Origin of the sequence: Salipiger bermudensis, assembly GCF_017309175.1 — a bacterium.
GTDB classification, from domain to species: Bacteria; Pseudomonadota; Alphaproteobacteria; order Rhodobacterales; family Rhodobacteraceae; genus Salipiger; species Salipiger bermudensis.
Genome location: NZ_JAEKJV010000002.1, coordinates 226410 through 280992, shown reverse-complemented (window position 1 = coordinate 280992; position 54583 = coordinate 226410). Strand labels below are relative to the sequence as shown.

The 54583-nt window shown below is 66.5% G+C and carries 55 protein-coding genes (2 of these 55 only partly in view); 19 read left to right on the top strand and 36 right to left on the bottom strand.

Annotated elements, in window-relative coordinates; translation table 11 throughout:
• Together JF542_RS04105 and JF542_RS04100 are read right to left on the bottom strand one after the other, a co-directional pair.
• Nucleotides 1-760 carry the start of an AAA family ATPase gene (locus JF542_RS04105; RefSeq protein ID WP_207074838.1) on the bottom strand. It extends 1838 nt beyond the left edge of the window, so only the first 760 of its 2598 coding nucleotides appear in the window; its start codon is at nt 758-760; the stop codon falls past the left edge of the window.
• Nucleotides 757-1890 carry a metallophosphoesterase family protein gene (locus JF542_RS04100; protein WP_207074837.1) on the bottom strand — a complete coding sequence of 378 codons (1134 nt, stop codon included), beginning with the start codon at nt 1888-1890 and terminating at the stop codon, nt 757-759. Before JF542_RS04100 ends, JF542_RS04105 begins: the two co-directional genes overlap by 4 nt.
• Nucleotides 1891-2855: 965 nt before the next feature.
• Between JF542_RS04100 and JF542_RS04095 the strand changes: the two genes are divergently transcribed.
• From JF542_RS04095 to JF542_RS04080, 4 genes are read left to right on the top strand one after another with little or no spacing between them, the layout of a single operon-like run.
• Entirely contained in the window at nt 2856-5672 is a 2817-nt protein-coding gene (locus JF542_RS04095; RefSeq protein ID WP_207074836.1) for a xanthine dehydrogenase family protein molybdopterin-binding subunit, read from the top strand.
• The gene (locus tag JF542_RS04090) at nt 5669-6190 is read left to right on the top strand and encodes a (2Fe-2S)-binding protein (RefSeq protein WP_207074835.1); all 522 of its coding nucleotides are present in this window, start codon (nt 5669-5671) and stop codon (nt 6188-6190) included. Before JF542_RS04095 ends, JF542_RS04090 begins: the two co-directional genes overlap by 4 nt.
• A complete protein-coding gene (locus JF542_RS04085; RefSeq protein ID WP_207074834.1) occupies nt 6187-7170 on the top strand; it encodes a hypothetical protein in 984 nt (327 codons plus the stop codon). Before JF542_RS04090 ends, JF542_RS04085 begins: the two co-directional genes overlap by 4 nt.
• Nucleotides 7167-7862, top strand: coding sequence for a Crp/Fnr family transcriptional regulator (locus JF542_RS04080; protein ID WP_207074833.1), 696 nt, complete (start codon nt 7167-7169; stop codon nt 7860-7862). The genes JF542_RS04085 and JF542_RS04080 overlap by 4 nt, the downstream gene beginning before the upstream one ends.
• A gap of 241 nt (nt 7863-8103) precedes the next feature.
• On the opposite strand, the gene JF542_RS04075 is transcribed toward JF542_RS04080, so the two are convergent.
• Entirely contained in the window at nt 8104-8466 is a 363-nt protein-coding gene (locus tag JF542_RS04075) for a rhodanese-like domain-containing protein (RefSeq protein ID WP_207074832.1), read from the bottom strand.
• 152 nt (nt 8467-8618) lie between these two features.
• Here JF542_RS04075 and uvrA point away from each other — a divergent pair, with 152 nt between their 5' ends.
• Nucleotides 8619-11495, top strand: a complete 2877-nt coding sequence (uvrA, locus tag JF542_RS04070; protein ID WP_207074831.1) for an excinuclease ABC subunit UvrA — start codon at nt 8619-8621, stop codon at nt 11493-11495.
• A gap of 132 nt (nt 11496-11627) precedes the next feature.
• Here uvrA and JF542_RS04065 read toward each other — a convergent pair whose 3' ends face one another.
• From JF542_RS04065 to JF542_RS04055, 3 genes are all read right to left on the bottom strand, one after another.
• The gene (locus JF542_RS04065; protein WP_207074830.1) at nt 11628-11984 is read right to left on the bottom strand and encodes an excinuclease ABC subunit A; all 357 of its coding nucleotides are present in this window, start codon (nt 11982-11984) and stop codon (nt 11628-11630) included.
• A gap of 97 nt (nt 11985-12081) precedes the next feature.
• The gene (locus JF542_RS04060; protein WP_007800769.1) at nt 12082-12282 is read right to left on the bottom strand and encodes a YgaP family membrane protein; all 201 of its coding nucleotides are present in this window, start codon (nt 12280-12282) and stop codon (nt 12082-12084) included.
• Between the two features lie 87 nt (nt 12283-12369).
• Nucleotides 12370-13215, bottom strand: a complete 846-nt coding sequence (locus tag JF542_RS04055; protein ID WP_277988573.1) for an enoyl-CoA hydratase — start codon at nt 13213-13215, stop codon at nt 12370-12372.
• On the opposite strand from JF542_RS04055, the gene JF542_RS04050 reads away from it, so the two are divergent.
• A complete protein-coding gene (locus JF542_RS04050; RefSeq protein WP_207074828.1) occupies nt 13214-13642 on the top strand; it encodes a PaaI family thioesterase in 429 nt (142 codons plus the stop codon). The genes JF542_RS04055 and JF542_RS04050 overlap by 2 nt on opposite strands.
• A 138-nt stretch (nt 13643-13780) precedes the next feature.
• Here the strand turns inward: JF542_RS04050 and JF542_RS04045 are convergent, their stop codons facing one another.
• Complete coding sequence (locus tag JF542_RS04045) at nt 13781-14008, bottom strand: DUF1127 domain-containing protein (RefSeq protein WP_207074827.1); 228 nt, start codon at nt 14006-14008, stop codon at nt 13781-13783.
• Between the two features lie 70 nt (nt 14009-14078).
• Here JF542_RS04045 and JF542_RS04040 point away from each other — a divergent pair, with 70 nt between their 5' ends.
• The 4 genes from JF542_RS04040 to JF542_RS04025 all read left to right on the top strand — a co-directional run bounded on the left by JF542_RS04040 (nt 14079) and on the right by JF542_RS04025 (nt 17489).
• Nucleotides 14079-15503 carry an aminotransferase-like domain-containing protein gene (locus JF542_RS04040; RefSeq protein ID WP_207074826.1) on the top strand — a complete coding sequence of 475 codons (1425 nt, stop codon included), beginning with the start codon at nt 14079-14081 and terminating at the stop codon, nt 15501-15503.
• 171 nt (nt 15504-15674) lie between these two features.
• Nucleotides 15675-16133, top strand: a complete 459-nt coding sequence (rplM, locus tag JF542_RS04035) for a 50S ribosomal protein L13 (RefSeq protein WP_007800759.1) — start codon at nt 15675-15677, stop codon at nt 16131-16133.
• A 2-nt stretch (nt 16134-16135) separates the two neighbouring features.
• A complete protein-coding gene (gene rpsI, locus JF542_RS04030) occupies nt 16136-16624 on the top strand; it encodes a 30S ribosomal protein S9 (protein WP_007800757.1) in 489 nt (162 codons plus the stop codon).
• A gap of 73 nt (nt 16625-16697) precedes the next feature.
• Nucleotides 16698-17489: a putative nucleotide-diphospho-sugar transferase gene (locus JF542_RS04025; protein WP_207074825.1), complete on the top strand. Its 792-nt coding sequence runs from the start codon at nt 16698-16700 to the stop codon at nt 17487-17489.
• Here JF542_RS04025 and JF542_RS04020 read toward each other — a convergent pair whose 3' ends face one another.
• Nucleotides 17490-18512 carry a glycosyltransferase family 2 protein gene (locus JF542_RS04020; RefSeq protein WP_207074824.1) on the bottom strand — a complete coding sequence of 341 codons (1023 nt, stop codon included), beginning with the start codon at nt 18510-18512 and terminating at the stop codon, nt 17490-17492.
• 117 nt (nt 18513-18629) lie between these two features.
• On the opposite strand from JF542_RS04020, the gene JF542_RS04015 reads away from it, so the two are divergent.
• Nucleotides 18630-19742 (top strand): glycosyltransferase family 4 protein, encoded by a 1113-nt coding sequence (locus tag JF542_RS04015; protein WP_207074823.1) that lies wholly within the window; start codon nt 18630-18632, stop codon nt 19740-19742.
• Nucleotides 19743-19745: 3 nt separating this feature from the next.
• On the opposite strand, the gene JF542_RS04010 is transcribed toward JF542_RS04015, so the two are convergent.
• From JF542_RS04010 to JF542_RS03955, 12 genes are all read right to left on the bottom strand, one after another.
• Nucleotides 19746-20360, bottom strand: coding sequence for a TetR/AcrR family transcriptional regulator (locus tag JF542_RS04010; RefSeq protein WP_007800748.1), 615 nt, complete (start codon nt 20358-20360; stop codon nt 19746-19748).
• A complete protein-coding gene (ppk2, locus tag JF542_RS04005; protein WP_007800746.1) occupies nt 20360-21229 on the bottom strand; it encodes a polyphosphate kinase 2 in 870 nt (289 codons plus the stop codon). Before ppk2 ends, JF542_RS04010 begins: the two co-directional genes overlap by 1 nt.
• 51 nt (nt 21230-21280) lie before the next feature.
• Nucleotides 21281-22231 carry an alpha/beta fold hydrolase gene (locus tag JF542_RS04000; protein WP_207074822.1) on the bottom strand — a complete coding sequence of 317 codons (951 nt, stop codon included), beginning with the start codon at nt 22229-22231 and terminating at the stop codon, nt 21281-21283.
• 1 nt (nt 22232) lies between these two features.
• Nucleotides 22233-23186, bottom strand: coding sequence for a homoserine O-succinyltransferase (locus JF542_RS03995; protein WP_207074821.1), 954 nt, complete (start codon nt 23184-23186; stop codon nt 22233-22235).
• 81 nt (nt 23187-23267) lie between these two features.
• Nucleotides 23268-24125: an ATPase gene (locus JF542_RS03990; RefSeq protein ID WP_207074820.1), complete on the bottom strand. Its 858-nt coding sequence runs from the start codon at nt 24123-24125 to the stop codon at nt 23268-23270.
• A gap of 147 nt (nt 24126-24272) precedes the next feature.
• Entirely contained in the window at nt 24273-25427 is a 1155-nt protein-coding gene (locus JF542_RS03985; protein WP_007800738.1) for an OmpP1/FadL family transporter, read from the bottom strand.
• Nucleotides 25428-25557: 130 nt separating this feature from the next.
• Nucleotides 25558-26412 (bottom strand): DMT family transporter, encoded by an 855-nt coding sequence (locus JF542_RS03980; RefSeq protein WP_007800736.1) that lies wholly within the window; start codon nt 26410-26412, stop codon nt 25558-25560.
• Nucleotides 26409-26681, bottom strand: a complete 273-nt coding sequence (locus tag JF542_RS03975; protein WP_207074819.1) for a putative quinol monooxygenase — start codon at nt 26679-26681, stop codon at nt 26409-26411. The genes JF542_RS03980 and JF542_RS03975 overlap by 4 nt, the downstream gene beginning before the upstream one ends.
• A 147-nt stretch (nt 26682-26828) precedes the next feature.
• Nucleotides 26829-28394: a glutamine-hydrolyzing GMP synthase gene (guaA, locus tag JF542_RS03970; protein ID WP_207074818.1), complete on the bottom strand. Its 1566-nt coding sequence runs from the start codon at nt 28392-28394 to the stop codon at nt 26829-26831.
• A 47-nt stretch (nt 28395-28441) separates the two neighbouring features.
• The gene (locus JF542_RS03965; RefSeq protein WP_007800730.1) at nt 28442-28621 is read right to left on the bottom strand and encodes a hypothetical protein; all 180 of its coding nucleotides are present in this window, start codon (nt 28619-28621) and stop codon (nt 28442-28444) included.
• Between the two features lie 137 nt (nt 28622-28758).
• A complete protein-coding gene (locus JF542_RS03960; RefSeq protein ID WP_207074936.1) occupies nt 28759-29394 on the bottom strand; it encodes a DUF2270 domain-containing protein in 636 nt (211 codons plus the stop codon).
• Between the two features lie 157 nt (nt 29395-29551).
• On the bottom strand, nt 29552-30295 hold the full coding sequence (locus JF542_RS03955; protein ID WP_207074817.1) for a DUF2270 domain-containing protein: 744 nt from the start codon (nt 30293-30295) through the stop codon (nt 29552-29554).
• A 255-nt stretch (nt 30296-30550) separates the two neighbouring features.
• Here JF542_RS03955 and JF542_RS03950 point away from each other — a divergent pair, with 255 nt between their 5' ends.
• Nucleotides 30551-32095: a trimethylamine methyltransferase family protein gene (locus JF542_RS03950; protein WP_007800721.1), complete on the top strand. Its 1545-nt coding sequence runs from the start codon at nt 30551-30553 to the stop codon at nt 32093-32095.
• On the opposite strand, the gene JF542_RS03945 is transcribed toward JF542_RS03950, so the two are convergent.
• Nucleotides 32088-32384: a DUF6477 family protein gene (locus JF542_RS03945; protein ID WP_207074816.1), complete on the bottom strand. Its 297-nt coding sequence runs from the start codon at nt 32382-32384 to the stop codon at nt 32088-32090. The two genes, JF542_RS03950 and JF542_RS03945, sit on opposite strands and share 8 nt — an antisense overlap.
• Nucleotides 32385-32607: 223 nt before the next feature.
• Between JF542_RS03945 and JF542_RS03940 the strand changes: the two genes are divergently transcribed.
• Nucleotides 32608-33726, top strand: coding sequence for a DUF6456 domain-containing protein (locus tag JF542_RS03940; protein WP_207074815.1), 1119 nt, complete (start codon nt 32608-32610; stop codon nt 33724-33726).
• 47 nt (nt 33727-33773) lie between these two features.
• Here JF542_RS03940 and JF542_RS03935 read toward each other — a convergent pair whose 3' ends face one another.
• From JF542_RS03935 to metF, 5 genes are all read right to left on the bottom strand, one after another.
• Complete coding sequence (locus JF542_RS03935; protein ID WP_207074814.1) at nt 33774-34421, bottom strand: bifunctional 4-hydroxy-2-oxoglutarate aldolase/2-dehydro-3-deoxy-phosphogluconate aldolase; 648 nt, start codon at nt 34419-34421, stop codon at nt 33774-33776.
• A gap of 84 nt (nt 34422-34505) precedes the next feature.
• Nucleotides 34506-35732, bottom strand: a complete 1227-nt coding sequence (locus JF542_RS03930; protein ID WP_007800713.1) for a glycosyltransferase family protein — start codon at nt 35730-35732, stop codon at nt 34506-34508.
• Nucleotides 35725-36516 (bottom strand): HAD-IIB family hydrolase, encoded by a 792-nt coding sequence (locus JF542_RS03925; protein WP_207074813.1) that lies wholly within the window; start codon nt 36514-36516, stop codon nt 35725-35727. The genes JF542_RS03930 and JF542_RS03925 overlap by 8 nt, the downstream gene beginning before the upstream one ends.
• Before the next feature lie 165 nt (nt 36517-36681).
• A complete protein-coding gene (locus JF542_RS03920) occupies nt 36682-37197 on the bottom strand; it encodes a hypothetical protein (protein ID WP_207074812.1) in 516 nt (171 codons plus the stop codon).
• Between the two features lie 147 nt (nt 37198-37344).
• Nucleotides 37345-38211 carry a methylenetetrahydrofolate reductase [NAD(P)H] gene (gene metF / locus JF542_RS03915; protein WP_007800706.1) on the bottom strand — a complete coding sequence of 289 codons (867 nt, stop codon included), beginning with the start codon at nt 38209-38211 and terminating at the stop codon, nt 37345-37347.
• Between the two features lie 94 nt (nt 38212-38305).
• Between metF and JF542_RS03910 the strand changes: the two genes are divergently transcribed.
• The gene (locus JF542_RS03910; RefSeq protein ID WP_207074811.1) at nt 38306-39211 is read left to right on the top strand and encodes a LysR family transcriptional regulator; all 906 of its coding nucleotides are present in this window, start codon (nt 38306-38308) and stop codon (nt 39209-39211) included.
• Between the two features lie 61 nt (nt 39212-39272).
• Here JF542_RS03910 and JF542_RS03905 read toward each other — a convergent pair whose 3' ends face one another.
• Nucleotides 39273-39479 (bottom strand): cold-shock protein, encoded by a 207-nt coding sequence (locus JF542_RS03905; protein ID WP_007800702.1) that lies wholly within the window; start codon nt 39477-39479, stop codon nt 39273-39275.
• A 229-nt stretch (nt 39480-39708) separates the two neighbouring features.
• Here JF542_RS03905 and JF542_RS03900 point away from each other — a divergent pair, with 229 nt between their 5' ends.
• Nucleotides 39709-40029: an ArsC/Spx/MgsR family protein gene (locus tag JF542_RS03900; RefSeq protein ID WP_207074810.1), complete on the top strand. Its 321-nt coding sequence runs from the start codon at nt 39709-39711 to the stop codon at nt 40027-40029.
• A 3-nt stretch (nt 40030-40032) separates the two neighbouring features.
• Here JF542_RS03900 and JF542_RS03895 read toward each other — a convergent pair whose 3' ends face one another.
• The 5 genes from JF542_RS03895 to thrS form a co-directional block, all read right to left on the bottom strand.
• The gene (locus tag JF542_RS03895) at nt 40033-40605 is read right to left on the bottom strand and encodes a DoxX family membrane protein (RefSeq protein WP_207074809.1); all 573 of its coding nucleotides are present in this window, start codon (nt 40603-40605) and stop codon (nt 40033-40035) included.
• Entirely contained in the window at nt 40602-41333 is a 732-nt protein-coding gene (locus tag JF542_RS03890; protein WP_207074808.1) for an HvfC/BufC N-terminal domain-containing protein, read from the bottom strand. The genes JF542_RS03895 and JF542_RS03890 overlap by 4 nt, the downstream gene beginning before the upstream one ends.
• Complete coding sequence (bufB, locus tag JF542_RS03885; RefSeq protein ID WP_207074807.1) at nt 41330-42181, bottom strand: MNIO family bufferin maturase; 852 nt, start codon at nt 42179-42181, stop codon at nt 41330-41332. Before bufB ends, JF542_RS03890 begins: the two co-directional genes overlap by 4 nt.
• Nucleotides 42182-42244: 63 nt before the next feature.
• A complete protein-coding gene (locus JF542_RS03880) occupies nt 42245-42550 on the bottom strand; it encodes a BufA1 family periplasmic bufferin-type metallophore (RefSeq protein ID WP_040545480.1) in 306 nt (101 codons plus the stop codon).
• Between the two features lie 329 nt (nt 42551-42879).
• On the bottom strand, nt 42880-44829 hold the full coding sequence (gene thrS / locus JF542_RS03875; protein WP_207074806.1) for a threonine--tRNA ligase: 1950 nt from the start codon (nt 44827-44829) through the stop codon (nt 42880-42882).
• 262 nt (nt 44830-45091) lie between these two features.
• Between thrS and JF542_RS03870 the strand changes: the two genes are divergently transcribed.
• On the top strand, nt 45092-45421 hold the full coding sequence (locus JF542_RS03870) for a hypothetical protein (RefSeq protein WP_207074805.1): 330 nt from the start codon (nt 45092-45094) through the stop codon (nt 45419-45421).
• A gap of 7 nt (nt 45422-45428) precedes the next feature.
• On the opposite strand, the gene JF542_RS03865 is transcribed toward JF542_RS03870, so the two are convergent.
• Both JF542_RS03865 and gyrA read right to left on the bottom strand, forming a co-directional pair.
• Nucleotides 45429-46121, bottom strand: a complete 693-nt coding sequence (locus tag JF542_RS03865) for a M48 family metalloprotease (RefSeq protein WP_007800687.1) — start codon at nt 46119-46121, stop codon at nt 45429-45431.
• A 288-nt stretch (nt 46122-46409) separates the two neighbouring features.
• A complete protein-coding gene (gene gyrA, locus JF542_RS03860; protein ID WP_224886231.1) occupies nt 46410-49133 on the bottom strand; it encodes a DNA gyrase subunit A in 2724 nt (907 codons plus the stop codon).
• Between the two features lie 230 nt (nt 49134-49363).
• Here gyrA and JF542_RS03855 point away from each other — a divergent pair, with 230 nt between their 5' ends.
• Entirely contained in the window at nt 49364-49633 is a 270-nt protein-coding gene (locus JF542_RS03855) for an usg protein (RefSeq protein WP_007800683.1), read from the top strand.
• A gap of 334 nt (nt 49634-49967) precedes the next feature.
• Here the strand turns inward: JF542_RS03855 and JF542_RS03850 are convergent, their stop codons facing one another.
• Together JF542_RS03850 and hemB are read right to left on the bottom strand one after the other, a co-directional pair.
• Nucleotides 49968-50522, bottom strand: coding sequence for a lipid-binding SYLF domain-containing protein (locus JF542_RS03850; RefSeq protein WP_007800680.1), 555 nt, complete (start codon nt 50520-50522; stop codon nt 49968-49970).
• A gap of 139 nt (nt 50523-50661) precedes the next feature.
• Nucleotides 50662-51660, bottom strand: a complete 999-nt coding sequence (hemB, locus tag JF542_RS03845; protein ID WP_207074803.1) for a porphobilinogen synthase — start codon at nt 51658-51660, stop codon at nt 50662-50664.
• A 232-nt stretch (nt 51661-51892) separates the two neighbouring features.
• Here hemB and JF542_RS03840 point away from each other — a divergent pair, with 232 nt between their 5' ends.
• Both JF542_RS03840 and mfd read left to right on the top strand, forming a co-directional pair.
• Complete coding sequence (locus JF542_RS03840) at nt 51893-52414, top strand: hypothetical protein (RefSeq protein ID WP_007800675.1); 522 nt, start codon at nt 51893-51895, stop codon at nt 52412-52414.
• Between the two features lie 146 nt (nt 52415-52560).
• On the top strand, nt 52561-54583 hold the 5' portion of the coding sequence (gene mfd / locus JF542_RS03835; RefSeq protein ID WP_207074802.1) for a transcription-repair coupling factor. The gene runs 1454 nt beyond the window's last position; only the first 2023 of its 3477 coding nucleotides appear in the window; the start codon lies at nt 52561-52563; the stop codon falls past the right edge of the window.

Below are 54583 nucleotides of genomic sequence, written 5' to 3'. Positions count from 1 at the left end.
GGCTGCGGCGGCTCTCGATTGCGTCGGTGGCGGTGAGCTCGGCCAGCGTGCGGCGGGCGCGGTTGCGCGCCGCCAGCGCGCCGTGCAGGTCCTGTGTCAGCCCCGACAGCCTGTCGCGTTCCAACGTCAGTGCTTCGACCCGGTCCTGCGCCGCCTTCCACGGCCCGCCGGTGCGCGGTCGGCCGGTGCCGGTGGCGTAAAGCCCCAGCTCCTCGCGGCAGCGCCGCAACGCCGCGTCCATGCGCCGCCCGCCGGTCATCGCCTCGACCTCCTCGCTGACCGAAGAGAGCAGGTCGCGCCGCGCCTCGAGCGCCGCGTCCTTCTCCTTTTTCGAACCATCTGTCAGCGCGGTGAGGCCCTGCCGCACCCAGATCAGCCCCGACGGCCCGCCGGCGTCCTGACCGAGGGCGCGGGCGATCCAGGCCTCGGCGGCATCGGCCTGCGCGATCAGGCGGCCGTCCTGATGCACCGTGGCGGAGGACTTCTGCAGCCAGCGCTTGGCGACGGTGAAGGTGCCCTCCGGGATCTCCAGATCGACGCGGATCTCGGGGGCGCCGCCGGCATGGGGGCGGAGCGCCTTGGTCTCCTTGTCGGCGCTGCCGTGGGGCTTGAAGAACAGCGCCTGCAGCGCGTCGAACAGCGTCGACTTGCCGGCCTCGTTGGGTTCGCTCAGCACGTTCAGACCGTCGCCGATGCCGTCGATGCGGACCGGCGAGGTAAACTGACGGACGTTGTGCAGCTCGATGGCGCGCAGCTTCATTCCGCACCCTCCCGCACATAGGCATAGAGCCGGGCCAGCGCATCGGCGGCGGCGGCGCGCTCCTCCGGGGAGAGTGTGTCGGCTTCGGCATCGGCCATCAGCGCCTCGGCGGCAATGCGCAGGGCGCCGCCGCCATGGTCGATCTGGTCGAGATCGGCGGCGTCGTACTGGGTGCCGAGCGCCTCGGCGCGCAGCTCGAAATGGGCGAATTCCGGTCCCAGACGGGCGATCGCCTCGTCAAGCTGCGCCCGGTCCGCGAGCCCGGCCCAGCCCGAAGCGTTGACGCGCACCAGCACGTCGCGCCGCCCCGAAGGCGGCAGCGCGGCGGCGAGGGCGGCGGCGGCGTCCTGACGGGGGTGCAGCTGCAGCGGGATCTCGGTCCAGAGGAACTGGCCGGTCTCGACCTCCTCGACCTGCGGCGGCGCACCGGGGGCGGTGAGGCTGACGCAGAGGCAGACGCCGCGGGCGCCGTGCTTGAAGCGGTCCTGTTCGGGGCTGCCGGGATAGTGCACGCGCGGCGAGACCGCCATGCGGCCGTGCCAGTCGCCGAGGGCCAAGTAGTCGAGCCGCGCGCTGCGGTCGCGGTCGGGCGCGATGACCTCGCCGCTCTCGGTGAAATCGGTGACGCCGCCATGGGCGAGCCCGATGCGCAGGTGGCCCTCGGGGCTGTCCATGCCCACCATCGCCTCGGTGGGATCGCTGCCGCCGGCCCGGTAGGCGACGGGACAGGGCAGGAGGGTGGCATGGTCGTCGAGGGCTGTGGGCGCGGCTTCGGTCACCGCTTTGACATTTGCGGGCGCTGTCTCGCGGATGCTGTCCCAGAGCGGCTCGGCGTCGCGCAGGTTGTCGTGGTTGCCCGGCAGCAGCCACCAGGTGACGCCCTCGGCCTCGCCCATGGCGGCGAGCGCCTGGCGCACCACCGCCGGAGAGGGCGTGGCGGTGTCGAACGTGTCGCCGGCGAGCAGGATATGCGCCGCGCCCTTGTCTTTGGCGACCTGCGCAAGGCGGGCAATGGCGCCGTGGCGGGCCTCCATCAGCCGGCCGCGGATGTTGCCATCGGCGGGCTGGGGGATGTTGGCGAACTTCCGGCCGATATGCAGGTCGGAGGCGTGCAGAAAGCGCAGGGTCATCGAGGCTCCCGGGGTCTTCGGATCGTTGGCGCCGCGTGGAAAAAGGGGGCGTTGCGGAGGCGGCGCGCTCTTGCCGAGACTGAAACGGGAACATCACCCGGTTGCAAGGGCTTTCCCGCCTGTCGCTCTCTTCTCTCCGCCGCGACGCGATGCGCGGTCCCGCTCAGGCGCTGTGCTAGCTCCCCAAGCAGCAGCTTGCCGATGGCGACGACCATGGTGTGAGACCTGCCAGCTGACCGCTCCGAAGTGCGCCAGAAGCAAAAGCCTCTTGACCAAAGGATGGAGCTGGAATCGAGCCGTCGGTGCGAGGCAAGGCTTCGGGTTCTCTTGCGTCGGCGGACCCGGTCAGGCGTGGTTGGGCTCGGGAGGGGGCATTCTTTTCGCTAACATCTTCGGATAGGCATATGTCAAGCCGCTGACATGTCCGGGACTTTCGGCGTTCTCGGATTGGCGCGGTCATGGCAATCTCAGGACGTTGATTGTCGAAATATGAAGGACTTTTTTCCCTTCGCTTTATTGCAGGTAGGTTTTCCTCGGTGGTGCTGCAGATTGTTCCCGCTTCGGGCTGCAGTGCCGCCATCATCCATCCCGACGTCCGGGGCTGGCGTCCGAACCGTATCGGGCACCTGTCATCCGGACAGCCTTCTTTCCTCGCGAGGGGAGGTGCGTGATCTATCGGCTCGCAAGTGCGTCCGGTGCAGGTGTGTGGGTGTGTGCTGGGCCGTCGTGGCCCGTTGGTTCGGGCGCAGGTCTTCGGGACTGCGTCCGGGCCGGTCCTGCTTCTTGAGCCAGTCCGGCGCCTCACGTCGATCTTTCAGAGAAAATCCTTGTGTCGTCCCGCCGCCGCACTTGACGGTTGTGCCGTGTGCCGTCACGCTCGCCTCAAAGTATCTAAACATAAATCAATTTTGATCGTCCACCCGGACGAGCTCCGACACGGAGCGTTGAGGGAGAGGGAGACGGGCATGGCACCCCCGCCAGTCAGCAATGCCGCGCCGATGACGCGCCGCGGCTTTCTGAAAACCGCATCCGGGATCATCGGGCTGAGCGTGCTGGGGCTGCCGGGTCGCGGGCAGGGCGCGGGTGCGGGTGTCTCCACACCGCTCGGCCCGGTGCCCGGGGTGGCCGCACAGCGCATTGAGGGGCTGGCCAAGGTCACCGGCCAGAAGATCTACGCCCGCGATTTTCGAGCCGGCGACATGGCGGGCTGGCCGGATCACCAGTGGCACGCGCTCTACCTGCGCGCCCGCACCACGCAGGAGGCCTTTCTCGGGCTGGACCTTGCGCCTCTGCCGCCAGAGGCCGCGCCGACGCGGGTGATCCTCGGCAGCGATCTCGACCCGAGGCTCTTCGACGCGCCGGTGCAGTTCGAGCGCGATCTGCACGTGGATGACCTCCTGTCGGCCAAGGCCGCAGAGCAGGAGAAGGCGGCCAAGGACGGCAGCTTCAACCTGCCGGATGGGCTGAGCTTCGACCTTCTGGTGATGCCGGGCACGACGCCGAACTTCCTCGGGCAGGCTGTGGCGCTTTTGCTTTTCGACAGCCTCGCAGCCTATCGCGCGGCGCGCCGCTTCCTCGCCGGGGATGACGGCATCGTGCAGCACTACGGGCCCGGCGAAGGCCCTGACGGCACGCCGCTGCCGGATCAGCCGTTCGATCCGCGCACGCTCTACGTCAAGGATCCGGGCTTCGATTATGCCGGTACCGATGCCGAAACCTATGCGCGCGAGGCGCCGGGCGTGCAGGCGCGCATCCGCAAGGCGCTGGACGAGGCGACCGGGCTGATCCGCCAGCCGATCCGCGCCGAGATGCGGGCGATGGACCCGATGTTCATGGAGCCCGAGGCTGGCCTTGCCTGGATCGACCCGGCACGCCGGGAGATGCAGCTGGTTCTCGGCACCCAGTCGCCCGATGGCGACCTGCGCAACATCGCCAGCATGTTCGGCAGCGCCGGCTCTCCGGTCCCGGAGTTGAGCCATGTGACGCTGCACAGCTGTTACCCGGGCGGGGGCTTTGGCGGGCGCGACAGTTCGCCGTTTTCGCTGATGCTGGCGCTGGCGGTGGCCTTTGCCGACGGCAACCCGGTCCGCCTCGCCTATGACCGGTTCGAGCAGTTCCGCGTCGGGCTCAAGCGCCACGCCACGACGGCAGAGGGCACGCTCTATGCCCATGACGACATGCGGCTCGAGGCGGTCCAGCTCTCGATGAGCTTCGATGGCGGCGGGCGGCGCAACCTGTCGCCCTACGTGGCCTCGCTGGGAGCGCTCTGCGCGGGGGGCAGCTATCGCCTGCCGGTGGCGGACATCCACGCCGAGGCCCTGCACACCGAGAACATCTCTGGCGGCTCGCAGCGCGGCTTCGGCGGCCCGCAGGCCTATTTCGCCATCGAGACGGCGCTAGACGATCTCGCGGCGGCGCAGGGCTGGGACCCGATGGCGCTGCGCCGGGCCAACCTGATCGCCGAGGGCGACACCACCGTCACCGGCGGCCCCATCGAGCAATCGCTGAGCCTGCCCGAAATGCTCGACATCGCCGCGGCGCACCCGCTCTGGGCCGAGCGCGCCGAGATCCGGGCCGCGCACGAGGCCGAGGGGCGGACCTACGGCACCGGGCTCGCCATGTCGTTACAGGCCTACGGTACCTCGGGCGACGGCATGGTTGCGGCGGTGCATCTCGAGCGCGACGGCACGTTGACGGTACAGTCCGACGCGGTGGACATGGGCAACGGCTCGGCCACGACGCTGGGGGTCACCATCGGGCCGATCCTCGGGGCCAATGCGACCCGCGTTGAGATGGGCGGCTACACGCTCTTCCCGCAGACCGGGCTGAGCGATGACAGCGACAACCCAGACCGCTGGGACGATCCGATGTGGACCCAGAAGGGCACCGGCTCGTCCTCGGCCTGCCTGACCGGGCTGCATCAGGTCAACACCGTGCAACAGACGGCGCAGGCCTTGCTGCGCGGCTCGCTGCTGGTCGCGGCGGCAAGGCTCTGGGATGGTGGTCCGCTGTCGGCCGAGGATGTGGTCTGGGACGCCGGCGCGCTGCGGCCCGCGGGCGGGATTGGCGCGCCGCTGACGCTGGCGGCGCTGGCCGAAGTGGTGCATGAAATGGGCCTGCCCACTGGCGCGCTGGGGCATGCCTATTTCCAGAACGTCTGGGTCGAGGCCGATTTCGACACGCCCGGCGGCGCGCTGCGCCTGCAGCTCGACGGGCTGGCCTATTACCACGGCAGCAAGACCGCGCCGCAGCCGATCCCGCGCAGCGACGGCAGCTACCCCGCGCCCGAGACCGCGCGCTATTCGCGCTATGTCTGGGCGCCTTGCGTCAACGTGGTCGGGCTGACGCTCGACCGTGCGAGCGGACAGGTGCAGGTGGAGAACGTGTTGAGCGTGCTCAATGCCGGGCACATCCACGTGCCCGAGCTGGTCTCGGGGCAGAGTCAGGGCGGCGTCGCGATGGCGATCAGTTACAGCCTGCTCGAGGACATGCCGCCGGGCATGGAGGGCCCCGCCGACGGGCGCTGGAACCTCAACCGCTACCATGTGGCGCGCGCCGGCGACGTGCCTCTGGGCGACCGCTACGTGCCGGGTGCGCGGGCGCAGGAGCTGATCACCCTGCCGCCGCCGCCGGACAGCCCGAGGGTCGGACGCGGCATCGCCGAGGCGGTGATGTGCTCGATCCCGCCGGCGATCTCCAACGCGCTGCGCGATGCCACCGGCATACGCTTCGCCTCGTTGCCGATCACACCGGACAAGATCCTCGGGGGGCTCGCGCCATGACCATCCGCTTTACAGTCAACGGCGTGGGCTTCGAGTTGCCCGACAGCCGCGGCCAGGAAACGCTGCTCGATTTCCTGCATGACGAGCTGAACCTCACCGGCACCAAGCTCTGCTGCGGTATCGGCGTCTGCCGTGCCTGCACCGTGCAGGTGGTCAAGCCGCCGAGCCCGGCGCTCTCGCCGACGATCAGTTGCTCCACCGCGCTGGCAACGCTCGACGGCACACAGGTCTCGACCATCGAGAGCGTCGCCCGCGGAGGCCGGCCCGATCCGGTGCAACAGGCCTTCCTCGACCAGTTCGCCTTCCAGTGCGGCTATTGCGCACCGGGCTTCGTGATGGCGGCGCGGATGTTCCTGAGCGGGCTGCAGGCGCAGCCGGTGCCGCCTGACCAGCTCGAGGCCGCGATGATGGAGGCCATCGGCAGCCATATATGCCGCTGCACCGGCTACGTGCGCTACTTCGAGGCGCTGCGCTCGCTGGCCGAGGCGGTCAATGCCGGCGAGGCGATTGAGCTATGAGAGCCAGCATTCTCGCCTCCGCCATAACGCTGGCTGTGCTCGCGCCGCCGGCAGACGCCCAATCGCCGCACGAGGTCTACGGCGCGGCCTGCGCGGCCGCCATCGCGCCGATCCCGGGCTTCGACTGCGCCGAGGGCGTCACCGTGCCGATCACCGTCGACGGCGCCCGGATCTCCGACCGCGCGCCCGAAACCTGTGACCGGCCGGGGCTGCTCGACAACGGGCCGGGTTCGGACGGGCAATGCGTGCCGTTCTCGCGCATCCTGAACCTCTCGACCGAGACCGCGCAGGTGTCGGTCATGTGCCGCCAGAAGCGCTTGCGCAGCGCCGACAGCACGGAGTTCGACGAGATCGACGTGATCGCGCACAACCCGGCCACCGGCGCGACCTGCTGGTTTCAGGCCAAGGGCCCCGGGGGCGCGCCGGTCAGCGGCGCGGCGGTGCCGTCGCCGACCGATCCGGGTGCCGAAGGCTTCTGGGCGCCGCCCGAGACCGTCGTCGCGGATGACTGCGGCAGTTGCCACGACAATGACCCGTTCATGTACTCGCCCTTCGTCGGGCAGGTCTGGGGCCACGTGCCGACCAATCCGCTCGGGCCCTATGCGCATGTCGATGCGGGCTTCGGCTTCGCCAACTGGCCGACCCACGAGATGCTGCCGCGCGACAACACCTGTCTCGGCTGCCACCGTATCGGCACCGGGCGCCTCAGCCCGCCGGACCCGTCGGCGGAAAAGCCCGGCTCCTGCGGTCAGCTGGCCTCCTGGATGACCGGCGCGCCGGTGCACGGCGCCGACGAGGCGGCGCAGAGCTATCCGCTCAGCCATGCCATGCCGCCCTATTTCGGGCTCTCGGAGGAGGCATGGGAAGAGATCTACGGCGCATCTGTCGCAGCGGTTCAGTCTTGTTGTGCCGACCCTACCCAGCCAGTCTGCAACATGCGCGAGATCCGCTCTTATCTGGAGGACCGGTCGAATCCATGAAGAATGCAGTGGCGTTTCCGCATTTGCTGAGAGCCAGGATTCTCTCGGACCTGCCGGCGGAGGACAAGGCGGACTTCCTGAACCGGTGCGAGGCGCGGACCTGCGAATTCCCCGAGCTGCTGCTCGAGCAGGACGTGGTGCCGCCGGGCCTGTTTCTAGTGGCGCATGGCCGCGTCGACGTGGTGCTGACCGGAGAGCGCGGCGAGCAGACGCTGCTGGCGCATATCGGCCCCGGCGAAACGGTGGGCGAGATCGAGTGCATCTCGCGCGAGACCTGCATCGCGTGGTGCCGCACCCAGCCGCTCACCACGCTGCTCTTCTGCCCGACGGCAGTGGTCTACGAGTTCCTGCGTACGCCGGTCTTCATCCGCAACGTCGCCTCGGTGTTCCGCAGCCGCATGGCACATGACAACGCGGTCAAGGCGCTCGATCAGCACGGCTCGCTCGAGCAGCGGCTTTTCCTGCGGCTGCTCACCATGTGCGACGGACGCGACCGGGTCCGCGCCAACCAGGCGGAGTTGGCCGAGATCCTCGGCTGCTCGCGGCAGAGCGTGAACAAGGCCCTGGGACGCTTGCGCTCGGAGGGGATCATCGACGTTTCCAAGGGGCAGGTTGTAATTCTCGATCCCGACCCGCCTCTAGACGAGCTGGGGGCCGGCTCTCGCGACGCCGCGCTGCTCAAGCGGGGCTGAAACGGTGCTGGCTGGCAAACGTGGCACCGGCCCGATCTTCGGCCCGATCTCCGACCCGAGATGGCTGTGCCGTAGGGGGCGCTGCCCCCGTCCGCGCAGGGCGCGCGGACTCCCCCGGGATATTTTCAGCCAGAAGAAGACAGAAGCGCTGCGCCCGCATCTTCTCTTCGTCGAAAATACTCCCGCCGGAGGCAGGCCGGCCCCTGCGGCCGGGCCCGGATACGGGACGATTTCGGAACGCTCAGGCGCGCTCGACGGGGCCACCGGCGCGCTGCCAGTGGGCCAGGCCCCCGATATTGTGCACGTCTTCGTAGCCGAAGCGTTTCAGCATGCCCTTGGCCATGCCGGAGCGGGCCCCGCTGGCGCAGTAGACCGCGATGGGCTTGCCGGATCCGAGTTCCGGCAGGCATTCCGGGCTGCGCGGGTCGCAGCGCATCCCGAAGGCAGCCATCGGAACGTGCAGTGCGCCCCGGGCCTTGCCGCTCGCCGCGAGCTCGGACCCATCGCGGATGTCGATCAGGACAAGCTCGCCCGTGGCGGTCTTCGCCACCGCCTCGGCGGCGGTCATCTCGGGGCTGCGAAAGGCATTGCGGAAGGCGAACATCGCGGATCTCCTGCTTTGGTTGCCCATGCTATATTAATTCATTTATGTGAATGTAAAGGTTGCGCGGTAACGTTCCTGAAATGTTCTCGCTTTGGGATTGGCCAAGCCGGCGCTTTCGCCTATGTAACGGGCAATCCCGTCCCGGAGGTCTCATGCCAGAGCTGAAGCAGATCGAGGTTCGCGGCGCGCGCGAACACAATCTGAAATCCATCGATGTCGACATTCCCCGCGACGAGCTGGTGGTGATCACCGGCCTGTCGGGCTCGGGCAAGTCCTCGCTTGCCTTCGACACCATCTATGCCGAAGGGCAGCGCCGCTATGTCGAGAGCCTCTCGGCCTATGCGCGGCAGTTCCTCGACATGATGGAAAAGCCCGATGTCGACCATATCGCGGGGCTGAGCCCGGCGATCTCCATCGAGCAGAAGACCACGTCGAAGAACCCGCGCTCCACCGTCGGCACGGTGACCGAGATCTACGACTATCTGCGTCTGCTCTTCGCCCGCGTCGGCACGCCTTATTCGCCCGCCACCGGCATGCCCATCGAGGCGCAGCAGGTGCAGGACATGGTCGACCGCGTGATGGCGATGGAGGAGGGCACCCGCGGCTACCTGCTGGCGCCGATCATCCGCGACCGCAAGGGCGAGTACCGCAAGGAATTCCTCGAACTGCGCAAGCAGGGCTTCCAGCGCGTCAAGGTCGACGGCCAGTTCTACGAGCTCGACGAGCCGCCGACGCTGGACAAGAAGTTCCGCCACGACATCGACGTGGTCGTCGACCGCATCGTGGTGCGCGAGGGGCTCGAGACCCGGCTGGCCGACAGCTTCCGCACCGCGCTCGATCTGGCCTCCGGCATCGCCATCCTCGAAACCGCGCCGAATGAGGGCGAGCCAGAGCGCATCACCTTCTCGGAGAACTTCGCCTGTCCGGTGAGCGGCTTCACCATCCCCGAGATTGAGCCGAGGCTGTTCTCGTTCAACGCGCCGTTCGGCGCCTGCCCGGAATGCGACGGGCTCGGGGTAGAGCTGTTCTTCGACGAGCGGCTGGTGGTGCCGGACGCGACGCTCAAGATCTCGGACGGGGCCATCGCGCCGTGGCGCAAGGGCAAGTCGCCCTATTTCCTGCAGACCATCGAGTCGATCGCCAAGCATTACGAGTTCAACAAGAACGAGCGCTGGAAGGACCTTCCGGCGCATGTGCAGCAGGTCTTCCTGCACGGCTCGGGCGACGAGGAAATCCAGTTCCGCTATGACGAGGGCGGCCGGGTTTACCAGGTCGCCCGCGTGTTCGAGGGCGTCATCCCCAACATGGAGCGACGCTACCGCGAGACCGACAGCAACTGGATCCGCGAGGAGTTCGAGCGCTACCAGAACAACCGCTCCTGCGGCACTTGCGGCGGCTACCGTCTGCGCGAAGAGGCGCTGGCGGTGAAGATCGGCAGCCCGGACAACCTTTTGCATATCGGCCACGTGGTCGAGATGTCGATCAAGGAGGCTTATGCCTGGATCGAGACGGTGCCGGGCAACCTCACCGGCCAGAAGAACGAGATCGCCCGCGCCATCCTCAAGGAGATCCGCGAGCGGCTCGGCTTCCTCAACAACGTGGGCCTCGAATACCTGACCATGAGCCGTGCCGCGGGCACGCTTTCGGGCGGTGAGAGTCAGCGCATCCGGCTCGCGAGCCAGATCGGCAGCGGGCTGACGGGGGTGCTCTACGTGCTCGACGAGCCGTCCATCGGTCTGCACCAGCGCGACAATGACCGGCTGATCGGCACCCTGAAATCGCTGCGCGATCAGGGCAACACTGTGATCGTGGTCGAGCATGACGAGGACATGATCCGTCAGGCCGATTACGTCTTCGACATCGGCCCCGGCGCAGGGGTGCATGGCGGGCAGGTGGTGAGCCACGGCAAGCCCGAGGAGATCGCCGCCGATGCTGGCAGCCTCACCGGCCAGTACCTTGCCGGCACGCGCGAGATCGCGGTGCCCAAGACGCGCCGCAAGGGCAACAAGAAGAAGCTCAAGGTGGTCAAGGCGACCGGCAACAACCTCAAGGAGGTCACCGCCGAGTTCCCGCTGGGCAAGTTCGTCTGCGTCACCGGCGTGTCCGGTGGCGGCAAGTCGACCCTGACCATCGAGACGCTCTACAAGAACGCCGCGATGAAGCTCAACGGCGCGCGCGAGACGCCGGCGCCTTGCGAGACCATCAAGGGGTTCGAGCATCTCGACAAGGTCATAGACATCGACCAGCGCCCGATCGGGCGCACGCCTCGCTCGAACCCGGCCACCTATACCGGTGCCTTCACCCCGATCCGAGACTGGTTCGCCGGGCTGCCCGAGGCCAAGGCGCGCGGCTACAAGCCGGGGCGCTTCTCGTTCAACGTCAAGGGCGGGCGTTGCGAGGCGTGTCAGGGCGACGGCGTCATCAAGATCGAGATGCACTTCCTGCCGGACGTCTATGTCGAGTGCGAGACCTGCAAGGGCAAGCGCTACAACCGCGAGACGCTGGAGATCAAGTTCAAGGGCAAGAGTATCGCCGATGTGCTTGATATGACTGTGGAAGAAGCGCAGGAGTTCTTCACCGCGGTACCGTCGATCCGCGAGAAGATGGATGCGCTGATGCGCGTGGGTCTGGGGTACGTCAAGGTCGGCCAGCAGGCGACGACGCTTTCGGGCGGCGAGGCGCAGCGGGTGAAGCTGTCGAAGGAGCTGGCGAAGCGCTCGACCGGGCGCACGCTCTACATCCTCGACGAGCCGACCACCGGCCTGCACTTCGAGGACGTTCGCAAGCTCTTGGAAGTGCTGCATGAACTGGTTGAAGCAGGGAATACGGTGGTGGTGATCGAGCACAATCTCGACGTCATCAAGACCGCCGATCACATCATCGATATCGGCCCCGAGGGTGGCGATGGCGGTGGCGAGATCGTCGCCACCGGCACGCCCGAGCAGGTGGCAGAGGTCGAGCGCTCGCACACGGGGCACTATCTCAAGCCGATGCTGAAGCCCGGCAAGGGGGCGGTGGCCGCCGAGTGAGTGCTTTGCGTGTGAGAATCGCGGCTTCTGTCTTGGTGTGGTACAGCAGCATTGGGTTGCAAATAGATGAATTAAAAAAAGAAAACCGCGCCATGACGGGCGCGGTTTTCTGCTGTTCAGGGCAGGGCGGTGTCAGTCGGCCAAGGCGGCGATCGCCCCGATGACGTTGAGCACCTTCCGGGTTTCGGGGTCGACGCGATAGACCACGTCGTCGTTGCGGTAATAGGTGCCGTTCGGCAGCCCGTAGCGATCCGGATTGCGCAGGATGATGACGTCGCCGCCTATGCGGTCGCCGGCGCGGTAACGATAGCGGTGATCATCGTCGCGGTCCCGGTCCCGGTCGCCATAGCCCTTCACCTGACCCGGCGGGTTGCAGCCGTTGTGCTTCTTGGCAAGGCCCGGCGGGCAGCCCTTCGGAGCCGCGCTGGCGGCGATGGGCAGGCTCAGGGCGCCGGCGGACATGGCGGCGAGGACGAGGGTGCGGAACATGGCGTATCTCCTTTTTCTTGAGGATATAACGCAAGTCGCAGCAGGATCCGTTCCCCCTCGCCGCAGCGTGAGCGGGGGACCGCTCACCGGCACGCCGTCACTTCTTCATCGGGCAGGTGTTCACCCCGATCAGCGAATAGATCGGGCAGGTCCCGAGCAATCCGGTCACCAGCGGGATGATGCCGAGCAGGTAGAGCGGGCTGTAGGGGCCATCGGTAAGGAAGAAGGCGAGCACCAGAAGCGCGCCGACGACGATGCGCAGGGTCTTGTCGAGTCCACCGACATTCTTGGCAAACATGGGTCATGTCCTTTCGTGACAGAGGCGTCCTGATCCGTCATCGCGCATCCGGCGGCCGCAGTCTGTGACATGGTCACCAAGCGCCGTCTATTGCGTCCAGTCCGGTGAGCGTTTCTCGAGAAAGGCCGCGATGCCTTCCTCGGTGTCGCGCCAGAGCATGTTTTCGACCATCACCTGCCCGGCATGGGCATAGGCCTCGTCGATCCCCATCTGCGCCTGCGCGTAGAACGCCTCCTTGCCGATCTTCACCGCCGCGCCGAGCTTGCCGGCGACGGTCTCGGCGAGCTCTGCCGTGGCGTCTGTCAGTTGCGCGCCCGGCACCACGCGGTTGATCAGCCCCATCTGCCGGGCCTCCTCGGCCTCGGCGAAACGCCCGGTCGAGAGCATTTCGAAGGCCTGCTTGCGGGGGATGTTGCGGGTCAGGGCCACCATCGGTGTGGAGCAGAACAGGCCGATATTCACGCCATTGACGCCAAACCGCGTGCCCTCGGCCGCCACCGCGAGATCGCAGGAGGCGACGAGCTGGCAGCCCGCGGCGGTGGCGATGCCGTGGACCTGCGCGATGACTGGCTGGGGCAGGCGCTGCAGCCCGGTCATCACCTCGGTGCAGCGGGCAAAGAGGTCGGCAAAGTAGGCCTTGCCGCCATCCTCGGCCTGCCGGCCCTGCTGCATCTGCTTGAGATCATGCCCGGCGCAGAACGCCTTGCCCTCGCCCGAGATCACCACCGCGCGGATCGTGCGATCCTCCTGCAGCGCGTCGATCTGCGCCTTGATCGCGGCGAGCATCTCGTCCGAAAGCGCGTTCAGCCGTTCGGGCGCGGTCATGCGCAGATGCGCGACCGCCCCGGTGTCGTGACGTTCCAGCAGAGCCATCTTGTCCTCTCCCTCTGTTTGCGCTGAGGTTAGCCTTGCTGCGAGAGGGAGGACAAGCATGGCGCTGGCAATGACGATTGAGGAGGTCGAGAGCTACCTCTCGGAGGTGTTTCCGCAGGTCGACGGGATGTTCGGCATCGACCGGCTGAACGAGGACCTCCTGGTGATGCGCCTGCATGTCTCCGACGCGCACCTGCGCCCGGGCGGGACGGTGTCGGGACCGTCGATGTTCTCGCTCGCCGATGTCGCGGCCTATGTGGCGACGCTGGCGCGGATCGGCCGGCAGGCGCTGACCGTGACGACCCATTGCTCGATCGATTTCATGCGCAAGCCGGAGGCGGGCAAGGATCTGCTGGCCGAGGCGCGGCTGCTGAAGCTCGGTCGGACCCTGAGCGTGACCGACGTGCTGTTGTTCTCGGAAGGCTCGGACAAGCCGGTGGCGCATGCCTCGCTGACCTATTCGATCCCGCCCGCACCCGTGGGGTAGGGCAAGAGGTCGGGCGCATGCGCGATCTGTGCGGCCTGATGGCGCGGCTGCGTCTTTGAACAGGGCCGCGATTGCGCAACAAAAAAGGCGCGAGGAATGCCTCGCGCCCAGGGGAAGAGGTTCCGGCAGGTCCGGGGATCAGCCCTGCCAGAACATGCGGCGTGCCTCCTTGTAGGCGACGTGCCGTTCCAGGCCGACATCCCGCAGCAAATGATCGTCGAGCTGGCGAAGCGCCTTTCGGGTGCGCTGGCGCTCGGACCATTTGGCCAGCACCACCGCGGTGCGCAGCGCGATTGCCGAGAGCAGCGGCAGCGGGCGCTGCGCGTCGAGATAGGCAAGGAGCGGGGCGTGGGCGATGTTGGTCATGGGATGTCTCCGTTAGTTGTATTGATACAATATCCTTGATTTCCGTGAATATTTGATACATTGTGCCAATATGGGCGTCGAGAAAAACATTGTGACCGATACAATATCCGGGCTGTTTGAAGCACAGTCGGGTGGACCGAAATATCGCGCGCTGTCTGCCGCGCTTCGGCAGGGCATTGCCGGCAAGCAGCTTGGCAATGGCACGCAGCTGCCGCCGGTGCGAGATCTCGCCTGGCGGCTTGGCATGACGCCGGGCACCGTGGCGCGGGCCTACACCATGCTCACCGATGAGGGGCTTCTGGTGGCCGAAGTGGGCCGCGGCACCTTTGTCAGCGGCGCGCCGGAACCGCGCCCGCCGCTCTATATCAGCCTGCCGAACGAGGCGACGCCCGAGGGCGCCGAGATGGTCAGCCTGTTCACCGCGCGGCTTCCAGATCTCGGGCAGCTTGCGCTGATCCGTGAGGGATTTCAGCGCATTGCCAGTCAGGATGGGCGGGAGCTCCTGGACTACCCCTCGGCGCTCTCCTTTGCCCCGGCGCGGCAGGCGGTGGTCGACTGGCTGGCCGGGGTTCCGCTGGGCGGGCTGCATCACGAGGACGTGGTGCTGTCGCATGGTGCCCAGAGCGGCATCTCTCTGGTGATGCAGGCGGTGCTGCGTGGACGGCGCCCGGTGGTGCTGGTCGAGGAGCTGGCCTATCCCGGCTTCCGGCGGGCCGCCGAGCTGATGCGGGCCGAGATTGTATCGGTCCCGATGGATGAGCACGGGATTGTACCATCCGCTCTCGCCGATCTGGCCCGACGGCACGAGGCACAGCTGCTTTGTACCTCTCCCGAACTGCACAATCCGACGGTCACGATCACCCCGCAGGAGCGCCGGCGCGAAATCGCCGCGGTGGCGCGAAGCTGCGGTTTCGACATCCTCGAGGATGACAGCACCTTCCTCGGCGAGAGCCGCGCCGAGAGCTACCGGGCGCTGCTGCCGGAGCAGGGCTGGTACGTGTCCTCGATCTCGAAGACCCTGACACCGGCGCTGCGCATCGGCTTTGCCGTCGCGCCTCAGCGCAGCCGCACGGCGCTGCGCCGGGTGGCCGAGAACGGCTTTTTCGGGCTGGCGCGGCCGCTGGCCGATCTGACGCGGGATCTGCTCACCCGCGAGGAAACCCGCGAGATCGTGCGCTCGGTGCGCAACCGCAACGCGGTCTACGTGCGCAGCACGGTGAACGCCCTCGGCGGGTTCGACCTGAGCTGGCACGAGGACTCGCCTTTCGTCTGGCTGCAACTGCCTGCGGGTTGGCGCGCCGCCGCCTTCTGTCTCGCCGCCGAGCAGCAGGGGGTGCAGGTGCGCCCGGCGGAGGATTTCGCGCCGCGCAACGGCTTTGCGCCGCACGCGGTCCGCATCGGCATGAACGCCCAAGTGGCGATGGCGGATTTCGAGGCGGCGCTGGCGCGGCTGCGCCAGCTGCTCGACAATCCGCCGGAGCAGATTCTGGTCTGAAATTATGGGGTATTATTATACCATAATTTTAAGCGCATGTTTTTGCTTTGTAAATTTGGGTTTTGCCCGCTTGACTGCGATTTTCGGACGCGTATAACCCGGCAATCGGAATTCGGACCCTCCACGGGGTCCTCTCAAGACAAGCTCCAAGACAAGCTCAAGGGCAACACGATGAAAACCTTCTCTGCAACTCCGGCAGACATCGAGAAGAAATGGATCGTGATCGACGCGGAAGGCGTCGTTCTCGGCCGTCTCGCATCGATCGTCGCCATGCGCCTTCGTGGCAAGCACAAGGCAACCTTCACGCCGCACATGGATATGGGCGACAATGTCATCGTCATCAACGCCGACAAGGTGCAGATGACCGGCAAGAAGCGTGAAGAGAACTTCTACTGGCACACCGGCCACCCGGGCGGCATCAAGTCGCGCACCAAGGCGCAGATCCTCGAGGGTGCGCACCCCGAGCGCGTGGTGTTCCAGGCCGTCAAGCGCATGCTGCCGGGCAACCGCCTGTCGCGCGCGCAGCTGACCAACCTGCGCATTTACGCCGGCGCCGAGCATCCGCACGAGGCGCAAGCGCCCGAAGCGCTCGACGTCAAGTCGATGAACAAGAAGAACACCCGGGTGTAATCATGGCTGAACAGATCAATTCCCTGGAAGAACTGGGCGCCGCAGCCGGTGTGGACGCAGCCCCGGAAATCGAAGAAGCGCCGCGCGAGCCCGTCCGTGACGAGTTCGGCCGCTCCTATGCCACCGGCAAGCGGAAGGACGCGGTCGCCCGTGTCTGGCTCAAGCCGGGTTCCGGCAAGGTGTCGGTGAACGGCAAGGAGCTGAACACCTACTTCGCCCGTCCGGTGCTGCAGATGATCCTGCGCCAGCCGTTCTCGGTTGCCGGTGTCGAAGACCAGTTCGACGTCTATGCCACCGTCAAGGGTGGTGGCCTCTCCGGTCAGGCCGGCGCGGTCAAGCACGGCATCTCGAAGGCGCTGCAGCTCTACGATCCGTCGCTGCGTTCGGCTCTGAAAGCCGCAGGCTTCCTGACCCGCGACAGCCGCGTCGTCGAGCGTAAGAAGTTCGGTAAGCGCAAGGCGCGCCGCAGCTTCCAGTTCTCGAAGCGCTGATCAGCTTCTTCTCGCAGATTTCAAGGGCAGCCGGAGCACCTCCGGCTGCCTTTTTGCTGTAAAAGGGCAGGGCATGGAGAGGGAACGTTTCGAGGCGCAGGGGTTCGTCGTTCTCATTTGCTGCGACTCGAATTTCTTCGAATTGGCGCAAGTCTTCGAACGCAATCTACTGCGCGTCCAAGGCAGTTATCCGGTGATCGGTGATCTCGGCCTGACCGAGGCGCAGCGCGCGGCGCTCCGTTCGGAGCTGATCGACCTACGCTGCGACGGCAGCTTCCGTGAGATGTGCGAGGCCGGCTATATCCTAGCGACCCACAAGCCCGCTGCCATCCGTGAGGTGATCCGTCGGTTCGGCCTGCCGTGCCTTGCGCTCGATGCGGACATGCTGCTGACCGCGCGCCTGCACCCGGCCGAGTGCGGCGGCGCCGATATCGCGGTGACGCCGCGCATGCGCCGCAGAGCGAAGCGGTTCGAGGATCATCGCAACGGCTATCTCAACTCGGGATTCTTCTATGCCGCCGCGACGCCGGAAGCCGATGCCTTTCTCGTGGACTGGCAGCGCCGCTGCGAGGCCGGGGACAAGTCCGACCAGCTGATCCTGTCGGAGATGACGCAGGATTGGAAAGGTGACCCGCTGGGGGCATGCATCGCCCGCGGAGGGCTGCGCCTCGTGAAGTTGCCGCCCCGGATCTACAACGACACCCGGCACTATCGCGGCAAGGTCATCCATTTCAAGACGCTCGGCCGCGGTGGCAAGAGCCGCCTCAAGTGGGAGCGCATCGCAGGACGGATGCAGCGCGCGCCGCGTCTGCACGGGGCGCTCCTTGCGCTTCTGCGGCGCTTGGCCGAGCCTTTCCTGCGCTGATCACCACACGGCATTGCCGGTCTTCTCGAGGCTGTCCCAGCCGGTCAGTGGCACAGAGCGGGGCCCGAGGAAGCTGGCGTTCTCCTCGCGCATCTTGGACAGCATGGCGTCTATGCGCAGGTAATCCTTGTTGCCCTTGGAATAGCCGCCCGCCTGCGGAGCCCATTCCAGCTTGCGCAGCATCGCGGGCGTGTAGCGGTAGTGCAGCAGCGGCAGCAGGATGCGATGACTCAGGGCGAGGGTGGTGCGGTGGCTGCTGTAGAACGCCTGGCCCGACCGCCATTTCTGGATCAGCGGCTTCATCAGCGTGCCCGAGGGGGCCTTGCGGGCTCCCAGCAGGCGCAGCTTCAACCGGTTCTTCATACCGATGTCCTCCTTGCCGGCGTAGGCCACGTCGAGCCGATGGCGCACTCCAACGTAGCGATGGCGTGGAGGCTTGCCCGCACGCAGTGAGAAGTGCCGCACCCCGTCGAAGAACCATTCCGCCGCGGGCCAGGTGAAGCCGCTTTCGGGATAGACCGCAAGATCGGCGATGTTGCGGGGATAGAGGTCGATCATCCCGGCCCATGCCCCGTTCGCGCCCTCGGCCTCGAGCCGGGCGATGACGTCACTCAGGGTCTTGCCGTCGGGCAGCAGCAGGAACTCGTCGATGTCGCATTGCAGCGCCCACTGATTCATGCAGAAGCGGTCCATGAGCTCGGTTCGCCAGACATGGATCATGCGCAGATCGCCCTTGTTGCGGACGATCCCGGGGCGTCGCTCTTCGGGCGGAATGTCACCGTAGCGGCTGGTCGAGGACAGCAGGCAGACGTCGGGTTGGTCCAGCAGGTAGTCGGGCGTTCCATCATCTGAGGCATCGTCTAGGATGAAGAAGCGCTTCACCCCGAGCGCGCGGTAGTGTTTCAGGAAATCCGGCAGGAACGGGCGCTCGTTGCGCACAACGAGGATCAATGGCAGGCCGGGCGCGTTTGACAGGTCGTTGTTCCGGACCGAAACGTCTGGGGCGGGCAACTGGTCGGTCATGGGAACTCCTTCAACTGTCGGGTTCCGGACGTTGTACCGGGCAGTACGGTGGCGGCAACCCCTAGCACCACGGTGTCCGATATCGTAGTGAGGACCGACGCTTGATCCGAGGACCTTATGACGCGCCCCCTGAACATCTTGTTTCCCTATACCGGTGACAGTGTCGGCGGGTCGCATATCTCGTCGTTGCTCTTGGCGCGCGCGCTACGCGAGGCCGGGCACGAGGTGACGCTGGGTCTGCATCGCAGGGCGGGGGCGCTGGTCGATCATCTCGCCGCCGAGAACGAGCCTTGGGTGCCCTTGCCGGACGTCGAGGCGCCGAAGCTGCGTGCCGCCTGGCGCTCGGCGCTGGCACGGCGGCGCACGCGGCGCGGTCTGGCAGAGTGGCTCGGCGCGCATCGCTTCGATATCGTCCACACCCACGACATGCGCAATCACCTGATCTGGAGCGCTGCGGACGGTCCCGCCCATGTCTGGCATCAGCGGACGCCTGCCTCTGGCAAGCATATGGCGCGCTGGGGTCTGCGTGCCGCGGCCTTCATCGCCGTGTCCCGCTTCACGCTGCAGAGCCTCCCCGTTGCACTGCAAGGTCATGCCAGGATGATCTACAACCCGTTCCTGCCGCAGCAGCCCGCGAGCGAAGAGGCGCGTGCCGCGCTGTGTGCCGCGCTCGGCGTCGCACCGGGAACGGCGGTGGTCGGCTATGTCGCAAATTTCTCGGATCGCAAGCGCCCTGAGCTGTTCGTCGAGATCGCCGCGCGGGTTCGAGCGGCCCATTCGGGGCCGCTGGTCTTTCCGATGTACGGGGCATTGCACCAGCCGTTTCTGGGACACGTCGAAGCGCGCATCGCCGAGCTCGGGCTTGGCGATGCCGTGCGGTTGGTCGGGCCTCAATCGCCCTTCGGCCCGGTGATGGCAGGCTTCTCGGCGCTCGTCGCCCCGGCGCGGAACGAAGCTCTGGGGCGCACACTGATCGAGGCAGGGCTTGCTGGTGTGCCGCTGATCGCCACCCGCGAGGGCGGCAACACCGAGATCGTCGAGGACGGCCTGACGGGGCACCTTGTGGCGCCCGACGATGTCGAGGGGTTCGCGCAGGCGGTGCTGGAGGTGCTGTCCGATCTCGAGAGTTCCGCCGCGCGCTGCGCCGCCGCCCAGACGCGCTGCGAGAGGCTGTTCTCGCTTGGCGCCCATGTGTCCGCCATCGAGGCGATTTACGACGAGATCACCTGACCCTCAATCTGGCGGGATCAGCCCGAGCCCGCGCAGATAGATGCCGATGCCGCTCTCGAGCAGCGCCTCGGGCGGGAAGGGCGACTGGGTGCCCGGCGAGTTGCGCGCGAAGAGCTCGACAACCCCATGCGAGAACGCCCAGACATGGGCCGAGACCATCGAGGGCGGCGGGCGCTTCTCGGGCGGGATGTGCTGCGACAGCTCGGCGGCGGCGCGCTCGGGGATGCCGCGGGCGCGGGCCGAGAGGGCGGCGAGCTCGGGCGAGTGGTTGACCGAGATGCCGCTTTCGAACATCGCGATGTAGTGCCCGGGATGCTTGCGCGCGAAGGCGAGATAGGCGCGGCCGGTGGCCTCGAAGGCGGCCAGCGCCGAGGGACGGCCATCGTCATAGGCATAGGCCATCAGGTCGGCAAAGATCTCGTAGCCCTGGCGGGCGGCCTCGGCGATCAGGTCCTCGCGGCCGTCGAAGTGGCGGTAGACCGCCGCCGGCGTCACCCCGGCACGCTTGGCCGCCTCCGACAGCGTGAAGCCGGTCGGACCCTTTTCCTCGATCAGCTCGAGCGCCGCATCGACGAGGGCCTGACGCAGGTTGCCGTGATGATAGCCGCGCTTGGGCATCAGGCGTCCCAGATCTCCGGCCCGCCGGCGATCTTCGGATCGGGGGCGCCGACGGCGCGGGCATCTTTCCGGGCATAGTCGAGATGGCTCAGCACGTGCCGGATCGCCGCGAGGCGGGCGCGCTTCTTGTCGTCGGAGCGGATCACCGTCCAGGGCGCGGCGGCGCTGTGGCTGCGCGACAGCGTCTCCTGGATCGCGGCGCTGTACTCATCCCAGCGCTTGAGCCCCTCGACATCGATCCAGCTCAGCTTCCATTGCTTGAGAGGGTCTTCCTCGCGCTTGAGGAAGCGGCGCAGCTGCTCGGCGCGGCCGACATTGAGCCAGAACTTGAACACCAGAATGCCTTCCTCGACCAGCATCGACTCGAAATCCGGAACCTGGGCAAAGAAATGCTCGCGCTCGGCTTCGGTGCAAAAGCCGAAGACCTTCTCGACCACGCCGCGGTTGTACCAGGAGCGGTCGAAGAACACGATTTCGCCGCCGGCTGGAAGGTGCTCGATATAGCGCTGGAAATACCATTGCGTCGCCTCGGTGTCCGAGGGCTTGGAGAGCGCCACCACGCGGGCGCCGCGCGGGTTGAGGTTCTCGCGGAAGCGCTTGATCGTGCCGCCCTTTCCGGCGGCGTCGCGGCCCTCGAAGACGCAGGCGATGCGCTGGCCGGTGGCCTTGGCCCAGCTCTGCATCTTCACCAGCTCGATCTGCAGCGCGTCCATCTCGCGCTGGTAGGCCTTGCCCTTCATTTCCTCGGAATAGGGGTAGGAACTCGACAGGATCTCATCCTTGTCGGCGCGCTTGAGCGCCTTGCGGATGGCATCGGGGGCATCGTCGTTGAAGTAGCTGCTGATGGCGCCGTCGAAGGGAGTGGTCAAGGCGGGTGTCCTGCTGGTTGCCGTGCGGGGCAATATGGAATGTAAATCGCCTTAACGCAAACCCGCACGGGCGGCGACGCGGTCGATGGCGGCATACATTTGCGGCGCGGCGGCGTGTTGCGCCGCGTGGCCGATGCCCGGCAGAACCACGAGATTGGCGCCGGGAATCTGCCGCGACGTCGGCACCGAGTGGATCTGCAGGCCGACGGTGGTGTCGGCATCGCCGTGCAGGATCTCGACCGGCAAATCGAGCTGGCCGTAGCGCGGCAGCATCCGTGCGATCTCGGATTTCAGCGAGGCGCGCTGCAGGGCGTTTTCGCGCAGGCTCGCGGGGCGCAGCGACAGCTGGGCGCCGATATGCTCGGCATAGCCCGGCGGCACCGGCTGCGGCGCGAACACGCCGGCGATGGCGTCGAGCACCCGGTCCTCTCCGGCCAGTGCCGAGATCGCCGGGTTGGCGATGCCGGCCAGCGGCCCGGAGGTCAGGCGGTAGAAGAATGGCACGCCGGTGTCCCAGGTCTGCGAGGCGGCCGAGACCAGCACCAGCCCCGAGGCGCGCTCGGGATGCTCCAGCCCCCAGGCCAGCGCCACCGCGCCGCCGTAGCTATGGCCAAGCACGATCGGGCGCTCGGCCCCGAGCTGGCGGCTCGCGGCGCTGAGCAGCGCGGCCTGTTGCTGGATCGAGGCGCCGTTGCTGTCGATGCGCGGCGTGTATCCCATGCCGGGCCGGTCGAAGGCGATGACGCGGTAGCGCCGCGACAGCTGGTCAACCGCCCGGTAGGTCCAGTCGCGCAGGTTGCCGCTGGCACCATGGATCAGCACAAGCGGCGGGCCGCTGCCTTTCTCGACGTAATGCACCCGCTGGCCCGAGACCTCGAGAAACCGGCCCTCGGGCGGATAGGCCTCGAGCGCCGCCGCGCCGCTGCTGTCGGAGGCCCGGTTCCCGGCGGTGCAGGCCGCGACGCCAAGGAACAGGAGGGAGAGCAGCGCGCGTCGTTTCATCTCAGGGTCCTTTACGTCCGCGCCAGTCGGTGCTTTCCAGCCCGATGCGGCGCATGTCGAATGCGGTGGTCTGATAGATCTCGTTGATCCAGTTGCCGTAAAGCAGGTGGGCGTGGCTGCGCCAGCGGTTCTGGGGCGTCTTTGTCGGATCGTCGTCGGGATAGTAGTTGGCGGGCACGTTGATCGGCTTTCCGGCCTCGACGTCGCGGTCGTACTCTTCCTTCAGCGTGCCGCTGTCATATTCGAGATGGTTGAAGATATAGAGCGCCCGGTGGCCCGGATCCTCGACCAGCGCCGGGCCGGTCTCGGGGCTGTCGATCAGGACGCGCAGCCCCGCCGACTCGACCTCGTCGCGGCGCATCTCGGTCCAGCGTGACACCGGCATCACCATGTCGTCCGAGAAGCCGCGCAGATAGGGCGACGCGGGCGCGAGGTTCTGGTGCCGCACGCAGCCAAAGGCCTTGGCATCGAGGATGTGCTTGGGCACGCCGTGGAAATAGTTGATCATCGCCATGCCGCCCCAGCACACGCCGAACGTGGAATGCACATGGGTCTGGGTCCAGTCGAACACGCGGGTCAGTTCGTCCCAGTAGGTGACTTCCGCGAACGGCAGATGCTCGATCGGTGCGCCGGTGATCACCAGACCATCGAACTTCTCGCCTGTCGCCTCGACCTCGGCGAAGGGGCGGTAGAAGTTCTCCATGTGATCGGCGGCGGTGTTCTTGGTCTGGTGCTCGGACATCCGGATCAGCGAGAACTCGATCTGCAGCGGCGTCGCGCCGATCAGGCGGGCGAACTGGTTCTCGGTCTGGATCTTCTTCGGCATCAGGTTGAGCAGCGCGATGCGCAGCGGTCGGATGTCCTGACGCCCGGCGCTGTCCTCGTCCATGACCATGACGCCCTCGTTGGTGAGGACGTCATAGGCGGGCAGGTCGGAGGGCAGTTTGATGGGCATCGGGATCACTTCTTCTCGGATGGGACAGGTAGGGCGGCGCGCCGGGTTTTCCAAGCACCGCTTCGAAGGGGCGGGCGGGGCTCAGCCGGGCAGGGCGGCGGCGATGACCTGCGCGAAATCCGCCTCGTCGCGGACCGTGGCCATGTCGGCGGCCTCGACGGTGACGCCCCAGTTCTGCGCCATCGCCTCGTAGCGCGGCTGGCGGTGGGCGAGCGCGCGGGCATAGGTCCAGCGGATGAAGGCGTCGGGATCGACGGAGGTTTCGGAAAGCCCCGTCTCGTCGAGATAGGCGCGCCAGGCGGCGGCGAGGAATTCGGGCTGGTAGGCCATCGGCTTCGGCGCGCGGTCGAAGCGGTGGATGAGTTCCTCGGTATGGGCCTCGGTGCCGCGGATCCAGACCATCAGCGCGTGGCTCGAGAGCTCCGACAGGATCGGATCCCTAGGGTCTTCGGCATCGACCCATTCGCAGATCGAGCCGCCGGTATCGCAAACGAAATGCGGGTAGCCGTAGAGCTCTTCGGCGCGGTCGATGAAGTAGCCCGTGTCGAGCAGCGCCTGCTCCTCGGCCCGGCGGAACTGGTCCTGCCGAAGTTGATAGGTCTCCATCGGCAGGGCACCCTTGGCGGTGTCGCCTGGCTTGCCAAGATAGGTCGAGACCGGGGTCAGGTTGTCGAAGGTGATGTTCGACCCGATGTAGATCGAATCCGACATCAACAGTTCGCGCAGGAATGGCACCTTCATTGCCTCGCGCTTGGCGTTGTCGGCGATGTATTCGCCCATGTAGCGCGTACCGATGCGGTAATCGATCGAGTAGTGGAACCAGTGCCCGGTCTGGCGCAGCATCGATGAGACATGGGTCTTGCCAAGCCCCGACATGGCGAACAGCACCACGCGCTTGTGCGGCGCGGCGCGCCAGTCGTTCGCGGTCGGGTAGTACATGGGCGGGCATCCTTCGAGTCGTTCGGACCACAGGTACTGAGGCCCGCGCATGGCGTCAAATGCCGCCGCTGCTGGGGCCTGAATGCAGCCCGCCCGAGCGCCTTTCGGCGCCCGGGCGGGCCATCTTGCTGCTCGATTGTGGTGCCGTCAGAAGCGGTAGGCGACCTTGAGACCGACGCCCCAGGCGGAGTTGTCCTCGAAGTCGGCACGGGCGACGTCGGGCGTGCCGGTCTCGGGCTTCGCATCGCCTAGCCAGAAATAGCTGACACCGCCAGAGACAGTGACGTCCTCGGTCACGTTGTAGGAGCCCGCGAGCCGAAGCTGCGTGTAGCCGGTCTTGGGCGCGAGCGGCGAGACAAGCTCGTCGCCGGAGGCTTCGTAGGTGGCGCTGATCGCCGCCGAGAACTTCTCGTTGAAGCGGCGGCCGACGCCCAGCGTGTACGCGGTGCTGTCCTCGAGATCGATCAGGCCGTTGCCGACCACGGTTTCGAAGCTGTCGGGATCAACGCGGAATTGAGAGTGCTTCACGTAGCGGACGCCGCCGAAGAGCAGCGTGTCCTTGGCGATGCCGGTCTGGAACTCGAGGTTCCAGCTTTCCGGGGTCTTCACCTCGGTTTCGCCGCTGGCGTTGAGCAGAGGCAGGGCCGGGATCGGGCCGGGGCCGTCGGGATCGACCAGCGGCCCGGACTCGGTGGTGTCCATGTCGTGGGTGATCGACGAGTTGTAGGTCAGCGCCACGCGCAGCGCGATCTCGGGCACCTCGTAAGCGGCGCCGAGCACGTAGCCGATGCCATTGGTCTTGTCGAGATTGACCTCGTAGCCACTCACCGCGCCGTAGGCGGCCCCCTGAAGGTGGATGTCGCCCTGTGCCTGCTGGAACCGCAGGCCGCCGAACGCGCTCCAATTCTGGTTGAACTGGTATTTGGCAAGCGCGGTCAGGGTGTTGGTGTTCGCCTCTGCGGTGGTGCCACCGAGGGGGATGTTGCCGCTCTCATAGGCAATGTCGGCGCCGAAGGGGCGATCGTAGATCAGCGCAAGGGCCAGCCGGTCGTTGACATCGTACTTGATGCTGAAGGACGGCAGCCAGAAGCCATCGCCCACGTCGTCAATGTCCTGCGCCGGAAACGGCGGCGAGATGTTCTTGCCCGAAAGCGACGGGTTGGCGTAGCCCAGCGAGAATTCCAGTACATTGCCGGTCTCGTACAGGATCATCGCCGATTGTTGTGTCCGCTCGATGCCGCCCGCGTGAAGCGCGGTCGCAGACAGGGCCAGCGCCGAGGCGCCGGTCAGCAAAAATTTCATGAGTTCCCTCTCCCTAAGGTATCTCCTCCACCTTCGACGCTAACGACGTGGTGGTTGAAGGGTCAATCAATGACCCAGCGTAAGTTGACGCGCCGCGCCGTAACGTCACTTTGACGAGGGGGCGGGCGGTCTAACGGGTTTCACGCAAGATATTGAAATAGTTGGCGCCAAAGATGATCGCGGCGCCAAGGAAGACGAAGGGATCCAGCGCTTCGGCATAGACCAGCATCCCCACCACGGCGACCAGCGGCAGGCGGGCGAAATCGATCGGCATGACCACCGGGGCCGGAGCGAGGCCCAGTGCCGTTGTGAGACAGAAATGCGCCACGAGCCCGGCGATGGCGATCAGCACCACCCAGGGCCAGGTCGAGGCGGCGGGCAGGGCGATGTCGCCGTCGATGCCGGCGCAGACGAGCCCGAAGACGGCCTGCATGACGGTCAGCCAGAACAGGATGCAGGCGGTCGACGCGGTGCGGGTCAGCCTGCGCGTGAACACCGCCGAGCCGGCAAAGCCGACGCCGGCCAGCAGCGCCGCGATCAGACCGGGGCTGAGGGTCTCGGGCGTCGGCCGTGCGACCACGAGGATGCCGACAAAGCCAATGCCGGCGGCGATGGCGCGGCTTGGCGTGATGCGCTCGCCCAGGACCAGCGGCGACAGCAGGATGACCCAGAGCGGCGAGGTGAATTCGAGCGCAAAGACCTGTGCCAGCGGGATCGTGGCCACGGCGAAGAACCAGCAGTTCTGGCCGGCGAAGTGGCTGATGTTGCGCGCCACGTGCAGGCCAAAACGGTCGCGGTTGATCTGCGAGAGCTTGCCCGTGGCCATGAGCACCGAGGTGACGATGATGGCGCCGATGATCGAGCGGTAGAGCATGATCTCGAACGTGTCGAGATCGAGGCTGACGGCACGACCCGCCACCGCCATCGAGGTGAAGGAGACGACCGCGCCGGTCATCCACAGAACGGCCTGCAGGGTCTGGCTCATGCCTCGGTCACCTCGTAGTCGCGCGGGCAGCCCTCGGTGACGCGGGCCCAGTCGCTCGCCCGCGTGCGGAGCTGATGCGCCTCGAAGGCGGCCCGGTCGGTGAAGCGCTCTGCGACCGAGAACACGCCCGAAGCGGTCTCGGTGACCTCGAAGGCGAGGCAACCGGGCTCGGCGCGGGTCAGGCGGATGTGCTCGGGCAGCGCGGCGCGGATGGCGTCGGCGCGCTCCGGCGGGCAGGTCATGGTGCCGGTCAGGCGGATCTCGGGCATGGGGTCTCCTCGGCCGGGGCCGGCCTTTTCGACCGCCCGCGGGCGGCGCGACATTGGCCCGCGCCCCGGAAAGACACAAGCCCCGCATCGGACAATGCGGGGCTTGCGATTATCGTTCGTGTGCAATCGGTCACGCGCGGCGTGCGGTCACTCGAGTTCGATGGTGCCCGGCGGCTTCGAGGTGCAGTCGTAGAACACCCGGTTGATGCCCTTCACCTCGTTGATGATCCGGGTCGAGGTCTCGCCGAGGAATTCGTGGGTGAACGGGTAGTAATCCGCCGTCATGCCGTCGACGCTGGTCACCGCGCGCAGCGCCAGAGCGTAGTCATAGGTGCGGCCATCGCCCATCACGCCCACGGTGCGCATCGGCAGGATGGCTGCGAAGGCCTGCCAGATCTCGTCATAAAGCCCGTGCTTGCGGATCTGGTCGATATAGACCGCGTCCGCCTTGCGCAGGATCTCGAGCTTGTCGCGGGTGATCTCGCCGGGGCAGCGGATCGCGAGGCCCGGCCCGGGGAACGGGTGGCGGCCGATGAAGCTTGCGGGCAGGCCCAGCTCATGCCCCAGTGCGCGCACCTCGTCCTTGAACAGCTCGCGCAGGGGTTCGACCAGCTTGAGGCCCATCTTCTCGGGCAGGCCGCCCACGTTGTGGTGCGACTTGATGGTGACCGAGGGGCCGCCGGAGAACGAAACGCTCTCGATCACGTCGGGATAGAGGGTGCCCTGCGCGAGGAACTCGGCGCCCTCGATCTGGTCGGCGTATTTCTGGAACACGTCGATGAACAGCTTGCCGATGGTCTTGCGCTTGATCTCGGGGTCCGAGACGCCCTCGAGCGCGCCAAGGAAGAGCTCGGACTCATCGGCATGGATGAGGTTGAGGTTGTAGTTGTCGCGGAACATCGACACCACCTGCTCGGCCTCGTTGAGGCGCAGCAGGCCGTGATCGACGAAGACGCAGGTCAGCTGGTCGCCGATGGCCTCGTGCAGCAGGATGCCGGTGACCGAGCTGTCGACGCCGCCCGAAAGCGCGCAGATCACCTGCTTGTCGCCGACCTGCTCGCGGATCTTGGCGATCATTTCTTCGCGGTAGGCGGTCATCGTCCAGTCGCCGGTGAAGCCCGCGATCTTGACGAAGTTCTCGTAGAGCGTCGCACCGTTCGGGGTGTGATGCACCTCGGGGTGGAACTGAACCGCGTAGAAGCGGCGCTCGAGATCGGCGATCATCGCGAAGGGCGCGCCGGGCGAGGTGCCGTAGACGTCGAAGCCGGGGGCGATCTCGGCCACGTGGTCGCCGTGGCTCATCCAGACCTGCTCGCGCCCGGTGGCGTCGAGGAACCAGCCGTTGAAGAACTCGGTGCTGTGCTCGGTCGGCGTCACGTAGGCGCGGCCGAACTCGGCGGTGTGGCTTTCCCCCGCCTCGATGCGACCACCGAGGTCCTGCATCATCACCTGCTGGCCGTAGCAGATCCCGAGGATCGGCACGCCAAGCTCGTAGGCCGCCTTGGGCGGGCGCGGCGAGCCGTCGCGGGTGACGCTGTCCGGGCCGCCGGAGAAGATGATCGCCTTCGGGGCGAACTCCTTCAGGAAGGCGTCGGAGACGTTCTGATAGGGATGGATTTCGCAATAGACGTTCAGCTCGCGCAGGCGGCGCGCGATCAGCTGCGTCACCTGCGAGCCGAAATCGATGATGAGGAGGCGGTCATGCTGGGTCATGGCCACGCTTTAGAAGCGCTTTGCGCATTGCGCAAGAGGCCACGGGCTCAGTCGTGGAACGGATCCACCAGCACCATGCCCGCGAGCCAGACGACGCAGAGCGCCGCCACGGTGATTGGAAGCGACTGGGTCAGAACGAAGGCTGCGATGGCTGAACCGATCGACGCTTCCATGACGAAGTCGAACAGGGGGGCCGGCTGCGGGTCGTTCTGCGTAGAAGCTTCCATTTTTGAGATCCTCGGAAAGGGGTGATGCGACTCAAGATTGCAAAAATTTTGTGACACTCACCTTGATCTGGCGCAGCTTCTAGGCAGTTTTACCGATTCTGGGAAGGAAAAGTTAACCGCAGGGTTAACCCACAGAGTTAACCCATGGAGTCGGATTTCGCCCGACCGCGACTGCGCGAGCGCGCGAGGTCGTCGCGCTTGCTCCAGAGCGCGATGGCGCCGAAGGCCAGCACGTAGAGCGCGCCCATGGCGGCGATCAGCTCACCGGGCAGCGGGCCGATATCGGCGCGGCGGATCGCCTCGTCGACGGAGGCGGCCGGGGTCGGATGCACGGCGATCTTGCCGGCAAAGGCAAGCGTCTGGATCAGCAGGATCCAGAAATAGTTGCGGCGGATGCGGCGGCCCATCGCGACCATCAGCGGGACGTGGTAGCGCGGCCTCAGGTAGTCGTTGGCCAGAACGCGCTGCCAGTCCTCCTCGAGGTGAAGGTCGCCCTCGGCCAGCATCGGGGCGTAGAAATGCGTCTCCATCCAGCGCGCCCGGGCCCGCCAGACGTTGAAGTAGCGGTAGCGGCGCGCTTCGAGGAACAGGAAGAACACGATCAGGATGCCGACCAGAACGAGTGGGATCGGCGAGGCCTCGGGCGATGCAAATGAGATCGACAGGGCAACGCCGAGGGTCACCACCGCCCAGTTCGTCGTCGTGTCGAGGCGGGTGCGCCAGATGGTGCTGCGATAGACTTCACCGCGATAGAGGTGGGCGATGGCCCCCATCTCGGCGGCGTCGAGATCCTTGCGCGGCGTGGGCGCGCCGCTGGCCTTGCTGTCGATAGGTTGGTCCTCCGCTCCGCTCGGCGCTTGGGCGCCGCTCCCTGAGGCGGAGTTTTGCACTCGTGATCCGGCTGGTCAAACCCCCTCTCGGGACCCGAGGTCAGTAGACCGCATCCGGCAATGCCAGGTTGTGCTTGCGAAGACTTCGCCGGTCTTCGAGCGCGCTGTATATCGCCAGGGCGCAAAAGCTCGTCATGTAGAGCGCGCCTCCGGCGAAGATCGCTTCCCCCGGGATGCCCCCGACATCGGCCCGGTGCAGCGCCTCGTCAAACGAGGAGACCGGCGTGGGGTGGACGGCGATTTTGCCCAGAAAGGCGATCAGCTGGATCAGCATGATCCAGAGATAGCTGCGCCGGATGCGGCGCCCCAGTGCGTGCAGGTAGGAGATGTGGAACACCGGATGCATGTAGTCCTGCGCCATCATCTGCCGCCAGCAATGGCGGCTGCGCGTCTGCGCTGGATTGAGCATCGGCGCGTAGAAGTTCTTTTCCATGCGTCGAAACCGGGTGCGCCAGCTGTCGCAGTAGCGATAGCGGCGGGCTTCGAGCGTCAGGAAGAACAGGTTCAGGATGCCGATCAGGACCAGCGGCAGCGGCGAGGCATCGGGCGAGGCGTAGGAGATCGACAGCGCCACGCCCAGCGTGACCACGGCCCAGTTGGTCGTGGTGTCGAGACGGGTGCGCCAGACGCTGCAGCGATAGACCTCGCTGCGATAGAGATGGGCGAGCGCCCCGATCTCGGCCGAGCTCAGCTCGGGAAGCGCATGAATTTGCACGATATCGTCGCCGTTTTCTGCGTCACCCAGCCAGTCGGCCAGCGTTGCGAGCTGTTCTTTGCTCGGCATTTGTCCACCCTTAGCCCGGCGTCCTGCGCCGTCTTCGATGCGCCCCCGGAAAAAGCTATGTGCCAAATGTGTTAATAGGTGGTGACCGGAGACGCGCGTGGCCGTGACGGTCCAGTGAGGACGCGTTTGTACCGGCGAGATGTCGCATTTCCACGCCATCCGCCGCAATCACGCATCCCTCGGCCCGGGCCGACGGGTAAGAAAAGGGAACCTTGGGCGCAGGGAGGCGCCCGGATTCACGCGGGGAAGAACATCATGGTCGAGGCGACGACGCGGAAACGGGGCAGAAGCGGCGGTGGTGCGGCGCGACGGGCGGCACGGGGCTCGGCGGTGGTCGAGACGGCGCGCTACATCGAGCGCAACATCCCCGATCTCGAGATCCTCAACGAGGAAGCGCTGCAGATCATCGAGCACAATGCCGAGACCGTGCTGGAAGAGATCGGCGTCAACTTCGTCAACAACCCCGGCGCGCTCGAGCGCTGGCGTCAGGCCGGGGCCGAGATCGACGGCGAGCGGGTGCGCATCCCGCGCGGGTTGGCGCGGAAGCTTTGCGCCACCGCGCCGTCGCGGTTCACACAGGTGGCCCGCAACCCGGCGAAGACTGTCGAGATCGGTGGCCGTAACCTCGTGCTGGCCCCGGTCTACGGCCCGCCCTTCGTGCATGATGCCGAGGGCGGACGGCGCTATGCCACGATCGACGATTTCCGCAACTTCGTGAAGCTGGGCCAGATGTCACGCTGGCTGCATCATTCCGGCGGCACCGTCTGCGAGCCCACCGACGTTCCGGTGAACAAGCGCCATCTCGACATGTTGCACGCGCATATGACGCTCTCGGACAAGCCCTTCATGGGGTCTGTGACCGAACCGAGCCGGGCGCAGGACAGCGTCGACATGTGCGGCGTGCTCTTCGGCGAGCAGTTCGTGCAGGACAACACCGTGATGACCTCGCTGATCAACATCAACTCGCCGCTGACCTTCGACGACACGATGATGGGCGCGCTCGAGGTCTATGCCGCCAACAACCAGGCCTGCATCATCTCGCCGTTCATCGTCGGCGGGGCGATGGCGCCGGTTTCGGTGGCGGGCACGCTGACGCAGGTGCTTGCCGAGGGGCTCGCGGGCGTGGCCTATTCGCAGCTGGTGCGTCCCGGCGCGCCGGTGATCTTCGGGGCCTTCGTGACCTCGATCGACATGAACTCGGGCGCACCCACCTTCGGCACCCCCGAGGCGGCGCAGATCACCTATGGCGCCGGGCAACTGGCACGGAGGCTGGGCCTGCCGTTCCGTTCGGCCGGGTCGTTCTGCGGCTCCAAGCTGCCCGACGCGCAGGCCGCCTACGAGACCGCGAACACGCTCAACAACGGGCTGCTCGCCGGGGTGAACTTCATGCTGCATGCCTGCGGCTGGCTGGAGGGTGGGCTGGTCGCGTCCTACGAGAAGTTCGTCATGGATGCCGACCAGCTCGGCGCGCTGCACAAGATGGCCGCGGGCGTCGCGGTCGACGAAAGCGCGCAGGCGATGGATGCGCTCCGTGAGGTCGGACCGGGCGGGCACTACCTTGGCTGTGCCCACACCCAGGCGCATTTCAAGACTGCGTTCTGGCGCTCCGAGCTGTTCGACTACAAGCCGTTCGAGACCTGGATCGAGGAAGGCGGACGCGACACGCTGACGCTGGCCTCTGAGCGGGTGCGCAAGCTTCTTGCCAGTTACGAGCAGCCCAGCATGGACCCGGCCACCGCCGAGGCGCTCGACGCTTTCGTGGCAGCCAAGAAGGCGAGCATGCCCGACAGCTTCATGTAAGGCGGTTTTCCGTCCGCGCCATAAGGCGCGCCTCGCCGATCACTGCGGCCAGCGTTTCCACATGGCGCGCGACGGAATAGGCCCCGTCGCGCGCCTTTCTGCGTTCGTCCATCAAGCCCTCGATCTCGAGAAGCTGCAGCAGCGCGGCGCCGCGATGTCCCGGCGTCGGCGCCCCGAGCACGCGCGCCAGATGCGGGTCGCGACGATACTCCTCTGCGGCGATGCGTGCGGCCCGGATCAGCAGTCGGGGGCGGTGGAGGCTGTGCAGGAGGCTGGTGAGATCGTGCATCGGTCGGTCCTTCGGAAGTGGAAGGCCCAACCATGCCATGTGAAATCCGGGTGTTGCGGCACAACCCTAGCGGAAGGCCGCTCACTTAATAATTGTTTATGGAATGTGGATAATTTTTGATGTTCGGCAAAATTGTTAACGTTCAGGTAACTTGAACGCGCTGAATTTGGGTCCGGTCTGGGGAAAAATCTGTGGATAAAATTAAGGACCGAGGGGACTTACCATGAACTTTTACAGTGGAGAAAAAGCTGTTGGACCGAGCTTTCCGGCATGGGTGCCGGACGATGCCAAGCACTATCTTGCCCACACGGTGGGCGGCGAGGCCATCCGCAAGCTGGCGCGGGATGCGGGGTGTCACGCCTCGACCGTCCTGCGGCAGGTCCGGCGGATGGAGACGCTCCGGGACGACCCGCTGGTGGATGGCGCGCTGCGCCGTCTCGGTGCGATGCGCTCCCCGGAAATGGCAGCACACGTCACGAAGGAGTTCGGGCCGATGAACGAAATGTCCGGCAACGAGCCGGCCCCGGACGAGGTCAAGCTGGCGCGCGAGGCACGTCGGGTGCTGCGCAGGCTCTGCGAAAGTGGCGCGGTGCTCGCCGTCGCGGCGGAAATGGACAAGGGCGTCGTGGTGCGCGACACCGGAGAGGGGGGCTCGACCCGAACGGCGGTGGTCGATGCGCCGATCGCTCAGGCCATGGCGCTGAAGGGCTGGATCGCCTGCGATGCGCCGGGGCGGATCTCGCGCTATCGCATCACCTCGGGCGGGCGCGCGGCGCTGGGACGGCTGGTGGCCGAGCAGGAGACCAAGCTGCGCGGCTTTGCCGAGGCGCAGGCCGGGTTCGACAGCGGCCGCGCCGCCGAGGCGGCGATGCAGGCCGAGGAAGACGACCCCAAGGCGCGCCGGCGCAACCTGATGCACGAGGCGCCGCTGGCGCTGCTGGCGCGGCGGCGCGACAAGGACGGCGCGCCGTTCCTGCCGGATGATCTGGTGCGCGCCGGTGAGCGCCTGCGCGAGGATTTCGAGCTGGCCCAGATGGGGCCGCGGGTGGCGCAGAACTGGGACCAGTTTCTGACCGCCGGCGTCGATCGGGGTGTGACGCGCGACGTGCCGCGTGGACCCGAGGCGGCGCGTGCCCGGCTTACCGCAGCGCTGCGCGAACTGGGGCCCGGCCTTGGCGATGTGGCGCTGCAATGCTGCTGCTATCTAGAAGGGCTCGAGGTGACCGAGAAGCGCATGGGCTGGTCGGCGCGCTCGGGCAAGATCGTGCTGCGCATCGCCCTGCAGCGGCTGCACCGGTTCTATGACGATCTCAACGCCAGCGGTGGCGGCATGATCGGCTAGCAGGTCGGGGTGGGCCGGTGCTTCGGCCCACCCTTGACGGCTTTGGCTCAGCTGCGCGGCAGGGCCGCGGCCTCGGCGGCCAGCGTGGAGATGGCGTCCCAGTCACCCGAGAGCATCTTGTCCTTGGGGGCGACCCAGCTTCCGCCGCAGCACAGCACGTTCGACAGGCCGAGATAGTCGGCGATGTTGCCCATGCTGATGCCGCCCGTGGGGCAGAACCGCACCTGCGGCAGCGGCGCGCCGATGGCCTTCAGCGCCTTGGCGCCGCCAGAGGCCTCGGCCGGGAAGAACTTCTGCACCGTGTAGCCGCGCTCGAGCAAGGCCATCGCCTCCGAGGCGCTGGCAGCCCCCGGCAGCAGCGGCAGGTCGGCCTCTTCGCAGGCGTCGAGCAGCTTGTCGGTGGCGCCCGGCGAGACGCCGAACTTGGCGCCGGCATCGACCGCCTTCTTGACGTCGTCCGGGGTCAGCAGCGTGCCCGCGCCGACCACGCCGCCCTCGACCTTTGCCATCTCGGCGATGGCCTCGAGTGCGCAGGGGGTGCGCAGGGTCACTTCCAGCACCGGCAGGCCGCCCTTGACCAGCGCCTGAGCCAGCGGTGCGGCATGGGCGACATCGTCGATGACGAGCACCGGGATTACCGGGGCGAGGCGGCAGAGCTTCTCGGACTCGAGGCTGGCGGCGGCGGGGGTGATCATGGTCGGATCTCCTGGTTCCAAGGGCGTTGGCCACGCGTTAGCACGTTTCCCCGGCGGGGTGTAGGGCGCTAACATCACGCGGCGTCAGTCGCTGCCGTATTCTTCCTGATCCGCCGCCACCGCCGCCCGGAAATCGCTCAGCAGCGTCGGGTCGGCGGAATGCACGCGGTTCCAAGTCGGGATGAAGGGCGTCTCCTGCGGGTTCTCGATGAACAGCTGGCCGGCGCGGGTGATGTTCTCACCGAACATCTCGATGCTCTGCTCCTCGGCATGGCGGTCGATGGTCAGGCCGTTCATCTTGGCATCGGCCCAGTAGGCCTCGAGCAGGTCGAGCGCCGAGCGGTAATAGGTGGCCTTGAGCGTGCGGAACACGTGCGGGGTGAACACGGTGCCGTCGGCGGCGAGCTTGCGATAGATCGCCTTGCAGATGTCGGTCGACATGCGCGACAGCCCCTGAGAGGCGTCCTCGGCGGAAAGATCCTGATGCTTGTGATCGTACTGGTCGGCGATCTCGACCTGGCAGACCTGGCGCGGTCCGAGGTTGCGCCACGCCTCCGAGAGCACCCCGATCTCGAGCCCCCAGTCCGAGGGGATGCGCAGGTCGGGCAGCAGGCCGGTGCGCAGCGCCATCTCGCCCGAGAGCGGGTAGCGGAAGGCGCGCAGGTAGTCGATGTAGTCTCGGTCGCCGATGGTGCGCTTGAGCGCGATCAAGAGCGGCGAGACCAGCAGCCGCGTCACCCGGCCGTTGAGCTTGTTGTTGCCGACCCGCGGGTAGAAGCCCTTGGAGAGCTGGTAGGGGAAGGTCGGGTTGGCCACCGGATAGACCAGCCGGTCGAGCATCTCGCGCTTGTAGGTGACGATGTCGCAATCGTGGATCGCCATCACCGAGCTGTCGGCGCAGGAGATCAGGTAGCCCATGCAGCCCCAGACGTTCTTGCCCTTGCCCGGCTCCTGCGGGGCGAGCCCCAGCGCCTCGAGCCGGCCCATGATCTGCAACATGCGCGGGCTGTCGTTCCAGATCACAGTGGTCTGCTGCGGCAGCACCGAAAAGAACTGCCGCGCGTGGCGGTACTGGGCCTCGTCGGCGCGGTCGAGGCCCACGATGATGCGATGCAGGTAGGTGACCTGCTTCAACTCCTGCAGGATGTTGGGCAGGGCATCGCCTTCGAGCTCGGAGAACAGCGAGGGCAGGATCAGCGAGATCTTGCGGCTCTGCGCGAAGGTCTCGAGCTCGTAGATCATCTCCTCGGTCGGGCGCGAGCGCAGGTTGTGGAACTGGGCGATGTTGCCGTTCTGCTGGAAGTCAGCCATGTCGGTCTGCTCTCTTGCTGTATCCGAGCCTGTCGAGAAGCGTCAGCACGCAGGCGTTCCAGCCTGCGGGTCCGGGCGCTTCGCTGCGGATGATGGTGCCTGTGGTTTCCCCGGGCAGGGCGGGAATGCCCTGGCCGTGATCGTTGCGGATGATGACGCCGTAATCGGCGGTCTCCAGCATTTCGGTGTCATTGGGCGCGTCGCCGAGCGCGATGGCGGTGTCGCGGCCGAGATCGGCCATGATCCCGGCCATCTGTTGCGCCTTGGTGCCGCCGAAAGAGAGTGTCAGGAAGCGCCCGCCGCGCCGCGCGGCGACGCCCCTGGCGTCGAGCGCCGCGAGGAAGGCGGTCAGGCCGGCGTCGTCGCCGCTCCACACGCCCGGCTCGGTGAAGTTGCGCAGACGCGCCAGCCGCGCGCCTTCGGGCGGCAGGCCGGTGATCTCTGCGACCTCCTGGTCGGTCATGTCTCCGAAGCCGCGATAGGGCGCGCGCAACTCCGTTGGCAGCTCAAAGAGCACCCCGCGCAGCCGCTCGTAGGCGCTGCGGTCGTGCATGTTGGCCCCGGGGGTGACACGCTGGGCGCCGTTCTCGACGATGATCGGCCAGTCTCCGAGGCTCAGTTCCGCATGCAGCGGTGCGATCTCGGCGGCGGTCTTGGAGCTTGCGAGGATCAGGGGGATGTCTTGCGCCCGTAGCGCTTGCAGCGCAGGCATGGCGGCGCTGTAGCTGTAATCGCCGTGGTCCAGCAGCGTGCCGTCCAGATCCGTGAAAACGATTAGCCGCACCTGCCGATCATCCCTCGTCGTTTCTCCGGAGCGTAACCGGATTGCGACGGGAGAGGGAACAGCTGGCGCGACTTTCTTCGGTGAAGTTTGTGTAAGAGGCGAATTAACCGCCTCTTTTCAAAGCGTTCCTGTGTCGTAGCGTCAGGGTGACGAAACAGCGCAGCATCAGACCCCGCGCTGGCGGCGCAACATTGGCAGCGATTGCGACAGGAGCTGCACGAAATCGCCGTCGCGGTCGTCGGGATCGACGCGCTTCGGCCAGAGGCAAAGGACCAGCCCGACCCACCAGCTGATTCCGAGCAGCATGAACGGGATCGAGGCGGACAGGATCGCGATTTGGCGGGTGAGATCCTCGGACAGGCCGAGCGCCATCACCAGCCCCATGCACGGGACGATGAAGAGCAGCGGCAACAGCGCGTTGCCAAGCAACACAGGAAGCAGGTCGATGACCGCCCCCGGTCGCGAGAATCGTTGTGACAGCCAGTGGGGCAGCAGCGTTGGCCGCGTGAGAACCGCGGCGGCGGCGATGGCGACGAGGGAAATGACAATGGGAATGATGACATGCCGCCCGGCCGCAACCTGCGACGGCACGCTGACAAAAAAGCCCAGCGTCGCGATCCCGGCATAAACGCCGGCGGTCCGGTGGGCGAGTCGATAGAAATTCGAGAAAAATACACGCATTGGAAACACACTCCGTTGATACGGTGTGTGGTCTAACTTCTCAAATTGGCACGATTACGGCAGGTTGCCGGCAACATGCGGAACTGTTGCCGGCGACGATCATCTTTCCGCCGTCATGACCCGTCAGCCACGCCCGTCCAGGGCGTCTCAGGCGACGTGCTCGAGCTTGGTCTCGGGCGTGACGCCGAGCGCGAAGCAGACATCGCGGGTCAGCTCGGGGCGATTGAGCGTGTAGAAATGCAGCTTGTCGACCCCGCCGTCGAGCAGCTCCGAGCAGAGCTCGGTGCAGATCGAGGTGGCGAGCAGATCCTGACGGCCGTCGCGCTCGGCCTTCTCGAAGGCCTCGATCACCCAGGCGGGGATCTTGGTGCCGCAGGACTCGGCGAAGCGGCGCGCACCTTTCCAGTTCTCGATCGGCAGGATGCCCGGCACGATCGGCTTGTCGATGCCGGCTTTCTCGCAGGCATCGCGGAAGCGGAAGAAGGTCTCGGCCTCGAAGAAGAACTGGGTCAGCGCCTCGGAGGCACCGGCATCGAGCTTGCGCTTGAGCCAGTCCACGTCGGCCTGACCCGAGGCAGCCTCGGGATGGATGTCGGGGTAGGCGCCGACGCGGATGTTGAAATCGCCCGCCTCGCGCAGCGCCTCGATCAGCTCGACCGAGCTGGAAAAGCCATCCTCGTGCGGCGTGAAGCCGGTGGCGCCCTTCGGCGGGTCGCCGCGCAGGGCGACGATGTCGCTGACACCTGCGGCATTGAACTGCTCGGCGATGGCCAGCGTCTCGGACTTGGTGGCGTCGACGCAGGTCAGGTGCGCCGCGACCTTCAGGCCGGAATGCTTGTGCAGCGTGGCGACCACGTCGCGGGTCAGCTCACGGGTGGTGCCGCCGGCACCATAGGTGACCGAGACGAAGCGCGGGTCCAGCGGGGCCAGCGATTGAACCGTGTCCCACAGGCGGAAGGTCGCCTCGATGTTGCGGGGCGGAAAGAACTCGAATGAGATGTCGGGGCGTTGCATTGCCGGGATCCTCTTTTGTTGCGAGGCTTGTCGCACATACCGCAATGTGAGACAAACTCATAAATCTCAAGAACAACATGAGTGAAACGATAGGATGCACATTGAGTTCCGTCATCTCCGCACGATCAAGGCGGTGCATGAGGCGGGCAGTCTGGCCCGCGCGGCCGACCAGCTGAACATCACGCAATCGGCTTTGAGCCACCAGATCAAGGGCTTGGAAGAACAGGCCGGGATCGAGCTTTTCGTGCGGCGGTCAAAGCCGATGCGGCTGTCGGCGGCGGGCATGCGGCTGTTGCGGCTGGCCGAGCAGGTCCTGCCGCAGGTCGAGGCCGCGCAGGCCGAGTTCGCGGGGCTCAGGGCAGGGCGCTCGGGCCGGCTTCATATCGCCATCGAGTGTCACGCCTGTTTCGAATGGCTGTTCCCGGTGCTCGAGGCGTTTCGCAAGAGCTGGCCGGATGTCGATGTCGACATCCGGCCGGGCCTCGCCTTCGACGCGCTGCCGGCGTTGCAGAAGGAGGATGTGGATGTGGTGATCTCCTCCGACCCGGAGGCTCTCCCCGACGTCACTTTCACGCCGCTCTTCGATTACAGCCCGGTCTTCGTGGCCGCGGCGTCGCACCCGCTGGCGGAAAAGCCCTTCATCGATGCGACGGATTTCCGCGGTGAGACGCTGATCACCTACCCGGTGGACCGGGCGCGGCTCGATATCTTCTCGCAACTTCTGAGCCCGGCCAAGGTCGAACCCGCCGTGATTCGTCAGGTTGAACTGACGGCGGTGATTCTCCTTCTGGTGGCGTCGAACCGCGGTGTCTCGGTGCTGCCCGACTGGGTCGTGCGCGAGGTGAAATACAACTCGGATTATGTCACGCGCCCGCTCACCGAGCATGGGCTGACCCGCACGCTCTATGCCGCGACCCGGAGCGATGATCTCGAAAAGCCATACATGGCCGACCTGATCCGACTGGCCGGACAGGAGGCACACAAGCTTCAGACGCAGTAGCTCCGCGTTTCGGAAACGCACCCGGCCCGCATCAGGGCCGAGGCGATATTTTATAGAAAAATCAGAGGGGTTTGAGGTCCGACGCCATCATGCGGCCGTCGCGTCCTTCCTTGAGATCGTAGCTCACCTTCTGGTTGTCCGCGAGTCCCGTGAGACCGGACCGCTCGACCGCTGAAATATGAACAAAAACGTCTTTTCCGCCCTCTTCCGGCGCAATGAAGCCGTAGCCTTTTGTCGTGTTAAACCATTTCACGGTGCCACTCGGCATGTTCCCGTGCTCCTTCCAGTCGTCAAATGTTGTTGCCCGGCCTGGCCCGGGCGCCCCGTCACATCCGCCTTTCAGGCCGAAAGTCAGCTTATAATGCCGTGCTTTCGGTGCTGATCATCGAAGGTCACGAAACAAAGCGTTGCACAGGTCTGACAAAAATCAAGCGAAACGCTTCGCTCTCGCAGCGATCGGCGATAATTTCTCGCCGCAAGACGAAGGAGAAGGCGAGATGCGGATCTACGGGCTGAAAAATTGCGACACCTGCCGGAAGGCGATGAAGGCTTTGCCGCAGGCCGAGTTGGTCGATGTGCGGGCCGATGGCGTGCCCGACGAGGTGATGGTGGAGGCGCATTCGCGGTTTGGCGACAAGCTGCTGAACACGCGGTCGACCACGTGGCGCGGGCTCTCTGAGGACGAGCGTGCGACGCCGCCGCTTGCGCTGCTCGCGGCCCATCCGGCGCTGATGAAGCGCCCGCTGATCGTCGACGGTGATCAGATGTATCTGGGGTGGGACAAGGCCACGCAGGGCGCGCTCGGCCTGAGCGCCTGAGGGTCATGCTGGTTGGGGAGGTGGGGCAAGGCGGCGCGCAACCAACCGGTCGAGCGCCAGCCAGCCGCCGCCCTTCAGCACCAGCGTGATGAGGAGCAGCATCCAGAAGATCCGCTGGTCGAGGATCGGTGCGTCCGGGATGCGGTCGAACCACGCGCCCAGCGTTTCGGGATGCGCGATGCCGCCATGACCATAAAGGTCAGTGAGGCTCTGCATGGAGACGAAACCGATCATGCCAAGCGCAGCGAGCCGCGTGGCAAGCCCCAGCACGATCAGGAGCGGCAGCAGGAATTCCGCCCACGTCCCGGCCACGGTGACGGCCCAGTGCAGCACTCCAAGCTGGCTCGCGTCATAGCCCACCGCCTCGAACTGGCGCGGCCAGATCTGCGCATAGGCGCCTGTCGAAGGTCTCAGGAAACCGAGCAGGCCGTCGCCCAGCTTGGTACGTGCCGAGGCCCAGAAATAGCCTACCAGCGTTGCAGCAAAGGTCAGGCGGGCGAGGAGTGGCAGCAAACCTTCGGTCAGTGGCTCGAGGCGGCTCGTGGCGCGACGGTAGAGCGGGATCAGCCGGATCATGTCAGGATCTCCGTGATGGCGCCGTGACCCAGCAGCAGCGCGAGGCAGGGGGCGGGATCGAAGCCGGGTCCGCATTGGGTGACGGCGGCGGCGAGCGGCATGTTGGCCTGAAGCGCCGCGAGGAAGGCGTGGCCCTGCGGGGGCAGCACGTGCGGCTCCGGGTCGTAATCCGGGCGCAGAACGGCGATCTCCAGCGCGCCGCTCGTTGGGGCAGGGCCGAGGCCAAGCGCATAGGCGCGGATCTCGGCCACCGGCCAGCGGGATTTCACGATCTGGACGCTTGGCGCCAGCCGCAGACGGGCAAGGCCGAGCCTGTCCTCGGGGATCGAGAGCAGGGCGTCGGGGGCGACCGGCGTGGCATCGGCAGCGTGATAGGCGCGGCGCAGCGCCAGCTCGAGCCGGGCGACATCCGACAGGAAGGGCAGTCGACCGAGCCCGTCGAGCCCGTCGAGAAAGGCCGGGAAAGCGGCGCCCCAGTGGATCATCAGCGGGCTTGCCGGCGGGTGCTGGCGCAGGAAGCGCCCGGCGATGCGGCTCATGTTGTCCGCGCCAAGCAATGCCGCGCAGGCGGGAAAGCCGGTTATGAGCGCTTCGGTCAGCGAGACCGCGACATTGTTGCGATAGACCGCATAGCGCCGCCCGGCCGGGTGACCCGCCCCGTCGGTAAGCCCGTCGGGCACCGGGCGCGCGGGATCGAGCAGCGCGTGGTGGAAGGCCTGCTGGCTCATGCGGCGACCGCCAGCCGGGCCAGCGCCTCCTCGGCCCTGCGGGCCTCCTCGGCCAGCACAGGCCAGGCCGGAACATCGGTGTCCCATTCGATCAGCAGAGGTTTCGGCCCGGAGCGTACCAGCGTGTGACCCAGAAGCGCCCAGACCGGGTCGGCAACCTCGCGGCCGTGGCTGTCGATCAGCAGCGGCGCACCATGGTCGTCTTCGTCCTCGTCATGGCCGCCAAGATGGATCTCGCCGACCTGATCGAGCGCGAAGCCCTCGATATAGGCCTGCGGCGTGAAGCCGAGATTGGTCGCCGAGACGAAGACGTTGTTGACGTCGAGCAGGAGGCCGCACCCGGTCCGCCTTGCGATCTCGCGCAGGAAGTCGGGCTCGTCCCATGTGCTCTCGGAGAAGGCGAGATAGCTCGACGGGTTCTCGAGCAGCATCTGCCGGCCAAGCGTGTCCTGCACCTCGTCGACATGCGCGACGACGCGGTCAAGCGTGGCGTTCGTGTAGGGCAGCGGCAGCAGATCGTTGAGAAAGGCGCTGTCATGGGTCGACCAGGCGAGATGCTCGGAAAAGCTGGCCGGGTTCAGCCAGCCCACGAGGTGCTTCAGCCGGGCGAGGTGCTCGGCGTCAAGGCGGCCCTCGCCGCCGATCGACAGGCCGACCCCGTGCACCGAGATCGGAAAGCGCTCGGCCAGCGCGCGCAATTGCGCCAGCGGGCGGCCGCCATCGCCCATGTAGTTCTCGGCGTGGATCTCGAGCCAGCCGATCGGGCCGGCACCGGCGAGGATCTCGGCATAGTGCTGGGGCTTGTAGCCGACGCCGGGCGCGGCGGGCAGGGTGGTGAAGCTGTGCATGGGTCCCGTCCTTGTCCTGGGCCAGAGGTGCGGGGCGGGCAGGTGGCCCGCCCCGGCGCGGCCTCACATCTCGGGCAGGTCGCGGTCGAGCGCCTCGAGCGAGCCCATGCGCTCGGAGCCGTCGGCCATCGCCGGCAGCATGACTTCCATGCAGGTGCCCTCGTCGACGAGGCTCCACGCGTTGCCCTGGTAGTCGACCTTGGATGTGCCGGCGCAGGTGGTGCCGGGGCCGGCGGCGCAATCGTTCTGACCGGCCAGCGCCACACCGAAGCACTTCTCCTTCTCCTGCGCCGCGGCCTGGTGCGCGGTGAGGGTGACGGCGGTGGCGACGGCGCTGAGCAGGGCGGCGGTCTTGATGGTTTTCGACATGATCATTTTCCCTTGTTGGGTGTCCCGTTGGTGCCGGTCCGGGTGTCTCCCGGTGGCCTCTCAACAGTGCCGCGACATGCCGCCACGGCCCACTCACGGGCGCGTGGCTCACGTGTGTGTCAGGCGGCGTCAGCGCGCGGAGGATGTGTCACAAGACGTATCACTCTGGAATTTCGTGGTATTCCATTTGAGTGTTTCAGATGCCGTAACGGAAAGAGGGCCCGTGCTAGACCTTTGTTACAACGAAAGCGGCCCCCGCGATGATCGCGGGGGCCGTGCGTGAGATTTGTTACAGTTTTAACCAGGCCGCCCGGGGCCGGTCTGTCTGCTCAGCCGCGCAAATCCGGCGGCGTCGCCTCGACGCCCAGCTCCTGCGTGATTTCGGCCAGTGCCGCGACCTTGGTCTGCTTCTCGCCGAGGCGGCGCACGGTGACGGTGCGCTCCTCGACCTCGCGGTGGCCGACAGCGAGGATCACCGGCACCTTGCCGACCAAATGCTCGCGAACCTTGTAGTTGATCTTCTCGTTGCGGATGTCGGCCTCGGCGCGCACGCCTGCCGCTTTCAGTTCGGCCACGACCTCGTGCACGTAGTCATCGGCCTCCGAGGTGATCGAGGCCACCACCACCTGACGCGGGGCCAGCCAGAACGGCAGCTTGCCGGCGTGTTCCTCGATCAGGATACCGATGAAGCGCTCGAAGGAGCCAAGCACGGCGCGGTGCAGCATGACCGGACGATGTTTCTCGCCGTCCTGGCCGATATAGCTCGCATCGAGACGGTCGGGCAGGTTGGGGTCGACCTGCAGCGTGCCGCATTGCCATTCCCGCCCGATGGCGTCGGTCAGCGTGAACTCGAGCTTCGGGCCGTAGAAGGCGCCTTCGCCCTCCTGCAGCTCGAACCCGTAGCCAGCTGCCTTGCAGGCATCCCCGAGCGCCGCTTCGACGCGGTCCCAGCTCTCTTCCGAGCCGATGCGCTTCTCGGGGCGGGTCGAGAGCTTGATGGTCCAGTTGTGGAAGCCAAGATCGGCATAGATGCCGGCGAGGAACTCGATGAACTTCTTGGTCTCGGCCTCGATCTGGTCATCGGTGCAGAAGATATGCGCGTCGTCCTGGGTGAAACCGCGCACCCGCATGATGCCGTGCAGCGCGCCCGAGGGCTCGTAGCGGTTGCACGAGCCGAACTCGGCCATGCGCAGCGGCAGGTCGCGGTAGGACTTGAGGCCCGAGTTGAAGATCTGCACGTGGCACGGGCAGTTCATCGGCTTCAGCGCGTTGATGCTCTTCTCGCGGGCATGCTCTTCATCGACCTCGACGATGAACATGTTCTCTTGGTAGTTGTCCCAGTGGCCCGAGGCTTCCCAGAGCTTGCGGTCGACCACCTGCGGCGTGTTCACCTCGACATAGCCGTCGCGGTGCTGCTGGCGGCGCATGTAATCCTGCAGCGAGGTGTAGATGGTCCAGCCGTTCGGGTGCCAGAAGATCTGGCCCGGCGCCTCGGGCTGCAGGTGGAACAGGTCCATTTCGCGGCCGAGCTTGCGGTGGTCGCGCTTGGCGGCCTCCTCGAGGAAGTTGAGGTAGCCCTGCAGATCCTTACGGTTGCGGAAGGCCACGCCCTGGACGCGCTGGAGCATCGGGCGATTCACATCGCCGAACCAGTAGGCGCCCGAGACGCCCATCAGCTTGAACGAATCCGCCGGCAGCTGGCCGGTATGCTGCAGGTGCGGGCCTCGGCAGAGATCCTGCCACCCGCCATGCCAGTACATGCGGATCGGCGCGCCCTCGGGAATGCGGTCGACCAGCTCGACCTTGTAGGGCTCGCCATTCTCTTCATAGAAGGCGCGGGCGCGGTCGCGCTCCCAGATCTCCGTGGTGACCGGCTCGCGGGCGTTGATGATGTCCTTCATCTTGGCCTCGATCTGGCCGAGATCCTCCGGCGTGAAGGGCTCTGCGCGGTCGAAATCGTAGAACCAGCCATGCTCGGTGACCGGGCCGATGGTGACCTTGGTGTCGGGCCAGATCTCCTGCACGGCGCGCGCCATCACGTGGGCGAGGTCGTGGCGGATCAGCTCGAGCGCCGGGGCCTCGTCCTGCAGCGTGTTGATGGCGATCTGCGCGTCCTGCTCGATCGGCCACTGAAGATCCCAGTGCTGGCCGTTGACCATGGCGGAGATGGCCTTCTTCGAGAGCGATTTCGAGATCGACTCGGCGACCGCAGCGGGGGTTACGCCCTGCTCGTACTCGCGCTTGTTGCCATCGGGAAAGGTGAGAGAGATCTGGGCCATAGCGGCTCTCCTCGTCGGTTTGGCGCCCACGGAACGCCCGGTTGCGGGTTATGTTGCGCGGGTCTTTTGGCCGGGCGAGGAGGGGGTGTCAAGGACAGTCGGCCGCGCCTGCGCAGCTACGCCGGACTGTCGGTCCCGGATCTCTCGCCGTGACGGGGTGGGCACGGCCGAGCAGGGGGAACGTCTTTGTGATCGTGCGGATGCGTTCCTTCTCGGATAGGTGGTGCTAACCTGATCGCGTGGGATGACCATGGAGGACGCTATGACCGCAAAGAACTTCACCCCCATCCTCGCGCTCGCCTGCAGTCTTGGGGCTGCCGCTGCGGCCGCGCTTCCGACCGATGCAGCCACCACGGAGAGCCGCGCTGAAGCTGCGGCCCCCCTGACGACCGAGGCCCCGGTGCAGCTTGCCCTGACCTTCGGAGACCCGGTTCCGCTGACCCAAGGTGAAAAAGCCTCGATCCGCTTCCTGATGCCCGATGTCGATCCCGAGGCCTTCCCGCCCGAGACTTGGGGTGCGGTGCGGGGCGTCCTGCTGAGCAATGATTACGACTCCGAGAAGCGGCTCCAGTTGAAAGCCCTGCTTCCCTGACGGGTGATCAGCTCCGACCGACCGCCTCCCAGCGCGCCTCGAGCTTTTCCAGCGCGGCGATGCGCTCCTCGGTCTTCGGGTGCGACATCAGCCAGGCGGGCACGCCGCCGCGCGCGTTTGTCAGCGCCTCGAGCTTGGTGAAAAGCGTCTTCTGAGGCGCCACGCCGATGCCGGACTTGTGCAGCAGGGCCGCGGCATAGGCGTCGGCCTCGTACTCGTCGCCGCGCGACAGCCGCGCCGCCAGCAGCTTCATGGCCGCCGTGGCGAGATAGGGGCCGACGCCGGGCAGGAAGCGGCCCAGCACCATCGCCATGGCGGTGCGCAGCGCGTTCTGGCCCGAGAAATCGATCATCCGCCGCCGCGAATGCCCCAGCGCCACGTGGCCCAGCTCATGTGCGATCACCGAGGCCATCTCCTCGGCCGAGACCTCGCCGGCGCGATAGCGGTTGTAGAAGCCGCGGGTGATGAAGATGCGCCCGTCCGGCGCCGCGAGGCCGTTGACCGGTTCGATCTCGTAGATGTTGACCCGGATGCGCGGAAGCTCAAGCGCCGCCGCCATGCGATCGGTCAGCGCCTTCAGCCGCGGGTCGGCCAGCTCGGTCGACTTCGCGTCGAGCTCCTTCGTGGTGCGCCAGACTGACACCCGGTACATGGCGAGCGCGTAGAGAATGGCGAGCAGGATCGGGGTGAACTTCAGCATACCCCGAATATGGGGCCGCCCGGCGCCCCCTCCAAGAGCAAAATGGCCGCCTCCCGCGAGCGCGAGCCGGATCGCAAACCGCCCCGTCTTTTCTAAGTCCCTGATCCTCAGGAAAGGGCGCACGGCACCAATCCCCCGCCGGGGTTACAAACCGCTCACGACGAACAGACCCGCAAGCCGCCCCCGTACCACGCCCTGATCTTCTCTACGTTCCAAATACTCAAAAAAGAAACCTCCCGGCCAGAACCCCGGCCGGGAGGTCAGAAACCACGGCGATTGCCGGAAAGCTCAGCCTTCCCCGGCCTCGCCTTCGCCCTCGTCCTCATCGCCCTGATCGGCGATCCAGGCCACCGAGACCACGGTCTCGCCCTCGCGGGTGTTGAACACCTTCACGCCGCCGGCGCTGCGCGAGCGGAACGAGATGCCCTCGACCGGGACGCGGATCGACTGGCCGGTGGAGGTGGCGAGCATGATCTGGTCTTCCATCTCGACCGGGAAGGAGGCGACGATCTCGCCGCCGCGCATGGATTTCTCCCACGCGGTGACGCCCATGCCGCCGCGGCCGCGGATCGGGTAGTCATGGCTAGACGACAGTTTGCCAAGACCCTTCGCGGTGATCGTCAGCAGCAGGTTCTCCGCCGCCGACATCTCGGCATAGCGCTCGGCCGAGAGCAGGCTGTCGGCGTTGCCCTCGTCGTCATCCGAGGCCGCCTCGGCATCATCCGCAAGGCCGGCCATGGCGCGGCGCATCTTGAGATAGGAGGCGCGCTCATCCGACTCGGCCTCGAAGTGCCGGATCACCGACATCGACACGACCTCGTCGCCGTTTGCGAGCTTCACGCCGCGCACGCCGGTGGAGTTGCGCGAGTTGAACACCCGCACGTCCGGCACGGGGAAGCGGATGGCGCGGCCGGAATTGGTGACCAGCATCACGTCGTCGTCTTCCGAGCAGATCCGGGCGTTGATCAGGCGGGTCGCCTCGTCGTCGCCCTCGAACTTCATCGCGATCTTGCCGTTTCGCATGACGTTGGTGAAATCCGACAGCCGGTTGCGGCGCACCGAGCCCTTGGAGGTGGCGAAGACGATCTGCAGATCATCCCAGTCCTCTTCGGGGCGGTCGACCGGCATGATCGCTGCCACCGACACGCCCTGCGGGATCGGCAGGATGTTGACGATGGCCTTGCCCTTCGAGGTGCGTCCGCCCTGCGGCAGGCGCCAGCACTTGAGCTTGTAGACCATCCCCGCGGTGGTGAAGAACAGCAGCTGCGTGTGGGTGTTGGCCACGAAGAGCTGGGTGACGACGTCGTCTTCCTTGAGCCCGCCGCCCGACAGACCCTTGCCGCCGCGCTTCTGCGAGCGGTAGTCGGCCAGCGGCGTGCGCTTGATGTAGCCCGACTGCGTCACGGTGACGACCATGTCCGAGCGTTCGATCAGGTCCTCGTCGTCCATGTCGCCGGCCCAGTCGACGATCTCGGTGCGGCGCGGCACCGCGAACTGGTCGCGCACGGCGGTCATCTCGTTCGAGATGATCTCCATGATGCGTTCGCGCGAGCCGAGGATCTCGAGGTATTCCTTGATCTTGCCGGCCAGCTCCTCGAGCTCGTCGGTGACCTCCTTGACGCCAAGCTGGGTGAGGCGCTGCAGGCGCAGCTCGAGGATGGCGCGGGCCTGCGTTTCCGACAGGTTGTAGGTGCCGTCCTCGTTCATCTTGTGGGTCGGGTCGTCGATCAGCTGGATGTAGGGCGCGATCTCATGCGCCGGCCAGCGCCGGGTCATCAGCTTCTCGCGCGCCTCGGAGGCATCGACAGAGGCGCGGATGGTGGCCACCACCTCGTCGACATTGGCCACCGCCACGGCGAGACCACAGAGGATGTGGCTGCGCTCGCGGGCCTTGCGCAGCAGGTAGGCGGTGCGCCGCGCCACCACGTCCTCGCGGAAGTCGAGGAAGGCGGTGAGGAAAGTGCGCAGGGTGAGCTGCTCGGGCTTGCCGCCGTTCAGCGCCAGCATGTTGCAGCCGAAGCTGACCTGCATCGGTGTGAAGCGGTAGAGCTGGTTGAGCACCACCTCGGCGGTGGCGTCGCGCTTGAGCTCGATCACCACGCGCACGCCCGAGCGGTCGGATTCATCCTGCACGTGGGCGATGCCCTCGATCTTCTTGTCGCGCACCGATTCCGCGATGCGCTCGATCATCGTCGCCTTGTTCACCTGGTAGGGAATCTCGTCGATGACGATGGCATAGCGATCGCGCTTGATCTCCTCGATACGAGTCTTGGCACGGATGATCACCGAACCGCGGCCCTCGAGATAGGCCTTGCGAGCCCCGGACCGGCCGAGGATGACGCCGCCTGTGGGGAAATCCGGGGCGGGGATGTACTCGATCAGCTGCTCCGAGCTGAGATCGGGGTTCTCGATCAGCGCCAGCGTCGCGTCGATCACCTCGCCGAGGTTGTGCGGGGGGATGCGCGTGGCCATGCCGACCGCGATGCCCTCGGCGCCGTTGACCAGCACGTTGGGATAGCGGGCGGGCAGCACCACCGGCTCGTTGCGCTCGTTGGCGTAGTTCGGGACGAAATCGACCGTGTCCTTGTCGATATCCTCGAGCAGCGCCTCTGCAGTGCGCTCGAGCCGCGATTCCGTGTAACGGTATGCCGCGGGCGGGTCGCCATCCATGGAGCCGAAATTGCCCTGACCGTCGATCAGCGGCAGCGACATGGAGAAATCCTGCGCCATCCGGACCAGCGCGTCATAGACCGCCGAGTCGCCATGCGGGTGGTAGCGGCCCATGACGTCGCCCACGGCGGTGGCGCACTTGCGGTAGGGCTTGGACTTGGTCTGCCCGTTCTCCCAGAGCGTGTAGAGGATGCGTCGATGCACGGGCTTCAACCCGTCGCGCAGATCCGGGATCGCGCGGCTCACGATCACGCTCATGGCGTAATCGAGATAGCTCGACTTCATCTCGTCGATGATGGAGATCGCGGGGCCACCGTAGGAGGGGCGCTCGGGTCCGCTCATTTCCTCATCGTTTTCAGGGGGTTCCGGCGTGTCGGTCACGATGCTCGCCTGTCCGTTATTATGCTATATCTTGTGAGAGAGGCTTATATCAGATGCAGGATATGGGGCGCAATGGCGCCGGCGCGACAAATCTGGCAGCCACTGCAATGACCTGCTAACAAACTGTTTTAATTGAAAAAAGATGAGTGTCGCGGCACGCTTTAAACACGGAAAAAAGCCGAGGTAAAGCGATGCAGGAAACACCGACCGAACTGATGCTCAAGGGCTATGGCCTGACCACCGCGGAAATCTTCTACCGCATGCCCGATTACCGGAACGTTCTCAACACGTTCCTCTGGCAGGAGTACGATCTCGCCCCGGACCATCCGCGGCTCTTCAAGTTCGTCGAGTTCTGGCAGGACGAGATCGAGGGCCCGCTGCACTCGATCCGCTTCACCCACCGCAAGATGCTGTCCTCGGGCGAGTGGCGACAGGTGGTGGGTGAGTTCCATTACCACTGATGCAGCACGGCCTGGCTGAAGAGGGGAGGGGCGCTGCCCCTCTTCCACCGGCACGCCGGCGGAATTCACCCCGAGGTATTTGAAAACCGGACAAGAGGCGGGGGCTGCGTTTTCCGGTCACCCCTCGCCACGAGGGACGAGGGGCTTCTCCGGTTGCGGTCATCGGCGCCTCCGCCTGTACCGCCCGTCGGGAATAGCGCGTTAAGGTTAATCAACCCTTTCCAACGCCGGCGCTTCTTTGGTTCGAAAATACCTTCGGGGGGTGAATTCGCGCATGCGAAGAGGGGGGCAGACAGCCCCCCTTGCGCCCAGTGGTCCAGGAGCGATGCCGGGATCAGGGAATGATGCGGGTGTATTTCGTACCTTCGAGCGTCGCACCGAGGCGCAGCCCGGACTGGCCGAAGATCACCGCGATCACCGGCGAGAGCGAGGTCGTCGTCTCGGCCGCCAGCGTGTCGCCGCGTTCCGGGGTCGCGTACTCGACATTCGCCCCGGCGGCCCAGCCTGGCGAGCGGCGGAAGTTGTTGAGCGCGTCGTCGGTCATGAAGAACAGCACGTGGGCGTATTGCTGGGCGCCGATCTGCAGTCCGCCGGAGCCGCGCACCATCGAGTAGTAATCCACCGTGGCGCCGCCGACGCGCAATGCGCCGCGCCCGTAGGCGCCGCCGACGCCGAGCCCGGCCTCCGTCACCAGCGGCATCACCAGCATGCCGGCGGCCTTCTGGCCGAGGTCGATGGTGCCGGGGAACTGCGAGTACATCTGGCTCAGCGTGCTGTCCACGCGGGCGTCGATCGTGGCCGCGCCCGAGCCGCCAATGCCGTTGCCGCAGGCGGCGAGAAGCGGCAGCGCCGCCAGTCCGAGGGTGAAGCTGCGTCGGGTCATCATCATGTGTCTGCTGGTATCCTGTCTTGCCGATGCCTCTGGTCCGGCTGTCCCGCCGGTCTACTTGTCGAGGTTATACGCGTCAAATGCAGGGCTGTCACGACGCAAGCGCCCTGTGCCGGGGGCGCTTGCGGCATTCCGCCTCTCAGCCGTTCAGAAGCCGGGCCGCTGCCGGGGCGAAATAGGTCAGCACCCCGTCACAGCCGGCGCGCTTGAACGCGATCAGGCTTTCGAGCATCACCCGGTCATGGTCGAGCCAGCCGCGCTCGGCGGCGCCGGCCAGCATCGCGTATTCGCCCGACACCTGGTAGGCGAAGGTCGGCGCGCCGAACATCTCCTTGGCGCGGCGACAGATGTCGAGATAGGGCATGCCGGGCTTGACCATCACCATGTCCGCCCCTTCCGAGAGGTCGCGCTCGATCAGCCGCATCGCCTCGTCGGAGTTGCCCGCCATCATCTGGTAGCTGCTCTTGTCGCCCTTGAGCGCTCCGGACGCCCCTACCGCGTCTCGGAACGGGCCATAGAAGGCCGAGGCGTACTTGGCGGAGTAGGACAGCAGCAGCGTATTGCGGAAGCCCTCCGCTTCCAGCGCCGCGCGCATCGCGCCGATGCGGCCGTCCATCATGTCCGAGGGGCCGATCATGTCGGCGCCAGCGCGGGCCTGGCTCAGCGCCTGCTTCACCAGCGCCTCGACGGTTTCGTCATTGACGATCTCGCCATCGCGTTCGAACCCGTCATGACCGCTGGCATTGTAGGGGTCGAGCGCCACGTCGGTCATCACCGCCATCTCCGGCAGCGCGTCCTTGATCGCCCGGGTGGCGCGGTTGGACAGGTTTTCGGGGTTCCAGGCCTCGGCGCAATCCTCGGTCTTCAGCGCCTCGGGGGTGTAGGGAAACAGGCAGATCGCCGGGATGCCAAGCGCATGGGCCTCGCGCGCCGCCTCGACCACCTTGTCGACCGAGAGGCGGTTGACCCCGGGCATCGAGCCCACCGGCTCGACCACGCCCTCGCCCTCGCGCACGAAGACCGGCCAGATGAAATCGGCCGGGCTCAGGGAGGTCTCCGCCGTCAGGGCGCGGATCGCCGCGGACTTGCGCAGCCGGCGCAGGCGGGTGGCGGGAAAGGGGGCCTGGGTGGGGAGCATGTCCGGTTCCTCGGTGTCGTTGGCGGCGTCTTCGGCGCGGTATCCCAGTCGAATGCACTCCCGGCGGGGGTCTTGTCCAGACCTGCCGGGGAGGACCCCGCGTCGCAGCCCGGCCCCCGGCGCGGCGCTGCGGGCACAGGCCGGGGCTTCGTTCCCCGGCGCGCCGGGCAGGCTCTGGGCAAGCGGGAGCAGGCGGGCTAGAAGGCGGAAAACGGGTTTTGCGAGGCACTCAGTGGATTGGTACCGGATCGTTCTTGAAACCATCGACATGCGCTCGTTCTCGAACATGTGGTTCTGGATCGCGCTGGCGGTGGTCTGGTCCACCGCGAGCCACTGGGTCCTCGGCGTGCCCTTCGACATGGTGATGCGCGCCCGCCGTCACGGCGGCCAGGCCGAGCGCGATCTCGAGGACATGGTCCGGATCAACGTCAACCGCATCCTCTTCATCACCGAGGAGGCCGGGGTCTGGGGCGTGGCGCTGGCCTCGGCGCTGCTGTCGATGCTGGCGGTCTCGGGCTTCGGCTACGCGATCGAGTTGTCGCAGGCGCTGTTCCTGCTGGCCTTCCCGATGTCTCTGGTCGGGCTGATGAGCATCGGCACCGCGGCAAGGATCCGCGACGAAGGGCTCTCCGGAGAGGTGCTGCGGCGCAAGCTTGCCTCGCACCGGTTCTGGGTCCAGGTGATCGGCCTGATCTCGATCCTGGTCACCGCGCTCTGGGGCATGGCGCAGAACATGTCCTTCACCGCGCTCTGAGCGCAACGGATCGCTTACCGCGCCGAAATGGCGACATGTCCCTCACCGCTCCGAAACGGCGACATGTCCCTTACCGCGCCGAAACGGCGCGAGGCCGCGCTATGAGCGGTTGACGGCGGCGCGTGCGCGCGCCACATCCCATCCCCATGTCACAGTCCCGCATCATCATGGGCGGCGCGCCCGAAGGCTTCGACGCGAAGCTGATCCTGGCCGAGGTCGAGAAGGCCGACGGTCCCGTCATCCATGTCGCCCGCGACGACAAGCGCATGGCGGCGCTGCAGGAGGCGCTGGCCTTCTTCGCGCCCGACATGCCGGTGGTGAGTTTCCCGGCGTGGGACTGTCTGCCCTATGACCGGGTCTCGCCCAATCCCGACATCTCGGCGGCGCGCATGTCGACGCTGGCGGCGCTGGTTCACGCCATGCCGCAGCGCTTCGTGTTGCTGACGACGCTGTCGGCGGCGACGCAGTACATCCCCGCGCGCGAGCTGCTGCGCGATGCCGCCTTCTCGGCCCGGGTCGGCGACCGCATCGACGAGAAGGCGCTGCGCGACTTCCTCGTGCGCATGGGCTTCTCGCAGGCGCCCACGGTGACCGAGCCCGGCGATTACGCCATCAGAGGCGGCATCATCGACATCTTTCCGCCGGGCGAGGGCGGGCCGGTACGGCTCGATCTGTTCGGCGACGTGCTCGACGGCGCGCGGCGTTTCGATGCGGTCTCGCAGCGCACCACGGAAAAGCTTGACCTGGTCGAGCTGGCACCGGTCTCGGAGGTGATCCTCGACGAGGCGGCGATCACCCGGTTCCGGCAGAACTACCGCATCGAGTTCGGCGCCGGCGGCACCGATGATCCGCTCTACGAAGCGGTCAGCGCCGGGCGCAAGCAGCAGGGCATGGAGCACTGGCTGCCGTTCTTCCACGACCGGCTCGAGACGCTGTTCGACTACCTGCCGGGCGTCCCGTTGCTGATGGACGACCAGCTCACCCCGGCGCGTCTGGCGCGCTGGGAAAGCATCGAGGACCAGTACCAGACCCGCCGCCATGCCATGGCGCAGAAGGGCCGGATCGACTCGGTCTACAAGCCGGTGCCGCCGGGCCAGCTCTACCTTGACGACACAGCCTGGGAGATGGCCACCGAGGGCCGCCGCGTGGTGCAGTTCCATCCGCTGCCGCAGTCGAGCGGGCCGGGCGTGGTCGATGCCGGCGGGCGCATCGGGCGCAGTTTCGCGCCCGAGCGTCAGCAGGAAAACGTCAGCCTCTTCGGGGCTTTGGCCGATCACGTGAAAACCAAGATGCAGGATGGACCGGTGCTCATCGCGTCGTGGTCCGAGGGCGCGCGCGAGCGCCTGACGGGCCTGATCGAGGATGAGGGGCTGGCCGAGGCGATCCCGATCGGCAACGGCACGCGGATCGGCAAGCGCGGCCTGCATCTGGCGGTCTGGGCTCTTGAGAACGGCTTCGAGGCGCCGTGGGAACAGGCCGGCAAGGGCCAGCGCCTGACGGTGATCTCGGAGCAGGACGTGCTGGGCGACCGTCTGATCCGCGCGCCGAAGAAACGCAGGAAGGCCGAGAACTTCCTGACCGAGGCGCAATCCCTGACCCCGGGCAACCTCGTGGTGCACGTGGATCACGGCATCGGGCGCTATCAGGGCATGGAGGTGATCTCGGCCGCCGGGGCCGCGCATGAGTGCCTGCTGCTGGAATATGCCGAGGGCGCACGGCTCTACCTCCCGGTCGAGAACATCGAGTTGCTGTCGCGCTATGGCCATGACGAGGGTCTGCTCGACAGGCTCGGCGGCGGCGCGTGGCAGGCCAAGAAGGCCCGCCTCAAGGAGCGCATCCGCGAGATGGCGGACAAGCTCATCCGCGTCGCGGCCGAGCGCGCGCTGCGCAAGGCGCCGATCATCGACCCGCCGCCCGGCGCGTGGGAGAGCTTCTGCGCACGCTTCCCCTATACCGAGACCGACGACCAGATCGGCGCCATCGAGGACGTGCTGGAGGACATGACCAGCGGCAACCCGATGGACCGGCTGATCTGCGGCGACGTGGGCTTCGGCAAGACCGAGGTCGCCATGCGCGCGGCCTTTGTCGCCGCCATGTCCGGGGTACAGGTGGCAGTGATCGCGCCCACCACGCTGCTGGCGCGGCAGCACTACAAGAGTTTTGCCGAGC

Excerpts from the sequence above, each read along its gene's own strand:
- JF542_RS04025 (WP_207074825.1), top strand. The coding sequence starts at position 16,698 with ATGGAGAGGGAACGTTTCGAGGCGCAGGGGTTCGTCGTTCTCATTTGC.
- JF542_RS03940 (WP_207074815.1), top strand. The coding sequence starts at position 32,608 with ATGAACTTTTACAGTGGAGAAAAAGCTGTTGGACCGAGCTTTCCGGCA.
- JF542_RS03930 (WP_007800713.1), bottom strand. The coding sequence starts at position 35,732 with ATGGCTGACTTCCAGCAGAACGGCAACATCGCCCAGTTCCACAACCTG.
- JF542_RS03855 (WP_007800683.1), top strand. The coding sequence starts at position 49,364 with ATGCAGGAAACACCGACCGAACTGATGCTCAAGGGCTATGGCCTGACC.
- metF (WP_007800706.1), bottom strand. The coding sequence starts at position 38,211 with ATGCAACGCCCCGACATCTCATTCGAGTTCTTTCCGCCCCGCAACATC.
- JF542_RS04040 (WP_207074826.1), top strand. The coding sequence starts at position 14,079 with ATGGGCGTCGAGAAAAACATTGTGACCGATACAATATCCGGGCTGTTT.
- JF542_RS04060 (WP_007800769.1), bottom strand. The coding sequence starts at position 12,282 with ATGTTTGCCAAGAATGTCGGTGGACTCGACAAGACCCTGCGCATCGTC.
- JF542_RS03880 (WP_040545480.1), bottom strand. The coding sequence starts at position 42,550 with ATGTCGAAAACCATCAAGACCGCCGCCCTGCTCAGCGCCGTCGCCACC.
- rplM (WP_007800759.1), top strand. The coding sequence starts at position 15,675 with ATGAAAACCTTCTCTGCAACTCCGGCAGACATCGAGAAGAAATGGATC.
- JF542_RS03920 (WP_207074812.1), bottom strand. The coding sequence starts at position 37,197 with ATGCGTGTATTTTTCTCGAATTTCTATCGACTCGCCCACCGGACCGCC.
- gyrA (WP_224886231.1), bottom strand. The coding sequence starts at position 49,133 with ATGAGCGGACCCGAGCGCCCCTCCTACGGTGGCCCCGCGATCTCCATC.
- uvrA (WP_207074831.1), top strand. The coding sequence starts at position 8,619 with ATGCCAGAGCTGAAGCAGATCGAGGTTCGCGGCGCGCGCGAACACAAT.
- JF542_RS03995 (WP_207074821.1), bottom strand. The coding sequence starts at position 23,186 with ATGCCCATCAAACTGCCCTCCGACCTGCCCGCCTATGACGTCCTCACC.
- JF542_RS04020 (WP_207074824.1), bottom strand. The coding sequence starts at position 18,512 with ATGACCGACCAGTTGCCCGCCCCAGACGTTTCGGTCCGGAACAACGAC.
- JF542_RS04100 (WP_207074837.1), bottom strand. The coding sequence starts at position 1,890 with ATGACCCTGCGCTTTCTGCACGCCTCCGACCTGCATATCGGCCGGAAG.
- JF542_RS03960 (WP_207074936.1), bottom strand. The coding sequence starts at position 29,394 with ATGGGGGCCATCGCCCACCTCTATCGCGGTGAAGTCTATCGCAGCACC.
- JF542_RS03890 (WP_207074808.1), bottom strand. The coding sequence starts at position 41,333 with ATGAGCCAGCAGGCCTTCCACCACGCGCTGCTCGATCCCGCGCGCCCG.
- JF542_RS04045 (WP_207074827.1), bottom strand. The coding sequence starts at position 14,008 with ATGACCAACATCGCCCACGCCCCGCTCCTTGCCTATCTCGACGCGCAG.
- JF542_RS04010 (WP_007800748.1), bottom strand. The coding sequence starts at position 20,360 with ATGCCCAAGCGCGGCTATCATCACGGCAACCTGCGTCAGGCCCTCGTC.
- JF542_RS03945 (WP_207074816.1), bottom strand. The coding sequence starts at position 32,384 with ATGCACGATCTCACCAGCCTCCTGCACAGCCTCCACCGCCCCCGACTG.
- JF542_RS03905 (WP_007800702.1), bottom strand. The coding sequence starts at position 39,479 with ATGCCGAGTGGCACCGTGAAATGGTTTAACACGACAAAAGGCTACGGC.
- JF542_RS03895 (WP_207074809.1), bottom strand. The coding sequence starts at position 40,605 with ATGATCCGGCTGATCCCGCTCTACCGTCGCGCCACGAGCCGCCTCGAG.
- guaA (WP_207074818.1), bottom strand. The coding sequence starts at position 28,394 with ATGACCCAGCATGACCGCCTCCTCATCATCGATTTCGGCTCGCAGGTG.
- JF542_RS03865 (WP_007800687.1), bottom strand. The coding sequence starts at position 46,121 with ATGCTGAAGTTCACCCCGATCCTGCTCGCCATTCTCTACGCGCTCGCC.
- JF542_RS04075 (WP_207074832.1), bottom strand. The coding sequence starts at position 8,466 with ATGTTCGCCTTCCGCAATGCCTTTCGCAGCCCCGAGATGACCGCCGCC.
- JF542_RS04000 (WP_207074822.1), bottom strand. The coding sequence starts at position 22,231 with ATGAAACGACGCGCGCTGCTCTCCCTCCTGTTCCTTGGCGTCGCGGCC.
- JF542_RS03950 (WP_007800721.1), top strand. The coding sequence starts at position 30,551 with ATGGTCGAGGCGACGACGCGGAAACGGGGCAGAAGCGGCGGTGGTGCG.
- JF542_RS04055 (WP_277988573.1), bottom strand. The coding sequence starts at position 13,215 with ATGCTTGTCCTCCCTCTCGCAGCAAGGCTAACCTCAGCGCAAACAGAG.
- JF542_RS04085 (WP_207074834.1), top strand. The coding sequence starts at position 6,187 with ATGAGAGCCAGCATTCTCGCCTCCGCCATAACGCTGGCTGTGCTCGCG.
- JF542_RS04015 (WP_207074823.1), top strand. The coding sequence starts at position 18,630 with ATGACGCGCCCCCTGAACATCTTGTTTCCCTATACCGGTGACAGTGTC.
- JF542_RS03955 (WP_207074817.1), bottom strand. The coding sequence starts at position 30,295 with ATGCCGAGCAAAGAACAGCTCGCAACGCTGGCCGACTGGCTGGGTGAC.
- JF542_RS04050 (WP_207074828.1), top strand. The coding sequence starts at position 13,214 with ATGGCGCTGGCAATGACGATTGAGGAGGTCGAGAGCTACCTCTCGGAG.
- JF542_RS04090 (WP_207074835.1), top strand. The coding sequence starts at position 5,669 with ATGACCATCCGCTTTACAGTCAACGGCGTGGGCTTCGAGTTGCCCGAC.
- JF542_RS03910 (WP_207074811.1), top strand. The coding sequence starts at position 38,306 with ATGCACATTGAGTTCCGTCATCTCCGCACGATCAAGGCGGTGCATGAG.
- JF542_RS03870 (WP_207074805.1), top strand. The coding sequence starts at position 45,092 with ATGACCGCAAAGAACTTCACCCCCATCCTCGCGCTCGCCTGCAGTCTT.
- JF542_RS03935 (WP_207074814.1), bottom strand. The coding sequence starts at position 34,421 with ATGATCACCCCCGCCGCCGCCAGCCTCGAGTCCGAGAAGCTCTGCCGC.
- JF542_RS04065 (WP_207074830.1), bottom strand. The coding sequence starts at position 11,984 with ATGTTCCGCACCCTCGTCCTCGCCGCCATGTCCGCCGGCGCCCTGAGC.
- JF542_RS03980 (WP_007800736.1), bottom strand. The coding sequence starts at position 26,412 with ATGAGCCAGACCCTGCAGGCCGTTCTGTGGATGACCGGCGCGGTCGTC.
- JF542_RS04095 (WP_207074836.1), top strand. The coding sequence starts at position 2,856 with ATGGCACCCCCGCCAGTCAGCAATGCCGCGCCGATGACGCGCCGCGGC.
- JF542_RS03990 (WP_207074820.1), bottom strand. The coding sequence starts at position 24,125 with ATGTACTACCCGACCGCGAACGACTGGCGCGCCGCGCCGCACAAGCGC.
- JF542_RS03985 (WP_007800738.1), bottom strand. The coding sequence starts at position 25,427 with ATGAAATTTTTGCTGACCGGCGCCTCGGCGCTGGCCCTGTCTGCGACC.
- JF542_RS03850 (WP_007800680.1), bottom strand. The coding sequence starts at position 50,522 with ATGATGATGACCCGACGCAGCTTCACCCTCGGACTGGCGGCGCTGCCG.
- JF542_RS03965 (WP_007800730.1), bottom strand. The coding sequence starts at position 28,621 with ATGGAAGCTTCTACGCAGAACGACCCGCAGCCGGCCCCCCTGTTCGAC.
- rpsI (WP_007800757.1), top strand. The coding sequence starts at position 16,136 with ATGGCTGAACAGATCAATTCCCTGGAAGAACTGGGCGCCGCAGCCGGT.
- thrS (WP_207074806.1), bottom strand. The coding sequence starts at position 44,829 with ATGGCCCAGATCTCTCTCACCTTTCCCGATGGCAACAAGCGCGAGTAC.
- bufB (WP_207074807.1), bottom strand. The coding sequence starts at position 42,181 with ATGCACAGCTTCACCACCCTGCCCGCCGCGCCCGGCGTCGGCTACAAG.
- hemB (WP_207074803.1), bottom strand. The coding sequence starts at position 51,660 with ATGCTCCCCACCCAGGCCCCCTTTCCCGCCACCCGCCTGCGCCGGCTG.
- JF542_RS03975 (WP_207074819.1), bottom strand. The coding sequence starts at position 26,681 with ATGCCCGAGATCCGCCTGACCGGCACCATGACCTGCCCGCCGGAGCGC.
- JF542_RS04080 (WP_207074833.1), top strand. The coding sequence starts at position 7,167 with ATGAAGAATGCAGTGGCGTTTCCGCATTTGCTGAGAGCCAGGATTCTC.
- JF542_RS03900 (WP_207074810.1), top strand. The coding sequence starts at position 39,709 with ATGCGGATCTACGGGCTGAAAAATTGCGACACCTGCCGGAAGGCGATG.